The following is a 57,671-nucleotide window of genomic DNA, read 5'->3' as shown; positions in this document are numbered from 1 at the left end:
CATTTCCAGTAACCAAGCAAGTAGTGTTCCTCCCAAGAGGAGACAGCCTGTACTTATAAGAACAAGACGGCTTTGATTGCTGAAAGGTCTACAAGCTAATTTCCAGTTCCTAGGACGATCTGTCATATAGCGTCTTAATAGTTGAATCAAATCAATCCAAACTGCAAATCCCAAACTTCCAGACATAATGAGAAAAGCTACAGCAAGGTTAATGGTTGGATTGGTTGCATAATCCTGTAAACTGTTAGAACCTAAGTTGTCAAATCCAGCATTACAAAAGGCAGAGACAGCTAGAAAGAGACTGTTAAAAATGCCGTGACCAAGTCCAAAACGAGGAATGAAATCAGTCATAATCACAAGTGCTGCCAAAACTTCAATAGAAAAAGTAATTTTATAGACCTTAAAAAGATAAGCTTTCAAATCTTTTTGGTTATCCCTGCTAAGTGCGGATTGAAGGAGATCTTGATCACTCAGTCCTAATTTATTTTTCAGGGTATAGGTGCTAAAGGCTATAAGAGAGACGAGCCCAAGTCCTCCCGTCTGCATGAGAAGCATAGAGAAAATTTGACCGAGACCATTGTATGCCTTACTGACCGGGACAACAGAAAGTCCAGTTACACAGACCATTGACACAGTATTGAAGAGATGATCCAGGTAGCTTGTTTCTGGACTATTAGCATAGTGGCTTATGGGAAGGCTAAGTAAAATACTCCCCACTATAATGACAAAGACAAAGCTGAGCACCAGCTTTTGCGTAACAGAAAGACGATTGATCAATGAAAACCTCCGAGTTATCATAAGAGTAAATAATAATCCAAGGAGTAAGACACCTCCTTGGATAAACGTTATAGTGGCTTCTTGTTAGGAATTCCAGCACGACGTGGGTACTTATTAGGGGTTTCTTTTTTCTTATCGACAATAGTGACATTACGTCCATCCCCATTTGGCAGTCTGTAGTTCTCGTTGAGAATAGGCTTGGCAAAAAGCAAATTCAAGGCATTTTTAGCATCGGCTAACTCTTCATCAGCTGCTGCAGCTTTAAGTGCAATAAGTTGTCCACCAACCTTCAAGAAAGGAATGGTCAATTCTGAGAGAACCTGCATGCGTGCGACGGCACGGGCAGTAACAATATCAAACTGAGCACGGAAGGCCTTGTCTTGTCCAAAATCCTCTGCACGTCCATGATAGAAGTGAACACCGCTGAGCTCAAGTTCATCAGCCAAGAGATTGAGGAAATTGATACGTTTATTAAGAGAGTCGATGATAGTCACATCAAGCTCAGGGCAAAGGATTTTCATAGGGAGACTTGGAAAGCCAGCTCCAGCTCCGATATCCAGAAGTCGAATACTTTGATTTTTAATATGCCCTTGAAGAACAGGAGCCAAAGAATCATAGAAATGTTTGAGGTAGACCTCGTCTCTTTCTGTGATTGCAGTAAGGTTGATCTTTTTGTTCCATTCTACCAAAAGCTCAAAGTAGCGTTGGAATTGGTCTTTTTGTTTTTGGCTGAGATTGAACCCCAGTTCTTTCAGAGCCTTGTAAAAATCTTCAGGTGTCATTATATATTCCTTTTATCTAGTTTCAATGCTCTTATTTTACCATAATTAAGAGCTTTCATCTAACTCTATAGGACAGATGGAAACTGGGTCCGAGTAAGTTTCTCATTAGCTTTGAAAAAAGTTCTAAGTTTAAGAAATATGTAATATTAAAGGTGTTATTTTTTCTTAAAAATTTGATATAATACTAATTAAGTCTAAAATCATAATCATGCTCTCTAATGAAAAGTGAATGTAGGGGATTATGGTCTTGTGGATTGAAAATAGATCCCTATGGGGAAATTTAATTTGAGGATTAAGAATGATTTATCTTTCAGAAGTTAGAAAGTCTCCAGAGGGGCTTGCCTTTACCGAAGCACCTTCTTTGTTGGAGTCTATTAAAGAACGCTATGATCAAGTTTTAAATCTTGAACAGATTCAAGCAAGTGGTCAGGTAGCCTATGATAATGGCTTGTACCTTTTGGACTATCAACTTAGCTATGATATTACCTTGCCATCTAGCCGTTCACTTGAACCTGTGACACTTAGCTTTAACTATCCAGTTTCAGAAACCTTTATACAAGAGGCAGATGCAGCTCTTCAAAAGGAATTAGTCGAAGAAAATCTAGTTCTTATCTTGGATGGGGATACCATTAATCTTGATGAGAGTATTCTAGATAATATTCTTCTTAATATTCCTTTGAGAGTATTAACACCTGAGGAAGAATCAGGACAAATTTCGCTCTCAGGTAATGACTGGGAAGTCATGTCAGAAGAGGACTTTGCCGCACTTCAACAGGAGAAAAAAGAGGCAAGTAATCCCTTTGCCCAATTGAACGGTCTATTTGACGAAAATTAATTCAAAAAAATAAACTAAAAATGTTTGACAATTTTAAAAATCTGTATTATTATATCATTAGAAGTTAATTTTCGGATTTATTTATAGGGTAAATCTACAGACTTTTTAAGGGAAATAGAAGTCAAAAAATTTTAAGAAAGTGGTAAATACTTATTATGAGCAAACGCATTTTGATTGTTGAAGATGAGAAAAACCTTGCTCGTTTTGTCTCTCTTGAACTTCAACACGAAGGATACGACGTTGTGACAGCAGACAACGGACGTGAAGGACTTGAAATGGCACTCGAGAAAGATTTCGATCTTATTCTCTTGGACCTTATGTTGCCTGAGATGGACGGTTTTGAAGTAACACGTCGTCTCCAACAAGAAAAAGATACTTATATTATGATGATGACAGCCCGCGATTCAATCATGGACATTGTTGCTGGTTTGGACCGCGGTGCTGATGACTATATTGTAAAACCATTTGCGATTGAAGAACTATTGGCACGTATCCGTGCAACCTTCCGTCGCCAAGATATCGAAGCTGCTAAGAATGCACCAGCAAAAGCATCAACTTATCGTGATTTGAAATTGGATGTTCAAAACCGTACAGTTGTTCGTGGTGATGAAGCAATTCCATTGACAAAACGTGAGTTTGATTTGTTGAACACACTTTTGAGCAATATGAACCAAGTGATGACCCGTGAGGAACTCTTGCTTCAAGTTTGGAAATATGATGACGCCATCGAAACAAACGTTGTAGATGTTTATATTCGTTACTTGCGTGGAAAAATCGATGTTCCAGGTAAGGAATCATATATTCAAACAGTACGAGGAATGGGTTACGTTATCCGTGAAAAATGAGTAAATTACAAGATAAATTATTTGGTAAAGTAACCATTAGAAAAAAGTTGACCATGACAACTGCTGTGGTCTTCTTTCTTGTATTGTCGATGTTCACTCTGGTTGTTGTTTTCTCAGCCAATACGCTACTTTTGCAACGTGAACGTCAAAATGTAAACACTACAATCTCAAAAGTTGTTACTTATATCGAAAAGGACTGGGACTCCGACGAAGAGTTGAGTCCAGAACCGCTTTTAGCGGCCCTTTATTCGCCTAAAAATATCTATGCATCGATCATTAATGGCGTGCTTTCCGAAAAGCACTCTTTGGATGGTCAGGTTGCGATTTCTAATAAATTATATTCTAACCAATCTGTTTTTGTTTATGACAAAAAGGGAACGTTTATCTTTACTTCTGAGGAGAACACAGATTCGCCTCCAGGTATGTCCGAGGTAAACAAACTGAAGTCAGTTTCCTATAAAGGGAAGCGTGGTTTCTTGCTGCAAGTTCCAATCTACGGTAAAGATAAAAAGACCATCGTTGGTTATGCCCAAATTTTCCATGATTTGGAATTCTACTATGCTCTTAAAGAGCGTTTGATTTTCTTATTGATTTTCCTAGAAGTGGGGATGACGGTCCTAGTTATCGCAGCAACTGTAGTTGTCTTGACATCTATTCTTCGTCCGATGAGACAGTTGCACGAAACGATGGGAGTTATCACCGATTCGCCAAGTGATTTGGAACTTCGTTCTAAGATTGAAAGTCACGATGAAATTGGTGATTTGGCGGTTAACTTTAACCGTATGATGGATAAAATCCAAGAAAATAATCAGATGCAGATGCGTTTCTTGAGTGACGTCAGTCATGAATTGCGTACACCGATTGCTGTTATCAAGGGGCATATGGACCTCTTGCAACGTTGGGGTAAAAATGACCCAGAGATTCTTGAGGAAAGTCTTGAGGCTGCCAGTCACGAGGCCAACCGTATGACGATTATGATTAATGATATGTTGGATTCTATCCGTGTCAAAGGATCATTTGAAAATCATAGAAACGATACTTGTGATTTGAATTCTTCAATCCGTACGGTTATTGGTAACTTCCGCGTCTTGCACGAAGACTACCAATTCTATCTCAATGATTTTGAGAGTTCAGAGCGCCCTGCACAGATTTACAGCCAACACTTTGAACAGGCGATTACGATTTTGATTGATAATGCGGTCAAGTATTCTCCTGTTAACAAGGAAATCCAGGTTACAATTAAGGCTCTGGAAGATGAAATGTTGGTACAAGTTCAAGATAATGGTGAAGGGATCTCTAAAGAAGATATTGAACATATCTTTGAGCGCTTCTACCGTTCAGATAAGGCACGTAATCGTACGACAACGCAATCTGGTGTTGGTATTGGTTTGTCAATCCTTTACCAAATTGTGGAAGCTTATCGTTGCCGTATCGATGTTAGTTCTGAACTTGGTGTTGGAACACGTTTCGACCTTTACATTCCATTTGCGGATGGAGGAACGACGACACCTCAGCTTGAGCTTTAAATCAATTTATAAGAGACTTAAAGTGATTCTTGGTCATGAGCACGCCTCGTTTAGGGCGTGCTTTTTATGTGTTTTTATGGTAAAATAGAGTACCGAATTTCAAAGATTGGTGGTGAAGTGCATGCGTTGTCCAAAATGTCAACATAATAAATCTAGTGTTATCGATAGCCGTCAGGCAGAGGATGGGAATACCATTCGTCGTCGTCGTGAGTGTGATTCTTGTCATGCTCGTTTTACAACATTTGAGCGTGTGGAGGAAGTTCCACTTTTGGTTGTCAAAAAAGACGGTACCCGTGAACAATTCTCTCGCGATAAGATTTTCAATGGTATCTTGATGAGTGCTCAGAAGCGTCCGGTTTCTAGTGAGGATATCGAAAATGCCATCACCCGTATTGAGCAAAACATTCGTCGTAACCATGATGGAGAGGTTGATAGTGATGTCATTGGGAATTTAGTGATGAAAGAACTTGCTGACCTTGATGAAATCACTTATGTACGTTTTGCCAGTGTCTACCGTTCTTTCAAAGATGTTGATGAGATTGAAGAGTTGCTTCAAGAAATCACCAAAACTGTACGTGCGAAAAAAGAGTCTAAAAAATGAGACCTATTGAAGAATTTGTCTATGTTGGCAATCAGGTTATCGTTCCCGATCAGGCAAGTTTGATGCGTTGCTATTATCCCATTATTGGGAGTGAAGGATACGCTCTCTACCAGTATTTCGTGGCTTTTTATGACAATGGTAATCACCGCCATAAGTTTGCGGCTATTCTGAACCATCTTAACTTTGGAATGCAGCCCCTTCAGGAGGCACTGGCGGTTCTGACAGCAGTAGATCTCTTGGCCTTTTACCACTCACCTCAAGGGTTTTATGTTATAGAGCTTAAGTCTCCCTTATCAATTGAGCAGTTTCTAAAACATGCCGTTTATAGTTCACTTCTCGAGCAAAAGATTAGTGAACCAGCAGTAGATGCTTTGAAACCGGCAGGTCTACAAGGCTTGCAAGATTTATCTAAACGTTTTTCGGATGTCTTTACCGATGAGCGTTTGGCTCAAAAGTCTGTGTCTGAAATCAAGCCTAAAAATTCGTTTGATTTAAGCAGTTTCAGGAATCGTATGCAGGCTGACGGACTTGTATTTACAGATGAAAAGACAGATGTGCCAGAAATCTATAAATTGTCTGAAACTCATGACATGAATTGGTATGATACCTATCTCTTAGCGAAAAAGACAGCCGTGAACCACCAGATTATTGTCAAGCGTATGCAGGTGCAATTAGAACAGGCTCAAGCTCAAACATTGGGTGGTGATTCTGCTTTGACGGAGACGGAGAAAAAGATTCTTAAAGCGGTTAGGTCCGAAAAGCCTATAGATTACTTGCAAAGTGCTAAAGGCCCAAGCGGGACTGTGACTAATTCTGAGAAGCAGATTCTCACGGATTTGGCACAAAGAGGCTTTATGGATGAGGTTATTAACCTTATGGTTGCCTACAGTTTGGGACGGACACGTTCGACGAATGTAAATCGAGAGTATATCTCTAAACTTGCCAATGACTTTGCTTTTAAGAATATCGTCACTGCTGAACAGGGACTTTTAGCCTTGCGTAGTGGTTACGACAAGAAATCACAGCAAGCAAAAGCTGATTCTAAGAAGAAAACAAATGTGCCGAGCTGGAGTAATCCAGATTATGATAATCAAACCAGTCAGGCTGATCAGGCCAAGTTGGATGAAATTAGACGTCGAGCTTTGGCAAAACTAGAAAAAGGAAAGGAGTAGCCTATGGAAAGAATTGGACAAACCCTAAACCGAACAGGGCATCATGGGTCTGGCAATGCAACAGATTTAACGAAGCAAATTTTAGCAGATCCAAGAGTGGCTAGCTTTATTCAAGAGCATAGCCTAAGCCAGGATGAAATCAAACGTAGTCTTCCTAAGTTTAATCAATTCCTAGTGGAATGCCGTAAGGTCAAAGAAGGTGATGCCTCGTATATTGCCAAAGGGTATGAACCGATTCTGACCATGAATGAAGGCTACGCTGATGTCACCTATAAGGAGACGCGTCAGCTCAAGGAACAACAAGAACAGCAGGCTATTGCTAAACGGATTAACTTGGTGAGTCTGCCTCAGTCTTATCGTAAGATTACCTTTGCGGACATTGCTCTAGATGATGTGGCGCGTGTAGATACCTTTGAGAGTCTCGTGGATTTTGTGGCGAATTACCCTAGTCCAGACCAGAAAGGCCTATACATTTACGGAGACATGGGGGTTGGAAAATCCTTCATGTTGGCTGCTATGGCCCATGAACTTTCCGAGACTAAGAAGGTTGCGACGACCATTATTCATTACCCATCATTTACTATTGATGTTAAAAATGGAATCAAGGATGGTTCTGTCAAGGAGCAAATTGATGCTGTCAAACAGGCGGAAGTTTTGGTTCTAGATGATATTGGTGCAGAACAATTCTCTTCTTGGATTAGAGATGATGTTTTGCAAGTTATCCTCCAGCATCGCATGATTGAGGAGTTGCCTACCTTCTTTACGTCTAACTATAGTTTTGCGGATTTAGAAGCGAAGCTATCCAATGGACGTCAAGGAGATGAGACTTGGCAGGCCAAACGTGTGATGGAGCGTATCCGTTTTCTAGCCAAAGAGGTTCACTTGAAGGGTGTTAATCGCCGTTAGGGTGATCCTAATAATGATAAAGAATAAGAGAGTTTGCTTTCCTTGGTGGAAGTGAGACTGCTAAATGAAGAAAGGAATCCCTATTTAATCAGGGACTTAAACATATGACATTACCTACAGTTGCTATCGTGGGTCGCCCAAACGTTGGGAAATCGACCCTATTTAACCGAATTGCGGGTGAACGTATCTCTATCGTCGAAGACGTTGAAGGGGTAACACGTGACCGTATTTATACCTCTGCTGAATGGCTTAACCGTCAGTTTAGCTTAATTGATACAGGTGGTATTGATGATGTTGATGCACCATTTATGGAACAAATTAAGCACCAAGCTGACATTGCCATGACTGAAGCTGACGTTATTGTCTTTGTCGTTTCAGGTAAGGAAGGTGTGACAGATGCGGACGAGTACGTTGCTCGTATTCTCTATAAGACCAACAAGCCAGTTATCTTGGCGGTAAATAAAGTGGATAACCCTGAGATGCGTGCAGATATCTATGATTTTTATTCTCTAGGTCTTGGTGATCCTTATCCAGTTTCATCTGTTCACGGTATTGGTACAGGGGATGTTCTCGATGCTATCGTTGAAAATCTTCCAACAGAAGTTGAAGAAGAAAATCCAGATATCATTCGTTTTAGTTTGATTGGACGTCCAAACGTCGGAAAATCAAGCTTGATTAACGCCATTTTGGGTGAGGACCGAGTGATTGCCAGCCCGATTGCTGGTACGACTCGAGATGCCATTGATACAAACTTTGTGGACAGTGAAGGTCAAGAGTATACCATGATTGACACCGCTGGTATGCGTAAATCTGGTAAGGTTTATGAAAATACGGAGAAATACTCTGTCATGCGTTCAATGCGTGCCATTGACCGTTCTGATATCGTCCTTATGGTTATCAATGCCGAAGAAGGTATCCGTGAGTATGACAAGCGTATTGCTGGTTTTGCCCATGAAGCTGGTAAAGGGATTATCATCGTAGTTAACAAATGGGATACGATTAAGAAAGACAATCATACCGTTGCTAACTGGGAAGCAGATATCCGTGATCAGTTCCAATTTTTGAGCTATGCACCAATTATCTTTGTATCGGCTGAGACGAAACAACGTCTTAACAAGTTGCCAGAGATGATTAAACGCATCAGTGAGAGTCAGAACCGTCGTATTTCATCAGCTGTTTTGAATGATGTTATCATGGATGCCATTGCCATCAACCCAACACCAACTGACAAAGGAAAACGCCTTAAGATTTTCTATGGCACACAAGTTTCGGTTAAACCACCAACATTTGTTATCTTTGTCAATGAAGAAGAGCTTATGCACTTCTCATACATGCGTTTCTTGGAAAATCAAATTCGTCAAGCCTTTGGTTTTGAGGGAACACCAATCCATTTGATTGCTCGTAAACGTAAATAAAAAAAGAGACCAACCGGAATAGAATCGTTATGGGTTGGTCTTTTATCATTGTAAGGAGAAAACGATGTTAGAAAATATTCAATCTTATTTATCTAAACAAGGGGTTAAGTATATCAAACCTGAAAAAGCGGGCCCACATAAGGAAGAGATGGAAGACCTCAAGGCACTTGGTCAAGCAGCTCGTAAGGAGATGCAGGCTTTAGCAAAACTTCTAGAGGAGCGTTTGGCACCCTTTAAGATGGATCGTGTCAGTAATTGGGCTAATCAAGCACAAATATGCCGGCCACACTTTTGGTGCTATTACAGGGCCCCTGAGGATAGTTTAGACGATGTTGCCATGGCGATTCGACTTTATGGTCAGCCTGAAAAATGGGGGATTTCAGTAGAAGTTAGCTTTGTCGAACGTAAAAAATCAGATACCACTCTAGCTAAGCAACATAAGGTCCTAGACTTACCGATTGCACCCTCTCTATACTATTTTGCTCAGGAAAATGGTGTTAGTCATCGTGTGGAAGGAACGGAAGAGAATCGTCAGATGCTTAAAGAAGCAATTAGAGATGGTCGAGTTCGTAAGGTGTTGGTCAAGTATGATGTGACAGTGACTGCTAGTGAAACAATGGAAGAATTGGTAGAAGAACTTACTGATGGATTCTATAAGTTGAAACCATACTACGAGGAAGCTAATCAAAACTAAAAAATCTCCAGGTTCTTTCTGGAGATTTTCCTTGTTATTTTGGTGAAATCACTTCAGCACCACCCATGTAAGGACGAAGAACTTCAGGGATAGTTACTGAACCATCTTCGTTTTGGTAGTTTTCAAGGATAGCGGCTACTGTACGTCCAACAGCAAGTCCTGAACCGTTAAGAGTGTGAAGAAGTTTTACTTTACCATCGGCTTCGTCACGGTAACGGATTTGTGCACGACGGGCTTGGAAATCTTCTGTGTTTGAACATGAAGAAATTTCGCGGTAAGTGTTTTGTGCTGGAATCCAAACTTCCAAGTCGTAAGTTTTCGCAGCTGAGAATCCCATATCGCCAGTACACAAAGTGATGACACGGTATGGCAAGTTAAGTTTTTGAAGAATGTTTTCAGCGTTAACTACCATTTTTTCCAATTCATCATAAGAGTTTTCAGGTTTTGAGAATTTGACCATTTCAACCTTGTGGAATTGGTGAAGACGAATCAAACCACGTGTGTCACGACCAGCTGAACCAGCTTCTGAACGGAATGAAGGGCTCATAGCTGTGAAGTAGATTGGCAATTCTTTACCATCAAGGATTTCACCACGGTAGTAGTTTGTCAAAGGAACTTCGGCTGTTGGGATAAGGACATAGTCAGTACCGTCAAGCTCGAAAGTATCTTCCTTGAATTTTGGATATTGACCAGTACCGAACATTGAGTCGTGGTTAACCATGTAAGGTGTGATCATCTCAGTGTAACCTTCTTTAGCGTGCTCATCCAACATGAAGTTGTAGATTGCACGTTCCAATTTTGCTCCAAGGCCTTTGTAGAAGAGGAAGCGAGAACCAGTGACTTTAGCACCACGTTCCCAATCTAGGATACCAAGGTCTTCCCCAAGATCCCAGTGTGCTTTAACTTCAAAATCAAATTCACGAGGTGTTCCCCAACGACGAACTTCTACGTTTTCGTCTTCGTCAGCACCTACTGGAACAGAGTCATTTGGTGTGTTTGGAAGTGTCACAACGATGGCGTTAAGCTTCTCATCGATAGCAGCAAGTTCTGCATCAATCTCCTTAATTTCTGCAGAGACTTTTTGCATTGCTGCGATTTGTTCGGAAGCATCTTCTTTGTTACGCTTAGCTTGAGCGATACCATCTGAAGCAATGTTACGTTGAGCCTTGAGTTCTTCAGATTTGATAAGAAGTTCGCGACGTTTAACATCAAGCTCTTTGAGTTCATTTAAAGTTTCAGCAGCGACACCACGTGTAGCCAATTTTTCGGCAAGGGCATCGAAGTCGTTACGAATACGTTTTACATCTAACATAAGTTCCTCCAAAAAGTAAAACACTCCAGTGAAAGTGTTGGAGTGACATAGGCCACGGTTCCATCCAACTTCACAGGAGTGCACTTGTTTATGTTTTTAATTATTAGAAACGGTAGAATTTCGTAGGTCAACCCTACCTGCTCGCAGCAACCGCAGGCTTTCTGTAAGGGTCTAGCTAGTACTTATCCGTCTGTTATATTATACAAAAATTATGATTTTTTGGCAAATAAACCTTTGAGTCGAGCCCCAATAGTTTGAATGAGAGTTGGTAGCTTGACGACTTTTTCATTGCCAAGGTGTTCCCTAGCAATTTTTAGAATCTTCCCAGAATCTTTAGAAGCAAAGAGGAATTTGCTCTTGTCTGTCAACACTTCAAAGTGACGGCTAATTCTCTTTCCTGATACATTCGCACCGATTTGAGTAATGCTAGTCCATGGAATTTGAATGTATTGCTCGACATTGACATCTGGGTAGAATTCAAGAGCCACATCTCCGATTAGAAATTTACCGACTTTCCCCCCGATAGCCATGTAGGAAACGCCTGTTGTATGTAGTTCAACTGTTTTGTTTAGTGATTGTGCCATATCTATCTCGCTTTTTGATTGTAGTACCTTTATTATAGCATAAGAAAAGAGTTCAGCTTTGCTAAACTCTTACTCTTTTTACATGATTCCGAAGAAGCTTGCAACAATACCAACTACAAAGAGTCCGATGATGATTGTGATTGGTGAAACTTTCTTCTTAAGCAACCACATACATGCAAAAGTAAGGAGAAGTCCCATCAAACCTGGAATCAATGAATCCAATTGTTTTTGAAGGGTATCCACTTGAATCTTATCGAAGCTAAGTTTGTCATTAACTTGGCCGAGGATAGTCTTAAGTTGGTCACCGCTAACATTGCCTTTAGGCCATTCGATATAGGCACCTTTAGACAAAACTTTACCTGGAAGTTTTACAGTGAAGACGATAGAAACCCAACGTTCAACAAGGACAGCCAAGATGAACATACCAAGGATTGATGCCCCTTTAGTAATATCTTTCAAGATACCACCAGACATGTCTTTAGTGATTTCTGAACCTGCTTTGTAACCAAGTTCTTGAGTGTACCATAAGAAGGCCATACGGATAAGGTTCCAACCGATGAAGAAGATAAGTGGACCAGCGATGTTACCAGCTTGTGCCAATGATGCACCAAGGGCACCAAGGATAGGACGAACTGTGAACCAGAAAACAGGGTCACCGATACCGGCAAGAGGTCCCATCATACCGATTTTAACCCCTTGGATAGCAGCATCTTCGATGTCAGTACCGTTAGCTTTTTCTTCTTCAAGAGCCAAGGTAACACCCATGATAGGAGCAGCTACGTAAGGGTGGGTATTGAAGAATTCCAAGTGACGTTTAAGAGCTGCGGCTTGGTCTTCTTTGTTAGTATAGAGTTTTTTAATAGCAGGAATGAGTGAGTAAGCCCAACCCAAGTTTTGCATACGTTCATAGTTCCATGAACCTTGCAAGAATTGTGAGCGCCACCAAACCTTTTTACGATCCGCTTGAGATAATTGAATTTTTTCAGCCATGAGAGCACCCCTTCCTAGTAGTCTTCCAAGATATCGCCGATTGGGTCGCCTGAACCAGATGAAGTTCCGCCACCATTTCCGCCACCTTGTTTAGAAAGGTTGAGGTAGATGAAGGCAATAGCGACACCGATAGCACCAAGAGCGATAAGTGTCAATTGGCTAATAGCAGCAAAAGCAAAACCGATGGCGAAGAATGGCCAAACTTCACGAGTTGCCATCATGTTGATAACCATGGCGTAACCAACGGCTACGACCATACCACCACCGACAACCATACCGTGGTTGAGCCAGTCAGGCATCAAACCAAGGGCATGTTGAACAGATTCTGCTGGGATAGCAAGAAGAAGGGCAGCTGGCACAGCGATACGCAAACCTTGAAGAAGGAGGGCGAGGTAGTGTGCACGTTCAACACCAGCGATGTTTCCGCTTTCTGCAGCTTTATCTGCAGCGTGAACAAGGGCAACAGATGCTGTACGAACAAGCATAGTTAGGAAGAGACCGGCAACTGCAAGTGGGATAGCTGTTGCAGTCGCAACACCGATACCTTCAGTTGTGAAGTTACCACCTTTAACCAAAATAATGGCAGCAGCAACAGAGGCAAGGGCAGCGTCAGGAGCGACAGCGGCACCGATATTAGCCCAAGCAAGGGCAATCATTTGAAGAGAACCACCAAGCATGATACCTGCAGTGAGGTTACCTGTAGCAGCACCGATGAGGGTACATGCAACAAGTGGTTGGTGGAATTGGAATTGGTCAAGGATACCTTCAAGACCAGCAAGGAAGGCAACAACTACGACCAAAATTGCAGAAATAATTGACATATCTGACATGGTAATAATTCCTTTTCTATTGAGTTGTGATTAGCTGAGATTATCAACTAATTTATCCGAATGAAGGTTATTGAACGTTAGCTTTTTTGATAAGGTCGAACAAATCTTTCTTAGAATCATTTGGTACCTTACGGACGTCGAATTCAACGCCAAGGTCACGCAATTTTTCGAAGCAAGCAACATCGTCTTTGTCCATAGACAAAACGTTGTTAACCATTGTTTTACCAGTTGAGTGAGCCATAGAACCAACGTTAAGTTCTTTGATTGGCACGCCACCTTCGATAGCACGAAGTGCGTCTTGAACAGTTTCGAACAAGATAAGCGCGTGTGTGTTACCAAAGCGAGGGTCCTTAGAAGCATCAATCAATTTTTGAATTGGAACAACGTTTGCTTTAACCCCATTTGGTGCTGCTTGTTTGATCAATTCTTTACGAAGCTCATCTTTAGCAACGTCATCTGAAGCAACAATGATACGGTCTGCTTTAGAAGCAGGTGTCCAGTTAGTTGCTACCTGACCATGCAAGAGACGTGTGTCCAAACGTGCCAAGTTAATCTTGAGTTTACCATCTCCGATAACTGTCCCTTCTGGGATAGCTCCTTGAGGTGCAGCAGCTTCTACAGGAGCTGCTGTTGTTTCCTCAACTGGATTAAGCTCCTCTGGAAGTGCTTTGATACCACCCTTAGCTTCCTTGATGATATTAGCAGCAACTTGCTCTGCAGTAGCGTTAGCATCCATCATACGTTCAGTGTATGCTTGGATTAGCATTGGCAAGTTAAGTCCTGTGATGATAGCAATCTTGCGATCTGGATTTTCTCCAGCAATTCGGCTAGCTTGGTTAAATGGTGAACCAGACCAAAGGTCAGCCAAAACAAGAATTTCATCATCAGCATCGAATTGTGCAATGGCGTCGTTGAAGTGAGCGTACAAGTCATCAGGACCTTCACTTGGCATGAAAGTTACGACTTGAACTTTCTCTTGGTCTCCAAAAATCATAGAGCCTGATTGGTGGATTCCTTCAGCGAACTTACCATGGCTGGCAATAATAATACCGATACCCATTCGTGTTCTCCTCCTTATAAATTATTTTTTCCTAGGCTTAAAAAGACTATCTCCGATTTTTATCAAGACGCTAAAAAAAGCGTCTCTCAATCTTTTTAAACATAAGAAATCAAGAACAATTATATTGTAAAACGCTTTCACGCAAATGTCAATAGCTAGTGAGAAAAAATTTCAAAAGAAGTCAAATTCTTTCAAAAATGAGCAAAATATTATAAAAAGATTGCCCAACCATTAGATCAGACAATCTTTTTATAATATTCGGAGATTATTTCTTCTTGACAATGAGTCGGAAAAGATTTTTAAATCCTTGTTTGAGGACAGCGATAAAGCTAGGTGCTTTTCTTAAACTTTCTCGAGGAATTCTTTTTTGAATTTCTTTCAAAGTTATTCGGCTTTTTCGACTGGCAAAACGGAAACGTCCATTTTGCTTAGTACGGATTTCAAAACGTGGGATGAACTTACCACCGAAGTACACATCAGCAATCACATAAGTGACTTCATCCCAAGGAATTTGAACGTAGTCTTGTAACTTCGTATCATTGTAAAATTCGAAAGCCTTATCTCCGACCATGATATTTCCGTAAATAGGCCCTTCACGAAACCAAGTTCCCTTAGTTGTGTGAGCCATTTCGGTATTGAGCGATTTAACCATATCTTGCTCCGATTAGAGTACACCAATAATGTGGAGCACAATAGCTAGAACAAAGATACCCAAAATGATAACGATTGGAGAAACTTTTCTCTTAAGAAGGTACATACAGAGGAAAGTCAAACCAAGGGCAGCAAGACCAGGAATCAATTGGTTCAAGTTATCTTGCAATGTTGTCACCTTGTTGGCTTCGAGTGATTTGCCAGCAGCTTGTTCTAGGAAGGCTGCTTTAACACCAGCAATACCTTTTGGAAGTTTATCCCAATCGATATAAGCGCCTTCTTGTTGTTTAACAACAGAGACAACTGGTGTGAAGGTAATGCTTACCCAACGTTGGATAAGAGAACCGATAACGAACATCCCCATCATTGATGCGCCACGAGTTACTTGTTGAAGAAGGTTACCTGACAAGTCGTCTGTAATCGCAGTACCAGCACGGTAACCGAATTCTTGAGTGTACCATTTAACGGCAGCTACCATGACGTTCCAGAGAACGAAGAAGACGATTGGGCCTAGGACGTTACCTGAAACAGCCAAACCTGCTCCTAGTGAAAGGAAGATTGGACGAAGGGTAAACCAGAAGAGAGGGTCACCGGCACCTGCAAGAGGTCCCATCATACCGACCTTAACCCCTGAGATAGCAGCATCATCGATCTCAGCACCGTTGGCACGTTCTTCTTCCAAGGCAAGTGTAACCCCAAAGATTGGGTTAGCCATGAAAGGTTGTGTATTAAAGAATTCTAAGTGACGCTTAAGCGCAGCAGCACGTTCTTCTTTAGTTTGATAAAGTTTTTTGATTGCAGGAATAAGGGTGTAAGCCACACCACCATTTTGCATACGTTCATAGTTGAATGAAGCTAAAAGGAAGTATGAGCGCAAGAAAGCTTTGAAACGATCTGCTTTTGTTAATTTAATTTTTGAATCAGCCATTTTCTTTCCTCCTAATTAAAAGTCTTCCAGAATTTCACCGAGGGGATCACCTGATCCTCCATCATTTGAAGAACCATTTGAACCACTAGCTTCAAGCGCAAGGTACATAACGGCAAGACAGAGGCCGATGATACCCAAGCTAATCAAGGTCAACTCTTTGAGGGCAGCCAAAGCAAAACCAAGGAAGAAGAATGGCCAAACTTCACGACTAGACATCATGTTGATAACCATGGCATAACCAACGGCTACAACCATACCACCACCGATTGTCATACCTGATTTTAACCATTCAGGCATAGCTTCAAGACCAGATTGTACGAGGTGAGCAGGAATCAAGAGCAAGAGGAGGGCAGGGATAGCAACACGGAGACCTTGGAGGGCCATACCGATAAAGTGCCATCTTTCAACACCAGCGATATCAGCAGCTTCTGCACGGCTATCCATAATATGAGCGATGAAGACAGTTGCTGTACGGACAACCATTGTCAAGGCAAGACCGGCAACAGCCAAAGGCACCGCAAGGGCGATGGCAGGACCAATCCCTTTAGTTCCTTGACCACCCAAGATAAGGATGATTGTAGAAGCTACAGCGGCAAGTGAGGCATCTGGTGCCATGGCAGCACCAACGTTAGCCCATCCCATAGTGATCAACTGTAAGCTACCACCCAACATTACGCCGAGTTCGAGATGACCAGTAACAAGACCGATAAGGGAACAAGCCACAACTGGTTGGTATGTTTCGATTTGGTCGTTAACTGAGCTACAACCGATGATGAAAGCAACAATTACGACTAAAATAATTTGTACTAAACTCATTTATGCATCCTCCAAAATTATTTCTTCTCTGCTAATTTAGTTTCAGCTGACTTAATCAAGGCATCAACGTTTGCTGGGCTATCACTTGGCACCCCACGAACGTCAAATTTGACACCCAATGATTGCAACTCTTTGATAGCATCCACATCTGTTTGGTCAAATGAAAGAGCCTTAGTAACGTTGACTTTTCCTTCTTTATAAGCTGAAGAACCAAGGTTGATTTCTTTAACATCAACACCTGCTTTAACAGCAGCAAGAGCATCTTCAACAGATTCAAAGAGAAGCATAGCACGTGTATCTCCAAAACGTGGGTCATTGTTTGCTTTAACCATGTTTTTAATTGGGATAACGTGAACTTGAACACCAGATGGAGCGGCTTGTTTAATCATGTTTGTACGAAGTTTATCATGACAAACAGTGTCTGAAACAACGATGATACGGTCTGGGTGAGTTGAGTGAGTCCAACCAGTCGCAACCTGACCGTGGAGGAGACGTGTGTCAACACGAGCCAAAACGTATTTGATTTTTCCATCACCAAGAACGGTTCCTTCAGGAATGGTACCTTTAGGAACAGAAGGCTTAGCGTCTGCTGGTTTAGTGTCTTCTTCAGGAATAAGGCCTTCTGGAAGGACTTTAACGCCTTCTTTTGTTTCCTTATAAATGTTAGCGACAATCTCTTCAACCCCAGCATCAGGAGCTACCATACGTTCTGTATATGCTTGGATAAGCATTGGCAAGTTGAGTCCTGTCACGATAACCATCTTGCGATCAGGATTTTCTTCCTTGATTCGGCTTGCCTGGTTAAATGGTGATCCAGACCAAAGGTCTGCAAGGACTAGAATTTCGTCGTCAGCGTCAAATTGAGCAATGGCATCTTTGAAGTGAGCGTACAAGTCGTCAGGACCTTCATTTGGCATGAAAGTAACCACTTGAACTTTCTCTTGTTCACCAAAAATCATAGAACCTGATTGGTGAATACCTTCAGCGAATTTACCATGGCTAGCAATAATAATACCGATACCCATTAGTGTTCTTCCTCCTTTTATATATTGCTTCTTAGGAATAGAAAAATGATTATTGGTATTATCATTCATGACATGAAAATGACAACAATATTTTTTTAGTCCCTCGAAAATTAGAACAATCTAATTGTAAAACGTTATCATAGATTTGTCAATGCTTTTCGTAATAAAAGTGTCATAAAATTGAAAAAAATATCAAATTATCGCAAATATACTTTCTTTTCAGACAATCAGACAAAAGGTGTTAGATATAGTTTGAAGCTATATTTAAATAGAGGAAATGGGATTATGATAAAATGAGATAAATGCTTGTAATAGCTAGTAATGGCTGCTATAATTTCGTCAATTAACTGTTTAATGTTAAATCTATAAGAAAAGAGGACCTCCTTATATCAGATTTACTAAGTATTTATAAAGAATTGCAATCTAAGAAATGGGTTGACTTGACCCACAAAATTAATGCAGAAAGTCCACACTTTCCAGCTCTCCCAGCCTTGAAACAAGAAGACCTTTTTACATTAAAAGATGGTTTCCATGTTCAAAAATTTACAGTGGTTGGTCAATACGGAACGCATATTGATGCACCGATTCACTTTGTAGAAGGTGGTCGTTGGTTGGATGAGATTGCCCTCAAAGATCTTCTTTTACCACTCTATGTTATCGACAAGTCTAAAGAAGTTGCTGCCAATCCAAACTTTATTTTGAGCAAACAAGATATCTTAGACTTTGAAGCAGAATATGGACAAATTACTGAAGGGGCCTTTGTCGCTTTTCGTAGTGATTGGTCGAAGCGTTGGCCAGATCAAGATGCTATGCGCAACCTTGATGAAAATGGGGTTCAACAGAGTCCAGGGTGGAGCCGTGAAGCTCTAGAATTCTTGATTTATGAACGTCAGGTTAAGGCTGTCGGTCACGAGACTTTTGATACAGATGCTGGCATTCCAGCAGCAGAACATGGTTTGGTAAACGAATACTACCTCTTGGAACAAAACATTTATCAGGTAGAAGTTTTGAATCAATTGGATCAAGTTCCAGCCGTTGGTGCTTTGATTTCGATTGCATTTCCTCACTGGGACAAGGCGACAGGCTCCCCAGTGCGTGCAGTGGCTATTTTACCTTAATCATAAGAAAAAACACCGAAGAAATTTTCGGTGTCTTTTGTTATTTATAAGAAGAGTTCCTGGAGTTTGCGAGCAACGCCATCCTCTTCATTAGTCCACTCAATTTGTTCGTTAGCGTGGGGGAGAAGGACAGAGCTAGCATTCTTCATGGCATAACCAGTTTTAGCAAGTTCCAACATCTCTGTGTCGTTGTGTTCGTCTCCAAAAGCAATCAGATCATCCGTTGATTTGCGCATAGCCTTAAGTAAGTAGTTTAGGGCGTAGGCCTTGTTAATACCTTTAGGTGAAAACTCCAAAATATTAAGCGGGCCACCCCAAGAATCAACTTCAATTTCTTCCTTGAAGTCTTTCTTGATATCATCGGCTAGCTGGTACTTATCTTCGTGACGAGTTTGCATAAGAAGAGCATTTGGGTTGCGCGTGATTTTAGTTGGTTCTAAACGCATAGCCTCAATAATTTTATCAACACCAAAGAGTTGTGGTTGGATACGTTCTGGGTGATTCATAGTGATATAGAAATGTTTTCGGTATTCACTTGCCAGAAAATCCATTTCTAACTCATCGTGTCGTTGTAGGAGGTCAATCAGATATTTTTTGTCTAATTTAACCGAATGCTCATAGGCCCAGTCTTGGTCTGGAAGATTGGTCAAGGAGCCATTAAAGGTAATGAGTGGTGTTTCTAACCCAAGTGTTTTGTAATGGTCGATAGCCATACGATAAGGACGACCTGTAGCAATAACGACTTGGTGTCCTTTGTTTTGTACATCTTTAATTGTTTTTTGTGTAAATTCTGAAATAGTTCCATCTGGACGCAAGAGGGTTCCATCAAGATCTAGTGCAATCAATTTTTTTGTCATGTTCCTATTATAGCAAAAATCTGTCCTTTGTTGGTGATTAAGAAAGAGCTTTCTGAGAACGTTCGGTTTTTCATAAGAAAAGTCTCAGGAAATAAACCTTGCGCCGTCAAATAATTTCATGTAGAATAGTAACGTTGCATTCTACGTGAGAATGTTCCGAAATTATTCGGATTTTGACAATATTTTTTATTAAGGAGTCTAAACTTTCATGGAAAAGTTTTTCAAATTGAAAGAACATGGTACTGATGTCCGCACAGAAGTGACTGCCGGATTGACAACTTTCTTTGCCATGTCTTACATCCTCTTTGTTAACCCAGCGATGTTGGCTCAGACAGGAATGCCTGCACAAGGTGTTTTCTTAGCAACAATTATTGGTGCGGTTGCAGGGACATTGATGATGGCCTTTTATGCCAACCTACCATACGCTCAAGCGCCTGGTATGGGACTTAATGCCTTCTTCACCTATACAGTGGTCTTTTCTTTGGGATACTCTTGGCAAGAGGCCTTAGCAATGGTCTTTTTATGTGGTGTTATTTCATTGATTATCACAGTAACTAAAGTACGTAAGATGATCATTGAGTCTATCCCAACAGCCCTCAAATCTGCTATTTCAGCAGGTATCGGTGTTTTCCTTGCCTATGTGGGGATTAAAAATGCTGGTTTCTTGAAATTCTCAATTAATCCTCATACCTACACTGTAGCAGGTAAAGGTGCTGATATGGCCAAGGCTTCAATTACAGCTTCATCATCAGCTACACCAGGTTTGGTTGCCTTCAATAACCCAACTGTTATTGTCGGTTTGATTGGTCTTGCGATCGCGATTTTCTTTATCGTTAAAGGTATTCGTGGTGGTGTTCTGCTTTCAATCCTCGTAACGACTATCATTGCTATTTTTGCTGGTGTCGTTGATCTTGGAAGCATCGACTGGCACGCAGCTAGCTTGACATCATCTATCAAAGACCTTGGTCAGGTCTTTGGTGCAGCGCTTGGATCTAAGGGATTGGGTTCACTCTTTGCAGACGTTTCTCGTTTGCCTGGTGTCTTTATGGCTATTCTCGCCTTTTCGTTGACTGATATCTTCGATACTATCGGTACCTTAATCGGTACTGGTGAAAAGGTTGGTATCATTGCTTCAACAGGTGATAACAACGAATCAAAAGCTCTTGACCGTGCCCTATACTCTGACCTTGTTGGTACAAGTATTGGTGCCATTGCAGGGACTTCAAACGTTACAACTTACGTTGAATCTGCAGCAGGTATTGGTGCTGGTGGACGTACTGGTTTGACAGCTCTCGTGGTTGCTGTACTCTTTGCCATCTCTAGTTTCTTTAGTCCAGTGGTATCAATCGTTCCTAATGCAGCAACAGCGCCTATTCTTATTATTGTAGGTGTTATGATGCTCTCTAACCTTAAGAGTGTCGATTGGGAAGACTTGTCTGAAGCTATTCCTGCATTCTTCACTTCTATTTTCATGGGATTCTCATATAGCATTACCTATGGTATCGCAGCTGGGTTCCTTACTTATACTTTGGTCAAAATTGTCAAAGGTCAAGCTAAGGATGTCCACTTTATTATGTGGATTTTGGATATCTTGTTTATCCTTAACTTCATCAGTATGGCTGTGTTCTAAAGCTTGAAAGAAAAAGTCTGTACATTTGTCAGGCTTTTTCTTTTGCGTTTTTTATCTGGAGGAATATAAGAGAGTTTTTTTGATTAACTTTCAAATATATAGTAAGTTTTACAAAACCATTTCTAATTCATGAGTGATTGATGTGGTAAAAATAAATGTAAAATTAAAATAAGCATCTTAATTTCTGACTTAAATGATTCAATATTTATAAGTTTCTACTGTATTTTTACAGTGGATTCTAGTCCATATTTTTATTTTTTGATATAATGAAAACATGATTTACAGTCAAAATGAAGAAGAATTGATTAGTATCGGCAAAAAGCTAGGTCGACTGCTCGATTCTGGAGATATAATTGTTCTCTCAGGTGATCTGGGAGCTGGCAAAACGACCTTAACTAAGGGAATTGCCAAAGGTTTGGATATTTCACAGATGATAAAGAGTCCAACGTATACTATTGTAAGGGAGTATGAGGGGCGACTGCCACTCTATCATTTAGATGTCTACCGCATTGGTGATGATCCAGATTCTATTGATTTAGATGATTTTCTGTATGGTGAAGGTGTGACAATCATCGAGTGGGGTGAGCTCCTAGATGAGAGTCTGTTAGGGGATTATCTCCTAATTTCGATATCTCATCATGGAGATGGACGTCAGTTGCTTTTTGAATCTTTCGGTCCTAGAAGTAAGGAGATTCAGGAGGAAATGATAAATGGCTGAGCAAGAATTAGTCATTGAGGAAGCTCAAAGAGAGGATGCTGCCTCTCTAGCTCGTTTACTAGAGACTGTAGCCTTGGAATCGGATTTTCTAGCACAAGATGATAGAAGTTCTATACTGAGTGCTGAACAGTTAGCCACTTATATTGAAAGTCATCAGCATAGGCTTAATGAGATTTGTTTGGTGGCGAAATTGGGTCATGAGGTCATTGGTGTTTGTAATGTTACCTCTGATCAAGATACTAAGACCAGTCATATTGGCGACGTATTTATTGCGGTTTCTAAACCCTACTGGGGGAATGGTGTTGGCCAGTTTCTTATGGAAACAATGATTGACTGGGCAGACCATACACCAGAGATCCGCCGCTTAGAGTTGACGGTTCAAGCACGTAATAAACGGGCGGTTCATCTCTATCAAAAATTCGGATTTGACATTGAAGGCACTAAGAAACGTGGTGCAAGAACTAAAAATGGAGAATTTCTAGATGTTTACCTTATGGCTAAACTCATAGATTAGGAAAAAACATGAAACTTGGACGAAAAATTTTATTGATGTTGTTGGCGATTTTTGCAACGACAGTAGTAGCTGCTGGTATTTACCTAACGACAACTTATAATTACGCCACAGGCGAATTGTCAAAAACGTTTAGGGCTTCTAAAGCAACTTCAGGGAATAGTAAGGCTATTCAACAGACTAAGCCTATAACTATTCTCTTGATGGGGGTAGATACAGGATCCAAAGAACGTAAGGAAACCTGGGAAGGAAACTCTGATACCATGATTTTGGTAACAGTGAACCCTAAGACTAAGAAAACAACCATGACCAGTTTGGAACGTGACCTTTTGACAGATATTGAGGGGTCGGGTGAAGCAAAACTAAATTCAGCATATGCTGAGGGTGGTGCTGACTTGGCTATTTCAACCATTCAAAAGGTTTTAGATATTGATATTGACTATTATGCACTGATTAATATGCAGGGTATGATTGATTTGGTAGATGCTGTTGGTGGTATTGAGGTAACGAATCATTTTGATTTTCCAATTTCGATTGCAGAAAATGAACCTGAATTTCAGGCAAAAGTTGAGCCCGGAACCCATAAAATCAATGGTGAGCAAGCTTTAGTCTATTCACGTATGCGTTACGATGACCCTGATGGTGACTATGGTCGTCAAAAACGTCAACGTGAGGTTATTCAAAAGGTTGTAGCTAAGCTATTGAAGATGGACTCTATTGGTTCTTACAAGAAAATTTTGTCGGCTGTAAGTTCAAATGTTCAAACCAGTATCGATCTTGGTGATACCAATACTTTGCGTAGCTTGATGGGTTATAGTGATGCCCTTAAAAATATTAAGTCCTACCAATTGGCTGGTTCGGATGCCATGATCAATGGTGGAAGTTATCAAGTAGCTTCAACTGAGGATATTCTTAAGGTACAAAACCGTATTAAGAAGGAAGTCGGTAAGAAGAAAGTTTCTGAATCTAATCTTAAGACTAGTTTGGTTCTCTATGGTTCTGGTAGCTCTAACTATGGCTCAGATGATTTCGTTAATTCTAAAGGAAGTGCGGCTTCGAGTGAAGCTTCTTCAAATTATGAGGCTGGGACATCTGAGGCAGCTGGTGGTGGATCGGTAAGTACCTACAATGGAGGTACTACCTATAGCAATAACTATAGTGAAAACACAGGTAATTATGTTCAGGAACAAGGTACGACAACCCCTACATACAATAATAATGGATCGGGTGTAACTACTTATAGCACTGTTCCAGCGACGCAATAAATAAGGTTGGGTGATTCCCAACCTTTTTGTTATGAAATGATAGCAATATGGTTATTCCTTGCAATGGCTTTTGAGCTATGCTATAATATAGGAAAATAACGAAAGAGAGGCGGAGTAGAAACTTCGTCTCTTGTGTGTGTAAGGAGGTCATAATGTCGCAAAAAATTATTGATCTCGTGACGGCAGTCGTAGCTCCAGCTATTCCTGAGCCATACGAACTGGTCGATATCGAGTACGAAAAGCTTGGCGGTGACTATGTCTTGTCAGTTTTGATTGATAAGCCAGGAGGTATTACTGTAGAAGATACTGCAGACTTGACTGAAATTATCAGTCCCCTCTTGGATACTATTCAGCCTGATCCTTTCCCGGATCAATACGTGCTGGAAGTTTCTAGTCCAGGGTTAGAGCGTCCCTTAAAAACCAAAGAAGCTTTGACAAATGCTGTTGGTCAGTATATCAATGTTAGTCTTTACAAGGCTATTGATAAGATCAAGATTTTCCAAGGTGACTTGGTGGCCTTTGATGGGGAAACCCTAACAATTGATTACCTTGATAAGACTCGCCATAAAACTGTTGAGATTCCCTATCAAACAGTTGCTAAAGCTCGTTTGGCAGTCAAACTCTAAAACTCTTAGTGTAAATAAAGAAAGGATGCCAGTTTTAGCCTTTAGAGGCTAAAACAACAAAGAATATGAGCAAAGAAATGCTAGAAGCCTTCCGTGTCTTGGAAGAAGAAAAACACATTAACAAGGAAGACATCATTGATGCCGTGGTTGAATCGCTTAAGTCAGCCTACAAGCGTCGTTATGGTCAGTCAGAATCAGCTGTAGTTGAATTTAATGAAAAAACAGGTGATTTTCAAGTTTATACCGTTCGTGAAGTTGTAGACGAAGTCTTTGATAGTCGTTTGGAAATTAGCTTGAAAGATGCCCTTGCTATCAGCTCTGCTTACGAGCTTGGTGACAAGATTCGTTTTGAAGAGTCAGTCGATGAATTTGGCCGTGTTGCAGCGCAATCTGCCAAACAAACCATTATGGAAAAGATGCGCAAGCAGATGCGTGAAATCACTTATAATGATTATAAGCAACATGAAGGTGAAATCATGCAAGGAACAGTTGAACGCTTTGACCAACGTTTCATTTATGTGAATCTTGGAACGCTCGAAGCTCAATTGTCACGCCAAGACCAAATTCCTGGCGAAAGCTTTAAGTCACACGACGTCATCGATGTTTATGTTTATAAAGTTGAAAACAACCCTAAAGGTGTTAACGTCTTTGTAAGCCGTAGCCATCCAGAATTCATCAAACGTATCATGGAACAAGAAATTCCTGAAGTATTTGATGGAACTGTAGAAATCATGAGTGTGTCTCGTGAAGCTGGTGATCGTACCAAAGTTGCTGTTCGCAGTCACAACCCTAACGTTGATGCTATTGGTACTATCGTTGGTCGTGGTGGAAGCAACATCAAGAAAGTTGTCAGCCGTTTCCACCCAACACGTTTGGATGCTAAGACAGGAATTGAAGTTCCTGTTGAGGAAAATATTGACGTTATTCAATGGGTTGAAGATCCAGCTGAATTTATCTACAATGCTATTGCACCCGCGGAAGTGGACTATGTTCTCTTTGACGAAGATGATAGCAAACGTGCGACAGTAGTTGTACCAGATAACAAATTATCTCTTGCAATTGGTCGTCGTGGACAAAACGTTCGTTTGGCAGCTCATTTGACTGGTTACCGTATTGACATCAAGTCAGCTTCTGAATATGAAGCACTCGAAGCTGAAAAAGCTGAGGCTGCTACTGAGGAAGTTGTTGACGAGATTGTTGCAGAAGATGCTACACCTGTTGAAGTCACAACAGAAGAAGTAACTGAAACAACAGAAAAAGAATAAGAAGAACATAGAGGTGTTTGATGGCTAAAACACGAAAAATACCTTTACGCAAATCAGTTGTCTCAGGAGAAATCATTGATAAACGTGATTTGCTCCGCATTGTAAAAACTAAAGATGGTGAGATTTTCATTGATCCAACAGGAAAGAAAAATGGCCGAGGTGCTTACATTAAACTAGATAATGAAGAAGCTCTCCAAGCTAAAAAGAAACGTGCTTTTAACCATAGTTTCTCAATGGATGTTCCTGAAAGTTTTTATGATGAACTTATTGCTTATGTGGATCACAAGGTCAAAAGAAGAGAGTTAGGTCTTGAATAACACAGAAAAATTGTCAAATATGTTAGGACTGGCACAAAGAGCTGGAAAACTTATTTCTGGCGAAGAACTTGTCATCAAGGCAGTTCAATCAGGGCAGGCGAGACTAGTTTTTCTTGCCAATGATGCTGGTAGTAACGTGACTAAAAAGACGACTGATAAATGTAACTACTATAATATAGAAGTCTCCACAGTGTTTAACGCACTGGAATTAAGCATGGCTATTGGTAAACCAAGAAAAACGGTTGCTGTAGTTGATGCTGGATTTTCAAAGAAAATGAGGACTCTTATGGACTAAAGAATAGGAGGACATCACGTGTCAAAGAAACGATTATATGAAATCGCAAAAGAGGTTGGTGTAGAAAGCAAGGTTGTTGTTGCAAAAGCTCAAGAACTTGGTCTTTCTGTGAAGAGCCACTCCTCATCAGTTGAAGAAGCTGATGCTAATCGTATCACTTCAAGTTTAAAAGGGGGAACAGCTAAGGCTGAAAGCAAGCCAGCTCCTAAAGCGACACCAACTCCTAAAGAGGAAAAGGTAGCGCCTAAGGTTGATAAGGCACCTGTTGCCAAATCAGCTCCAGCTAAAGAAGCATCGAAGGCTGAAGTCAAAGAAGCCCCTGCGACTCCGAAAAAACCACAAAGCCGTAATTTTAAGGCAGAACGTGAAGCACGTGCCAAGGCAGAAGCAGAGCGTCGTCAAAATGGCGGAGGCCGTGACAACCGTAATCGTAATCGAAATCAACAAGGAAACGATCAAGGTAAGCGTCAGAATAATGATCGTCGCAACCAAAATGGAAATGGTCAAGGAAACCGTAACAATGGGAACCGCGATAACAATAGTAATCGTGACCGTAATTTCCAAGGTAAACAGCGCAATAATCAGGGTCGAAATAAACGTAACGATACTGCCCGCAACAATCAGGCAGGTCCACGTATTGACTTTAAAGCGCGTGCAGCAGCCTTGAAAGCAGAGCAAAATGCAGAATATTCACGTCAAAGTGAAACACGCTTCCGTGAAGAAAAAGCTGCAGAGCAACGCCGTGCGAAAGAACAGGAAAAGGCAAGAAAAGAAAAACAACAGGCTGAAGTCGCTGCTCAAAAAGCAGTTGCTGAAGCTAAGCCAGCTCCAAAACCAGCACCGGCTGCTCAACCAGCTCCAGCTGCACAAGCACAAGATACACGTCGTAAAAAGGCACGTCCAGATAAATCACGTGATAATCGTCGCGAGAATGAAGATGGACCTAAGCAAACAAGAAATAATAAGTGGAATAATCAAAACCAAGTGAGAAATCAACGAAATAGTAACTGGAATAAAAACAAAAATAAAAAAGGTAAAAATAACCGTGGTAATTCAGCTCCAAAACCAGTAACAGAGCGTAAATTCCATGAATTACCAAAAGAATTTGAATATACTGAAGGCATGACGGTTGCAGAAATCGCAAAACGTATTAAACGTGAGCCAGCTGAAATCGTTAAGAAACTCTTCATGATGGGTGTTATGGCAACTCAGAACCAATCTCTTGATGGGGATACTATTGAGTTGTTGATGGTTGACTACGGTATTGAGGCAACCAAGAAAGAAGAAGTCGATAATGCTGATATCGAACGTTTCTTTGTTGACGAAGACTACCTCAATAAAGATGCTATGGTAGAACGTGCACCAGTTGTTACTATTATGGGACACGTTGACCATGGTAAAACAACCCTTCTTGATACCCTTCGTAACTCACGTGTTGCGACTGGAGAAGCTGGTGGTATCACACAGCATATTGGTGCCTACCAAATTGAAGAGGGTGGTAAGAAAATCACCTTCCTTGATACTCCAGGACACGCGGCCTTTACATCTATGCGTGCCCGTGGTGCTTCTGTTACAGATATTACTATCTTGATTGTAGCTGCGGATGACGGTGTTATGCCACAAACTATTGAAGCCATCAACCACTCTAAGGCTGCTGGTGTTCCAATCATTGTTGCGATTAACAAGATTGATAAACCAGGTGCTAACCCAGAGCGTGTAATCGGTGAATTGGCAGAGCATGGCGTTATCTCAACAGCATGGGGTGGCGATAGCGAATTCGTTGAAATTTCAGCGAAGTTTGGTCAAAATATTGAAGAATTGCTTGAAACAGTTCTTCTTGTGGCTGAAGTGGAAGAACTTAAAGCTGACCCAACAGTTCGTGCCATCGGAACCGTTATTGAAGCGCGTTTGGATAAAGGTAAAGGTGCGGTTGCAACCCTCCTTGTTCAACAAGGTACCTTGCATGTTCAAGACCCAATCGTTGTTGGTAATACCTTCGGACGTGTCCGTGCTATGACCAATGACCTTGGTCGTCGTATTAAGACTGCAGCACCATCAACACCAGTTTCAATTACTGGTTTGAACGAAGCGCCTATGGCAGGTGACCATTTTGCCGTTTATGAAGACGAAAAAGCAGCTCGTGCAGCCGGTGAAGAACGTGCCAAACGTGCCCTTATGAAACAACGTCAACAAACACATCGTGTTAGTCTTGATAACCTCTTTGATACCCTTAAAGCTGGTGAATTGAAGACTGTTAATGTTATCATCAAGGCCGACGTGCAAGGTTCTGTTGAAGCCTTGGCAGCATCACTTCTTAAGATTGATGTTGAGGGTGTTCGTGTTAATGTTGTTCACTCAGCAGTAGGTGCTATCAACGAATCTGATATTACTCTTGCGGAAGCTTCGGATGCTGTCGTTATCGGATTTAACGTTCGTCCTACACCACAAGCACGTCAACAAGCGGAAACTGATGAAGTTGAAATTCGTCTTCACAGCATCATCTACAAGGTTATCGAAGAAATCGAAGATGCCATGAAAGGGATGCTTGATCCTGAATTTGAAGAAAAAGTCATTGGTGAAGCTATTATCCGTGAAACCTTCAAAGTTTCTAAAGTCGGAACAATCGGTGGATTCATGGTTACTAGTGGTAAAATCACTCGTGATTCAAGTGCCCGTGTGATTCGTGATGGTGTCGTTATTTTTGATGGTAAATTGGCAAGCTTGAAACACTTTAAAGATGACGTTAAAGAAGTCGGAAACGCTCAAGAGGGTGGTTTGATGATTGAAAACTATAACGATATTAAAGTTGATGACGTTATCGAAGCTTACATTATGGAAGAAATTAAACGTTAATTTTGTTAGCTTTTAAGAAAGCTTACTTAGGAGACAAAGCTAGGTCATCTGGCCTGGCTTTTGTTCCATCATAATAAGAGAGAAAGGATAAGACTATGGGAAATTCATTTCGTGTAGACCGTGTTGGTATGGAAATCAAACGTGAGGTCAATGAAATTCTTCAAAAGAAAGTTCGTGACCCACGTGTGCAAGATGTCACTATCACAGATGTACAGATGCTTGGTGATTTGTCAGCTGCTAAGATTTTTTACACTATTCATTCAACCTTGGCCTCAGATAACCAAAAAGCACAAACTGGTCTTGAAAAGGCTACTGGGACAATCAAGCGTGAACTTGGTAAAAAATTGACCATGTATAAGATTCCGGATTTGACCTTCATTAAGGATGAGTCTATCGAATACGGTAATAAAATTGATGAAATGCTTCGTAATTTAGAGCGTAAAGACTAAGAAAAAATTCCTGTCAGTTATGGCAGGAATTTTGCGTTATAATAGAATAAAAAGGAGGACTTCAATGAAAGTAACGGTCTATTTGGGTGCTAATATGGGTGATAATCCTAGCTTTAAGAAAGCAACGATTGCCTTGGGTCAGTGGATTGCTAAAAATGGGCATACCCTAGTCTATGGTGGCAGTAAGATGGGACTTATGGGAGTTCTTGGTGATACGGTTTTGGAAAATGGTGGACAGGCTCATGGCATTATGCCACAATTCCTCAAAGATAGGGAGATAGCTTATGAGGGGTTAACCTCAATGACCATAGTAGAAACTATGGCAGAACGAAAGACTGCTATGCTAGAGCAAGGAGATCTCTTTATCGCCCTTCCAGGAGGTCTAGGGACACTGGAAGAAATCTCTGAAGCTATTGCAGCTGCTCGAGTCGGTAAATTGGACAAACCCTGTGTTTTCTTCAATCTCAATGGCTATTATGATGCTATGAAAACGATGTTAGATACCATGGTTGCTCATGATTTTTTGGAGGCTGAAACAGCAGCAAAATTCCTCTTTACAGATGATTTTTCAGAAATTGCAGCTTTTGTCCAGTCTTATGAACCACCTCAATTGAGACGTTATCGGTAACTTTATATGATAGGTTAGCTCTCTAAGTTTAAAAGGAGAGCTTTTTTGATGGAGAGACGTTAGTAATTATTTTTTTCTTTTAAATTTCAGAAAATTAACTAAAAAAACCTTAACAAAAATGGTGGATTTGTATATAATAGTGTTTGTAAATTTAATCATTTAACAAATTTTCCTCATCATCTGTGAGTAATATCCATGAATACTTAGTACCCCACTTGGTTAGGAAAACTTTGCCAATCATTTATTTTTATGGGGAATGTGGGATATAGGATGAAATGGAAGGAATGATAAGTATGTCTATTATGGTTAAACATGTGAGTTTTGATGACTATCAAAAAACACAGACAAACTATAAAGATGCCAACTTTTTACAGTCAGCTGAGATGGCTAAGCTTCAGCTAAGCCGTAATCATATCGGAGAAGTAGAGGCTCTGGTTTTTGAAAGGGATGGCCTGCGGATAGGTCAAGCCATCGTTGTCTATAGAAGAAGCTTTCGTATCTTTAGAAAAGCTCTCTTGTTTCATGGACCCTTGCTAGATTACAATTCTATAGCTGATTTGACAGACCTTCTAGAGGCCTTGATACTCTACTTAAAAAAGAAAAATATTGCATCACTTTCTATCCATCCCTATCTTACCGATCTTATTAGGAATGAAGAACTTGAAATCATTGAAGAAGAAAAGGCTGATGAGGTCTCCAAGGTATTTGAAAAATTAGGTTTTGAGCAGTATTTAGATCCAGAACAGGCCCTAGTTGTTAATCAGATGTTTGTAAAACCAATTGATACCTTTACGACTTCTGATGAGATGCTCGCAGCTTTTTCACCATCTTTGAAGCGAGATTTAAAAAAATTCACTGCTTTGAATGTCAAAGTTGAAGAACTACGTGAGGACAATCTCAATCAGTTTTATGACATCCTAGTTCGGACAGCAGAGAGAAAAGGATTTTCAGTTCATCCATTGACCTATTTCCAAGATTTGAAGAGGAACTTTGGAGAATCTGCAAAGTTTATGTTGGCTTATTTGGATTGTCCAGCTTATTTGGCTTATCTTGATGAGAATATTAAATCTTTTGAAGCTAAGATTCAGGCTTTAAAAGATGGCCCACAGAAAAAACGAACCAAGGGTCAGATTGCGGATGCCGAAGATCAGCTTAGAAGTTACTATAAACGTTTAGAGCAATTTAAGACCTACCAAGTCACTGGTGACAAATTACCTCTTTCGGCTTATCTTTTTATGGATTATGGTCCAGAAGTCGTCAGCTTTTACGGTGGGAATGATGAAGCCTATCTTAATTTTGGTGGGGCAGTTCTTCTTCATTGGGAAATGCTACAATATGCTAAGCATGAGGGAAAAGAACGGTTTAATTTTTATGGGACAATCGAAACTGAAGCGGCAAGTGCTGGAAAAGGGAATTTTAACTTCAAGCGTCAGTTTGGTGGGCAACTCGAGACTCTTGTTGGCTCTTTTGATAAAACCCTGAATCCTTTCTATGATATTTTTAAGAAGACACTAGGTAAAGACTAGTTCCTTGTATAGAAAAAAGTCAATTGAGGTAACGAATTTAACCTCAATTGACTTTTTGTTGTTTACAAATATTTCTTAGCGACTTCAATATCGCCAGCATAGTTATCGCGTTTACCATTTACAATCTGGAAGGCATCGGCACCTTTACCAGCAATAACCACAGCATCCTTGGAGTCTGTAGTCTCAGACATTGCTGTTTTAATAGCTTCCTCTCGATCAACAATGATACGAACCTCGCGACTGATGTGACTAGCAATTTCCTGACAGATAGCAAGAGGATCCTCCTTGTTAGGATCATCGGCTGTTAGGATGACATCAACATCAGGGTAGGTATTGAGGACATGTCCAAAGTCTTTACGACGACTTTCACCTTTATTTCCTGGAGCCCCTAGAATTAGACTAATACGACCATCTTGATGGCTGGTTACGACTTGTAAGAGCTTATCTAGGCTATCCCCATTGTGAGCATAGTCAACAAATGTCTTAGCCCCATTAGTTTGAGTTAGAACCTCCATACGCCCTGGAACAGAAGTTTGAGCGATTCCTTCCTTGATGTCTTGAAGGCTAGCTCCAAGACGTAGGCAGGCCAGACCAGCAGCCATAGCATTGTCCTGGTTGAAGTCACCGATAAGTTGGATATCATAGTCACCGGCTAATTTTCCACTTGCCTTAAAGCTAAAACCTGAGCCATGTTTAACAGCATTGTCAGAGTTTTTACCATAGAAGTCATGCTCTTTATCCGCAACTTCCTCAGCGATAAAATCAAAGTGATCCATACCGCTATTAACAATAACAACTCGACTGTTTTCCAAGAGGAGACGCTTATGGTAGAAGTAGTCTTCAAAGGTTGGGTGTTCAATAGGTCCAATATGGTCTGGGCTGATGTTAAGAAAGACACCTACATCAAAAGTCAATCCATAGACACGCTTTGTCAGATAGGCTTGACTTGAGACTTCCATAATCAGATGGGTCATGTCATTAGCAACAGCTTCAGCCATCATACGGAAAAGGTCCAAACTCTCAGGTGTTGTTAAGGTAGACTTGAAGAAGGTTTTTCCGTCTAGTGTTGTGTTCATGGTTGAAAGCATAGCAGGTTTATGACTTTGCTTGAGAATATTGAAGGCAAAGTAGGCTGCTGTTGTTTTCCCTTTTGTCCCAGTAAAGGCCAGCAATTTAAGCTTGTCTTGAGGGTATTGGTAGAAGGCCTGAGCAACGAGGCTCATAGCCTGCTTGATATCTGATACGATAATGACAGGAATTCCCACTTGATAATCTTTTTCAGCCACGTAGAAACTTAAGCCAGCTTTGACAGCATTCTCTAAAAATTCGGGCTTGAAAGCAGCTCCTTTGGCAAAGAAGAGGGACGATGGTGTGACATCACGACTATCATAAGAAAGATGATCAAAAGTCACCCCAGTCCATGAATAGTAGTAGTTGTCTTGGTCGATAATATCTCTAAAATTATGGTCCTTTTTAAGAACCTCTAAAACTTGTTCAATAGTAATCATAGTTCCTATTTTAGCCTTAATGTTCTTGTTTTACAAGTCACAGCCAAAAGTTTATAATAAACTAGATTATATTTTATTCTCTAGAAAGAAAGTTATGACTGAAACTAAAACTGATACACAGCAGCAGCAGATGCTAAGAGGGACGGCATGGATGACGGCATCCAATATTATCAGTCGTCTATTGGGGGCACTCTACATTATTCCTTGGTATGCTTGGATGGGTAAACAGGGTGACCAGGCCAATGCCCTCTTTGGTCAAGGGTATAACATTTATGCTCTTTTCCTCTTGATTTCAACAGCAGGTATTCCAGTCGCAATTGCCAAACAGGTATCTAAATACAACACACTTGGAAAGATGGAGACGAGTTTCTTCTTACTCAAGCGTATCTTGTATTACATGATTGGTCTCGGACTGATCTTTGGTGTTTTCATGTACTTTGCTTCGCCGTGGATGTCTTATCTTTCTGGGGGAGACGAAGATCTAGTTCGCGTCATGCGTAGCCTATCTTGGGCGGTTGTTATTTTCCCATCTATGTCTGTTTTACGAGGCTTTTTCCAAGGCTTTAACAACATGAAGCCTTATGCCTTAAGTCAGATTGCAGAACAGATTATCCGTGTTATTTGGATGCTGTTGGCGACCTTATTCATCATGAAAATTGGGACAGGCGATTATGTGACAGCAGTTGTCCAATCGACTTTTGCCGCTTTTATCGGTATGTTGGCTAGTTATGGGGTGCTTTTCTTCTACCTTTGGAAGGAGGGCAAGCTCAAGAGTCTCTTTGGCAAGCAGGCTGTTCATCCGGATATCAATCCAACTGCAATTGTTATTGAAACCTTTAAGGAAGCCATTCCTTTCATTATCACTGGGTCAGCGGTTCAACTTTTCCAGTTGATTGACCAATGGACCTTTATCCGTACTATGGAGAAGTTTACAAGCTATAGCAACAGTCAGCTTCAGGTTCTCTATGCTTACCTATCTTCAAATCCAAGTAAGATTACTATGATTTTGATTGCTGTAGCTATCTCCATTGCTGGGGTTGGGATTCCACTCTTGACTGAAAATATGGTTAAGAAGGATCTTAGGGGAGCAGCTAAACTGATTATTAATAACTTACAGTTGCTTTTGCTCTTTATTGTTCCTGCCATTGTAGGATCAGTGATTTTAGCTAAACCACTTTATACAGTCTTTTATGGTGCGCCAGATAGTCAGGCCCACTTGCTCTTTGTAGCCAGTCTGATTCAAGTTATTTTCTTGGCCTTGTATAGCGTTTTAGCACCAATGCTTCAGGCAATCTTTGAAACCCGCAAAGCTATCAACTATTTTGCGATTGGGGTTTTAGTTAAGGCTATTCTACAGCTGCCATTGATTATTTTCTTAGGAGCCCTTGGCCCGGTTATTTCAACAGCCATCGGTTTAGGTGTTCCAATTGCTCTCATGTATAATCACCTCCACACTGTTACGCACTTTAGTCGTAAGACAGTGTTTAGAAAAGCCTTGCTCATCTGTATCCTTACGGTACTCATGGCTATTCCAGTTGCGATCTTCTATTGGTTGTTCCAGTTTGTATTGTCACCAACAAGCCGTATGGGTAGTGTGATTTACTTGGTCATTGGAGGAGGCCTTGGAATCGGTGTCTACGGCGTTCTTGCTCTTGTAACTCGTATGGCTGACCAACTACTTGGTGCCCGAGCTGCTAGTCTGCGTGCTAAATTACATATTAAATAAAATCTAAACCAAGTCATGTGGCTTGGTTTTTTTCTTTTCAACCTTTTCTGAAAAAGGAGTATAATAGGGGTGAAAAAATGAAATCGTTTTAATGATTTAGAATCGAGGAAAGGATTATGGTTGATTCTAGACAAGAACATATAAAATTAGGGACCTATCCTCCCGAACAAGTTTACCAAGTCTTGCAGACAAGCCCTCAGGGTTTGAGCTCACAAGAGGTTAAGGAGAGGCAGGCGACGTATGGCCCTAACCAATTGAAGGAAAGTAAGAAGGAGCCTATTTGGCTGACCTTTTTCAGACATTTTACTAGTCTTATGGCACTCTTATTGTGGGGTGGTGGCTTTATCGCCATGCTTTCTCATAGTTTAGAGTTGGGGATTGCAATTTGGTTGGTCAACATTATTAATGGTCTCTTTAGCTTTATTCAAGAATATAGGGCGAGTCAGGCTACGGCAGCTCTTAATAAGCTTCTTCCATCCTATGCGCGAGTTCTTCGTGATGGTAAGGAGGATAAGATTCTAGCTCAGGACTTGGTGCCAGGTGACTTGGTTTTCATTGAAGAAGGAGACCGTATTTCTGCAGATGGACGCTTGGTCGCTGTGACAGATTTGCAGGTTAACCAGTCTGCCCTCACTGGTGAGTCTAATCCTATTTATAAGTCAGATCAAGCAGATTTGACTCCCGACAAGACTGAGTTAGAGTATGACAATATGGTATTTGCAGGGACTACTGTCTCTTCTGGTTCTGGACATTTTATAGTATCTGCTATCGGGATGAAAACTGAGTTTGGACAGATTGCGGATTTGACACAGAATCTTGCTCAGGAAAAGAGTCCCCTTCAGAAAGAATTAGACCATTTGACTAAACAGATTTCAGTTATTGCGGTGTCTGTAGGTCTCTTCTTTATGGTGGCAGCGACTCTATTTGTCCATCAGCCTTTGTCTCAAGCCTTTATTTTTGCATTGGGGATGATTGTGGCCTTTATTCCTGAAGGACTTCTTCCCACAGTTACTCTATCTTTAGCCATGGCCGTTCAGCGCATGGCTAAGGACCATGCTTTGGTTAAGAAACTGTCTTCGGTTGAGACGTTGGGAGCAACTTCTGTTATTTGTTCGGATAAAACAGGGACTTTGACGCAAAATGCCATGACGGTTAACCATCTGTGGACTTTGTCAGACAGTTATGAGGTAACTGGGCTAGGTTATGCATCAGAAGGACAGATTGAGCAGGAAGGACGACCTATTTCTCTTGAAGACAATGAGCTTCTTAATCGTTTGGTACGATTCTCTCATTTGGCTAGTAATGCTCAAGTTGTGGCCCCTAGTGCTGATAATCCCAATTTTACAATTTTAGGTGATCCAACTGAGGCTTGTCTTAATGTTCTCGCCGAAAAAGCAGGAATTAATTTAAATGACAATCATACTTGGGCCCCTCGCCTCAAGGAAATCCCCTTTGATTCTGATCGTAAACGGATGACAACAGTGCATAAGCTTGAGTTAGGATTGGATGGCAGTCAGCATATTTCTATCACCAAAGGTGCTCCGAAAGAAGTGATGGAGCTTTGCTCAGACTATTATGATAATCAAGGAATGATTAAATCATTGACAGCTACTGAGCGTCAGGCTATCCTTGCGGCCAACGACCAGTTTGCCCGAGACGGTTTACGTGTTTTAGCTGTGGCCTATAGACCTTTAGACAGTGAGCATATTGGAGAAGACAAATGGGACATGCAGACCTTGGAGGACAATATGGTCTTTCTAGGCTTGGTTGCCATGAGTGATCCGCCACGTCAGGGTGTGCGTGAAGCCATTGAAAAATGCCATAGAGCTAGTATTCGTATTATCATGGTGACAGGTGATTATGGTTTGACAGCTCTTAGCATTGCTAAGAAAATCGGAATTGTACAAGGAGACGATGCGCGTGTTGTTTCAGGCCTTGAACTAGCTGATATGGATGATAATCAGCTCAAGGAAGCTCTTAAAGGCGAAATCGTTTTTGCTCGTGTAGCACCTGAACAAAAATACCGTGTGGTCAATGCCCTTCAAGAACTTGGCGAAGTTGTCGCTGTTACTGGTGATGGTGTTAATGATGCCCCTGCTCTTAAAAAAGCTGATATCGGTGTAGCTATGGGGGTATCGGGAACCGATGTTGCCAAGGAATCTGCAGATATGATTTTAACAGATGATCATTTTGCTTCTATTGTTCATGCTGTTGAAGAAGGTCGTGCAGTTTATAGAAACATTCAAAAATTCCTGACTTATATTTTTAATTCCAACACGCCAGAAGCCGTACCCTCTGCTTTCTTCTTGTTCTCTTTGGGACGCATACCTCTTCCCTTAACGGTTATGCAAATCCTAGCTATTGACTTGGGGACAGATATGGTACCTGCTTTGGGATTGGGGGTTGAACCACCTGAAGAGGGCGTTATGGACAGACCACCAAGACGTCTTTCAGATCGCTTGCTCAATCGACAATTGTTGATTAAAGCTTTTGTCTGGTATGGACTGATTGAAGCAGCCTTAGCTATGGGGGCTTTCTTCCTTAATTATTGGGTTAATCAAGGTAACTTAAACCATTTGGCCAGCTCAGGTCCTCTCTATCGAGAGGCAACTACCATGACCTTAGGAGCTATTATCTTTACCCAAATTGGTATGGCTATGAATAGTCGCAAGGGTAGGGGATCTATTTTCCAAATAAAACCATTTGCTAATCGGATTATTAGCTTAGGTATTGTTTTAGAAATTGTTCTCTTTATCATCCTGTCTTACGTGCCTTTCTTCCACACGCTATTTAACACTGCACCTATTGGACTTGATGATTGGCTCTATTTACTTGCTTGTCCGTTTGTTATTATGGCTTTGGAAGAAATCAGATATCGCTTATTTGATAAAAAGTAAGTCAGTGGTATACCTTAGATTGAAGCAAGATTTTTAAATCGTTTCTTAGTGCTTGAAATTATAATGTTTCAGGCACTTTTTGATGCTTGAAAATCTACTTTTGACAATCTTAAAAATTGGCCTTATTTTAAATTAGAGTCAGTATCTATCTGTCTTTTTAGGTTATAGAAATAAACTATAACTAACTATCAAGAATCCGTATGATGAACTTACCATTATTTTCAGAAAATAGTGATAAAATAGAGGTCATAGATATGGAGTATATCCACCTTACCATGTAGAAAGGGCGCATTATGACACAAGAATATCAATTAGAAACCATTTTGGCACACGCAGGAATCAATTCGGATGAAGCAACAGGAGCCTTGGCTTCACCAATTCATTTTTCAACAACTTACCAACATCCAGAATTTGGCCATTCTACTGGTTTTGACTATACACGAACTAAAAATCCAACACGCGCAACAGTGGAAAAAACACTTGCAGCTATTGAAAAAGCAGATTATGCTATTGCGACAAGTTCAGGGATGAGCGCCATTGTTTTGGCCTTTGAAATTTTCCCAGTAGGTAGCAAGGTTGTAGCTGCGCGTGACCTTTACGGAGGTTCTTTCCGTTGGTTTAATGACAAGGAAAAAGAGGGGCGTTTCTTTTTTGAATACACTAATACAGAAGACGAGATGATTGCGGCTATTACAGAAGATACCGATATTGTCTACATCGAAACACCGACAAACCCACTTATGATTGAGTTTGATATTGAAAAAGTGGCAAAAATTGCTCATGACAAGGGTGCGGTGGTTATTGTTGATAATACTTTCTATAGCCCAATCTATCAAACCCCGATTACTCAAGGTGCTGATATCGTTGTACATTCAGCTACTAAATACCTATCAGGGCATAATGATGTTTTGGCTGGTGTTGTTGTGACTAGTAACCAAGAATTCTACGATAAACTTTATTATAACCTCAATACTACTGGTCCTACCTTGTCACCATTTGATAGCTATATGCTTATGCGTGGTCTTAAGACCTTAAAACTTCGTATGGAGGCATCAACATCCAATGCTCAAGAAGTTGTTGCTTTCTTAGAAAAGTCACCAGCTGTTAAGGAAGTTCTTTACCCAGGCAAGGGTGGTATGATTTCCTTTAAAGTGGCTAATCAAGACAAGATTCCAACCATTATCAATTCCCTAAAGGTCTTTACCTTTGCGGAGAGCCTAGGTGGTGTTGAAAGCTTGATTACCTACCCAACGACACAAACCCACGCAGATATTCCAGGTGATGTGCGTGCTTCCTATGGTTTGACAGACGACTTGCTTCGTCTTTCAATTGGTATTGAAGCAGCACAAGATTTGATTGCTGACTTGGAAAATGCCCTTAGTCTTTAAGGAGTTATCTATGACACGTTATGATTTTACAACACAACCAAATCGCTTGGATCAAAATACCATGAAATGGCACGAAGCCGAAAGTAATCCAGAACTACTTGAGCTTTGGGTTGCCGATATGGACTTCCTACCTGTTCCTGAGATTAGGGATGCAGTTATCAACTATGCTGAGACACATATTTTTGGTTATCCTTATCCAAGTGAAGAGCTTTATCAGTCCATCATTAATTGGGAAAAAAATCAACACGGTTACGTCGTTGATAAAGAGAGTATTGTTCTCATTGAAGGTGTTGTCCCAGCCATTTCAACAGCTATTCAAGCCTTTACCAAAGAAGGCGATGCTGTTCTCATCAATACCCCAGTGTACCCACCATTCGCTCGCTCAGTGCGATTAAATAATCGTAAGTTGATTGAGAATAGCCTCGTTAAGGTCGATGGACATTTCGAGATTGATTTCGAACAATTGGAACGCGATATCGTCGATAATGATGTTAAACTTTATGTTTTCTGTAGCCCACATAACCCAGGTGGTCGTGTCTGGACCAAGGAAGAATTGACCAAGGTAGCAGATCTTTGCCAGAAACATGGGGTTCTTCTAGTGTCTGATGAAATCCACCAAGACTTAGCCCTATATGGGAATAAGCACATCTCTATGAATACCATTTCAGATGCTTACAAGGACTTTACCTTAGTGCTTAGTTCGGCTACTAAAACCTTTAATATTGCTGGTACCAAAAACAGTTTTACTATCATTGAAAATGAAAACTTACGTAAAGCCTTTAAACAAAAGCAATTGGCAAACAACCAACATGAAATTCCAACAATTGGTTTGATTACAACACAAGCTGCCTTAACCTATGGGCAACCTTGGTTAGAAGAATTGAAGACTGTCTTTGAAACTAATATTGACCTTTTGACAAAAGAGCTAAGTGAAAAGACTAATATCAAAGTCATGAAACCTGAGGGAACTTACTTGGTATGGCTTGATTTTTCAGCTTATAATCAAGACCATAATGAACTTGGACGTTTGCTTAAAGAAGAAGCCAAGGTAGTGCTAAATGACGGTATTACTTTTGGTTCTGAAGGAGAAAAACATTTCCGCTTTAACGTAGCTACGCCAACTACAGTTGTTGCAGAAGGAGTTAAACGTCTCGTTTCTGTCTTTGGAAAATAATAAAAGTGATGCGAACAGCATCACTTTTATTATTGTTATGAGTGTACATCGTAGATTTTCAAGTTTAATAGAAGATCTTTCTGAGTGGAGAAGACCTTGACATCCTGCCTGCCAGAGGTATTAAATCTGGCTAGAGTGTAGGTTTGACCATTGGGGAAGAAAATTTCCAAGCTACGATTATCTGTAATAAGCGTTATAGTGATATTATCAGTTTCCTTATAGTGACTGTCAGCTTTATAACCTTGACCGTTACCCAAGAGACCATCGTAATAGTAAGAAGAGGCAGTTTGACTACCATCCATGCTGTTATTCAGTTCAGCAGCATAGGCAGAGACCTGATAGGTACCACTTGTTATTTGGTAGGCGATTTTAACGTAATCAGAGCCTTGCCAGATATCAATGTAGATATAGCCTCCTTCTTTCTTAATATTTGAAAAATGCAGTTGGTAATACCCCGCACTATTTTTTTCAGCAAGGTCAAGAAGGCCATTAGCATTCTGATTGTGACTTTTATCAATCCAAGGTTTTCTATTGTCACTGGTGAGTGGCCTTTGACTCGAAATGTTGCCGTTTTGATTTTTGAGGGTTAATTGTTCATTTTTATAGAGGGGAGCGGACTGAATAATACCGTCCTTATCCAGTTGTAGCTGTCTGGGTGTAGCGTAAAAACCGATAGTTTTTAGAAAATCACTCTTGGCCTCTTGGTCACTGTGAATGCCTGACGTGAAGTAGTTCCAATTACCAACCCAGCCAAGACTGATAAGGTTATGGTTGCTTTCTTCAATTCGATCGCTTCCAGTGAAGTTAGCGCCATAATAGTCTGAGCCTTGATCTAAGCGTTTCGTTTCTGTGTCTGCAATAAATAAGCCTTTATCATCTAAATGCCCTACAGTATAGTAGGTTCCAGTTGTTTCACCTGAGGCTGTATCCTTAGCTCCAAAAAAGAGAACTTGCTTGTCCCGATCATCAGTTGTTGTCATTGTTTTGAGAACGGGACACTCGATAGGAGCGTTGTCCTGCCAGTTACGACCCTTAAAAAATGTTTCGGGTAGGATTTTGGAGTCTCCCTTGCTATCTGCTTTGGTCCAGTTGATACCATCTTGAGATTGATAAACACCTAAGGCGTCACCTTCAGCGACATACATGAGTAATTTGTCTTTGAAGTGGAAGACATAAGGATCGCGGAAGTCCTTACCATTATAGGATTGTTCCTTTGTCAATAAAGGTTTACCATCTTTTAAGGCTTTAGTAAAGCTAGCTCCCTTGTCGTTTGACTCACTAGCATAGATTGCCTGGCTTCCATCATCCATGAGCCCTGTAAAATAGGCGACAGGTTCTTCGTTTTGGATACCAGAAATCCCCTGACTATCTGTGACTACACTCCCTGTCCAAGCAGAATGCCATCCTTCTTTAGAGTCACCACCCTTTGCTGGTATAGCAGTCTCTTGTTTACTATAGGTGATAAAATCTTTAGTCGTTGTATGCGTCCAATCTTGACCGTTAGGTCCAAAAGGATCAGTAGCCCCATCTACAGAATGTAGAAAATAGATATCATAGTATTTTTTTTCTTGATTCCAGACGATAGTCTGTAGGTCATTAGACCATCCTTTATGAGATGCTAGATGAAAGGTTTGACTCACAGAAGTCTTAGTGTTTTTTGTGGAAGTATTGTTAACGCTCTCATTTTTTATTATAAAAACAAAAAATAAAATCAAAAAAATGAGAATAAAGATTAGAGGAGGATATTTTGATTCCATATAGTGATAATTCCTGATTAAATTGCTTTTTATATAGTTATTATTTTAACAAAAAAATAGTTTTTTACAAAAAATATCAATTTGTCATTAAAAAAAGATTGGAATTTAGATTAAAAAATGATAGAATAAAACATGTGAAAACCTAAAAGGAGAGTTTATATGGATAGTACAGTTAATTCACAGTCAAATACAGTAGCACCTAAGCAAGCAGAGTGCAAAAAGATGCGTTATAGCATCCGTAAGGTAGCCACAGTAGGGGCAACATCAGCACTCGTTGGTACCTTGGCATTTTTGGGTGCCACTCAGGTAAAAGCTGATCAAGTTACAGAAACAGCACCAGCTGTAGCTACTGCGACAGCAACACCAGAAACAAGCACAGCATCTCTAACGGTAGCCAGTGAAGCAGCAACAAGTGTGGCAACTTCAGAAGCAGTTGAATCTTCAGTTGCACATTCAGAGGTTGCAACTACACCAGTTACAGAGACACAACCAAGCAACACAACTCCATCAGTAGTCGAAGAAAAGGTGTCTAGCACAGTAGTGACATCTTCATCAGATGCAACAACACCTTCAGCAACTGTTGCTGCGGTTTCTGCTCCAGCTCATACATCAGAGGCTGCAGTAGAGGCACCAACTTCAACAGCAAGCTCAGAAACAGCTGATACACACACTGAAGTAGCCCTTAAACCTACTGAAAACAGCGCTGCTAATGCAAACCTTAGCAAACTTAACGGTCGTATCAAGTCTATTGTTGAAGATAATATGACCTCAGATCAAATCGTTGCCTTGACTGAGGAAGAAATTAAAGCACTTAATAAAGTTGACTTTAGCGATGATGCTATCAAGGGTACAGGTACTAGCTTGACTTACCGTAACTTGAAAGATATCGTTGCTAGCTTCTTGAAGCAAGACAGCAAATTGGCAGTTCCTTACTTTAAAGCAGATACAATCATCAATATGCCTGCTTTCAACACTGTTGATGCCCAAACGATGAAAAAAGAAGAAATCGACGTTTGGGATTCTTGGCCAGTCCAAGATGCTGAGTCAGGTGTAGTAAGCAACTGGAACGGTTATCAGTTGGTTATCTCAATGGCCGGTGCACCAAATAAAAACTCAAACCACATTTACTTGCTCTATAGTAAATATGGAGATAATGACTTTACGCATTGGAAAAATGCGGGTCCAATCTTTGGTTATAATGCCCTTGAAGATGACCAACAATGGTCAGGTTCAGCGACAGTAAACTCTGATGGTAGTATCCAACTTTACTACACTAAGAATGATACTAGTGGTGGTAAATTGAACTGGCAACAATTGGCTAGTGCTACACTTAACCTAGCTGTTGAAAACGACGAAGTTGTTATTAAGTCAGTTGAAAATGACCACATTCTCTTTGGTGGGGATAACTATCATTATCAAAGTTATCCAAAATTCATGAGTACTTTCAACGATGACCACAACCACGATGGAAATCCAGACCGTACAGATAACTACTGTCTTCGTGACCCACACATCATTGAAGATAACGGTAGCCGTTACCTTATTTTCGAATCAAATACAGGTGATGAAAACTACCAAGGCGAAAAACAAATCTACAACTGGTCAAACTATGGAGGAGATGACGCCTTTAACCTTAAGTCGTTCCTCAATATTATCAATAATAAACACCTTTATAACCTTGCTTCATGGGCAAATGGTTCTATTGGTATCTTGAAACTTGATGACAATGAGAAAAATCCATCTGTAGCTGAACTTTACACACCACTTGTTACTAGCCACATGGTTACTGATGAAGTAGAACGTCCAAGTGTTGTTAAGATGGGTAACAAGTATTACCTCTTCACTGCTTCACGTATCAATAAATCTACGGATGCTGAAGGTACTGTAGCAGCGCGTGAAGCTGTCGGTGATGACGTTGTCATGCTTGGATTCGTATCAGATAGCCTCCGTGGAGAATATCGTCCACTTAATGGCTCAGGTGTGGTTTTGACAGCCTCTGTACCAGCCGACTGGCGTACATCTACCTATTCTTACTATGCCGTTCCTGTTGAAGGATCATCAGATACTCTCTTGGTTACTTCTTACATGACTAACCGCGGTGGTATTGCTGGTGCTGAGAATAAATCAACATGGGCTCCAAGCTTCCTCATCAAGATGAATGCAGATGATACTACAGAAGTTCTTCCTAAGATGACGAATCAAGGTGACTGGATTTGGGATAAATCTAGTGAAAGCTTGGTACACGTAGCCGATCAAAATAGTGCTAAATTACCAAACGAGGACTTTAATGTAGATTATTATGCGGTATCGGGTTATGGTCTTAAACCACATACTTATCCTACAGTTGACGGCTCAACAGGCGTTTCTGAAGCTCACGGTGTCTTGACTGTAACAGTTAAAGATGGTAAAGATAAGAAGGCAGATAAGCCAGAAACACCAGTAAGTCCAACAGAAGGTAATCATTCTGTTGATGATAAGACTAATAAACCAGACACTTCTAAACCAGCGGACAATAATAAACCATCAGCTGATAAAGAAGATAAACCAACAAATCCTACGAATTCAGACTCTCCAGTTCCTACACCGTTCCCTTATTTTGCAGACCGCTCTGGTAATGATAATAATTCATCAGATGATCATCATGTAGAGGTTCCTGCGAAACCTTCAACAGAGGGTTCTGTGGGTGACCGTCGTCCAGCAGCTCAAGCTACAGAGATTGCGTCACCAGTACCAGAGGCTATTGTAGCAACTGGACCAACTGTTTCAACGACTCCTGTTAAAGAAGAGTCTGTCACTGAAACAGAAGCTCCAAAACCAGCTAAGTCTGAAGATGAAGTTCAGTCTCACGGAGTCGCTAAAGCTGATGAAGTAACTAAGTCTGATGAGTCAAGTAAAGACAACAATACTAAAGTTGCTGCCAAACTTGCTACGACTCCTAAGACACCAAGTGATTCAGAAGGTTCAAACAGCAACATTCTTTCAATCTTGGCGACTATCTTTGCAGCAATTGCAAGTCTAGCTCTTCTTGGCTATGGTTTGGTCACAGGAAAGATTCATTTGCCTAAAAAATAATCCTTTTCAAAAACGTTTGCAGTAAAGCAAGCGTTTTTTTTGCCTTTTTGATATAATGGAGTGAATATAAAGCAAAGGAAGAAACTATTATGGGTAAATTTCAAGTTATTTCACATCCACTGATTCAACATAAACTTTCAATCCTCCGTCGTGAGGATACTTCTACTAAGGACTTCCGTGAGCTAGTTAATGAAATTGCTATGCTCATGGGTTACGAAGTGTCTCGTGACCTTCCCCTCGAAGAGGTTGAAATTCAAACACCAATTACAAAAACAGTACAAAAACAACTTTCTGGTAAGAAATTGGCGATTGTTCCAATCCTTCGTGCGGGTATTGGTATGGTCGATGGTTTCCTTAGCCTTGTACCAGCAGCTAAAGTTGGTCATATTGGTATGTATCGTGATGAGGAAACTCTTGAGCCGGTTGAGTACTTGGTTAAATTACCAGAAGACATTGATCAACGTCAGATTTTTGTAGTGGACCCAATGCTTGCGACTGGTGGTTCAGCAATCTTGGCAGTAGACTCACTTAAAAAACGTGGTGCAGCTAATATCAAGTTTGTTTGCTTGGTTGCAGCACCAGAAGGTGTCAAAAAATTGCAAGATGCTCACCCAGATATTGACATCTACACAGCATCATTGGATGAGAAACTTAATGAAAACGGTTATATTGTTCCAGGTCTTGGAGATGCAGGTGACCGTCTCTTTGGTACAAAATAAGTTGAAAAGGGAAAATTTCCCTTTTTTTACTAGATTAATAAGTTTTAAGTGAGATTGCTTTAGGGAAGTTTAGCACTCTTTCGGAAAGAGTGCTAAGAATGATGTTTTTTATTTGACCTAATTTGACTAAAATCATATAATAGCATCAAGACAATATTAAAAGGAGGATTCATATGATTCCTGTAGTAATTGAACAAACATCACGCGGTGAGCGTTCTTATGATATTTACTCACGTTTGCTCAAGGATCGTATCATCATGTTAACAGGTCCTGTTGAAGATAATATGGCAAACTCAATTATCGCCCAACTCTTGTTCTTGGATGCTCAAGACAATACAAAAGATATCTATCTTTATGTTAATACACCAGGTGGATCCGTTTCGGCAGGTCTTGCCATTGTTGATACAATGAACTTCATCAAGTCTGATGTTCAGACTATCGTTATGGGGATGGCAGCATCTATGGGAACAATTATCGCTTCAAGCGGTACCAAAGGTAAACGTTTCATGTTGCCAAATGCAGAGTACATGATTCACCAACCAATGGGTGGTACTGGTGGCGGTACGCAACAAACAGACATGGCTATCGCAGCTGAACACTTGCTCAAGACACGTAATAACTTGGAGCAAATCTTGGCAGATAATTCTGGACAACCAATTGAAAAAGTTCATGCAGACGCTGAACGTGACAATTGGATGAGTGCTCAAGAAACGCTTGAATATGGTTTCATCGATGAAATCATGGCTAATAACCAATTAAAATAAACTGAGCTTGTCTTAAATAAAAGTCAGATGAAAATCGGTTGTATAAGGACCATTTCATCTGGCTTTTTGTGTTATAATAGAAAACATGTTAATAATCAATGAGGAGTTGCTTGCGATTGATCAAGCTATAGAGTGTCTTGTTTCGTATTTTCTAAAGCTACCTGAGGTAGAGAATTATCGTTTGAAACGCCAGAAATTCGAAAATGACAGAGAACTTCAAGAGCAACTCTTTGCATTTCAAGAATTAAAGGATAGCTATGATACTGCTAAGGTGTATGAGGCTTTTAGACCAGATGTGAGAGAGTTGAAACGTCAGGTTTTGCGAATGAAGCGCCAAATTGATTTAAACGAGGTGGTTATTGGCTATCGTCAGGCAGAGTTCGATTTACAGACTATTTTAGCCAATCTTGGTGAGGAGATTGCCCAAGCTGTTTCAGACCAGATTTTTATTGATACTGGACTACCTCTTGCCCCTCATAAGCCACATCATAAAAAGGGAGACACTAACATAAAGGAGAAGATAAGTCATGATTAAGCGTCAAGGCATTATTGTTTATTTATACTACAATAGAGACTTACGTAAAATTGCTAAGTTTGGGGATGTTGTCTACCATTCTTATAAGATGCGTTATGTGCACCTTTATGTAGATGAGGACAAGGTCGAGGATATTTTGAAAGAGCTCGATGGAATGAAAGCAGTGAAAAAAGTTCTGCCTTCTTACTATTCTGATATTGATATGGACTTTGTAGGTAGTCTGGAACGTTACGACACCTCAGTCCCTGAACCGTTTAAGAACTTTTCTCTTTAATAAGAGAAAAGTTTTTTTCTTCTTAAAGAGTTATTCTTAAAGTAATGGAAACGATTACTGCCGCTAAAGCTTAGTTATGTGTAGTTGACAATTGTCTGATAATTCTGTAAGCTATAAGATGGACTTTTTTAAGAAAATATTAAGGAGAAATCTTATGTCTAAAAAGATCACACTTATTGTGTTAGCCTTTTTTGCTTCCATTTTCTTGGTTGCCTGTGGCAAGTCACCAGATGTGACTGCTAATGCCAATGGTACTAAGATTGGCGATACAATCAAAATTGGTGTTAACATGGAGTTGACAGGTGCCGTTGCAGCCTATGGTAAGGCAGAGCAGAATGGTATTAAGTTGGCTGTTGACGAAATTAACAAAGCTGGTGGCGTCGATGGCAAAAAGCTTGAGCTTGTCACAAAAGATAATAAATCTGAAAATGCTGAAGCTTCAACATCTTCAACGAACTTGGCTATTCAGAGTAATGTAAATGCTATCGTTGGTCCAGCGACATCAGGTGCTGTTGCTGCGGCTAGCCTCGTATCACAAAAAACAGGGGTTCCTTTGCTGACACCTTCAGGTACGCAGGATGACCTTACGGTAGATGCTAATGGTACGAAGAAATTCGTTTTCCGTACAACCTTCAAGGATAGTTACCAAGGTAAAGTTTTGGCAGCTTATTCTTACAATAATTTGAATGCTAAGAAAGTAGTTCTCTACTATGATAATGCTTCAGATTATGCCAAAGGTATTGCGGATGAATTCAAGCGTGAATATAAAGGTCAAATCGTTACTGAAGCTACCTTTGCTTCAGGGGACAAGGACTATCAGTCAGCCTTGACAAAATTTAAAGACCTTGATTATGATGCTATTGTAATGCCAGGTTACTATACTGAGACTGGTATTATCACTAAACAAGCACGTGACCTTGGAATTGATAAACCAATCCTTGGACCTGACGGATTTAGTGATGCGAAATTTACTGAGCTTGCAGGTAAAAAGAATGCTTCAAACGTCTACTATGTATCAGGATATTCAACAAATGTTGCTCTTTCTGACAAGGCATCAGGTTTCATTAAAGCATATAAGAAAGCTTATAACACTGACCCAAATATGTTTGCTGCTCTAGCTTACGATTCTGTTTATATGATTGCAGAAGCATCAAAAGGTGCGAAAACATCAGTTGATATTGCCGATAACTTAGCACATTTGAAAAACTTTGTCGGGGTTACAGGTAAAATGACGATTGATAAGGATCATAACCCTATTAAAGCAGCTCTTATGGTTAAAAGAGATAATGGTGAAGAAGTTTCAGCGGAAGCCGTTGAAATTGAAAAATAATCTGTTATCTATACTAAAAATGAACTAGAAAGTTTGGTTATATATGTTTTTTGAACAACTTCCCCAACAACTAGTCAATGGTATCATCTTGGGTAGTATCTATGCCCTACTTGCCCTTGGATATACCATGGTTTATGGGATTATCAAATTGATTAACTTTGCCCATGGAGACATCTATATGATGGGTGCCTTCGTTGGTTACTATGCGATTAATAGCCTTGGAATGAATTTCTGGGTTGCCCTTGTCTTTGCTATGCTTGTCTGTGCGATTTTAGGGGTTGTCATTGAGTTCTTGGCTTATCGCCCACTCCGTAATTCGACACGTATTTCTGCCTTGATTACGGCTATCGGTGTCTCATTCTTCCTTGAGTACATCATGGTTCTCTTTGTAGGTGCAGATACACGTTCATTCCCTCAAAAGATTGCGATTAAGACTTATCATCTTGGATCAATCTCTGTAACAAATGTGCAATTGCTTATTTTGGTAGTTGCCCTTGTCCTTATGGTTGCTCTTCAATTGATTGTTAAAAAGACTAAGATGGGTAAAGCTATGCGTGCCGTATCTGTAGACAGTGATGCAGCTGAATTGATGGGTATTAATGTTAATAATACTATCAGCTTCACTTTTGCTCTTGGATCATCACTAGCAGGGGCAGCGGGTGTCCTTATTGGTCTTTACTATAACTCTATCGAACCTCTTATGGGTATGACACCAGGTATTAAAGCCTTTGTTGCTGCCGTTCTTGGTGGTATCGGTATTATCCCTGGTGCAGCACTTGGTGGATTTGTTATCGGTATTTTGGAGACATTATCAACTGCAATTGGTTTGTCAAGTTACCGTGATGCCATCGTTTATGGTGTCTTGATCGTTATCCTTTTGGTTCGCCCAGCGGGTATCCTCGGTAAAAATGTGAAAGAGAAGGTGTAAGACATGAAGAAAAATCTAAAAGTAAACCTTATTTGGTTTGGTCTTATCATTGGACTCTTCCTTATCTTGAAAGGTCTTGAACTTTCAGGTATCATGAACCTTTACTACATTCAAATCTTAATGGGGATTGGAATCTCAATCCTTATGGGACTTGGTACTAACCTGGTTCTTGGTTTCTCAGGACAATTTACACTTGGACAAGCTGGTTTCATGGCAATTGGTGCCTATTCATCAGCTATCATCACTGGTATGATGCCAACATATGACGGTTTCTACCTCTCAATGGTTGTCGGTGTCATCATCGCAGCTATTGTTGCCCTTATCTTTGGTCTACCTACCCTTCGTTTGAAAGGGGACTACCTTGCCATTGCGACTCTTGGTATGGCTGAAATCATCCGTATCATTATCGTTAATGGTGGTGAATTGACTAATGGTGCCGCTGGTTTGACAGGTATCCTTCCTTATACAAGTTGGCCTGTAATTTATTTCTTTGTGGTAATCATTACAATTTTGGTACTTAACTTCTTGCGTTCAGCAACTGGACGTCAAGCAATCACTCTTCGTGAAGATGAAATTGCTGCTGAGTCAATGGGTGTTAATGTCACAAAAATGAAGGTTCTTATCTTTGTTATTGGTGCCATGATTTCAGCGATTGCTGGTTCACTTTATGTCAGCTACATCGGTACAGTCGTGCCAAAAGATTTCACTATCATGAAATCAATTGATTACCTTATTATTGCCGTTCTTGGTGGTCTTGGATCTATCACAGGTACTATCATTGCCGCTGTTGTTCTTGGCATTATCAACATGTTCCTCCAAAACGTTTCAAACCTTCGTATGATTATTTACGCCTTGGCTTTGATTCTTGTAATGCTCTTCCGTCCAGGTGGACTTCTTGGAACAAAAGAACTCTATCTCTCAAAATTCTTCAATAAATCTAAGGAGGGCAAATAAAAATGGCACTTCTTGAAGTTAAAAATCTAACTAAAAACTTCGGTGGTTTGACTGCCGTTGGTGATGTTTCAATGGAACTCAATGAAGGTGAGTTGGTTGGGCTTATCGGACCAAACGGAGCTGGTAAAACAACCTTGTTCAACCTTTTGACAGGCGTCTATGAGCCAAGTGAAGGAACGGTTACACTTGATGGTACAGTCCTAAATGGTAAAGCACCTTATAAAATCGCTTCACTCGGTTTGTCACGTACTTTCCAAAATATCCGTCTTTTCAAAGACATGACTGTGCTTGAAAATGTTCTTGTTGGTTTGTCAAATAAGCAACCTTCAAATTTCTTTGCATCTCTTTTGCGTTTGCCTAAGTACTATTCAAGTGAGGAAGAGTTAAAAGCAAAAGCTATGAAACTCTTGGCTATCTTCAACTTGGATGGAGAGGCAGATACACTTGCGAAAAACTTGGCTTACGGACAACAACGTCATTTGGAAATTGTTCGTGCGCTTGCAACAGAACCAAAAATCCTTTTCCTTGATGAACCAGCTGCGGGTATGAACCCACAAGAAACAGCTGAATTGACTGCTCATATTCGTCAAATTCAAAAAGACTTCGGTATTACAATCATCTTGATTGAACATGATATGAGTTTGGTCATGGATGTTACTGAGCGTATCTATGTTTTGGAATACGGACGCTTGATTGCAGAAGGAACACCTGATGAAATTAAGAATAACAAACGCGTTATTGAAGCTTACTTGGGAGGTGAAGCATAATGGCTATGTTGAAAGTTGAAAATCTCTCAATTAAATATGGATCTATTGAAGCTGTTAAAAACGTCAGCTTTGAAGTTAATGAAGGTGAAGTTGTAACTCTAATCGGTGCTAACGGTGCAGGTAAGACATCAATTCTTCGTACAATCTCAGGTCTTGTTCGTCCAACTGAGGGAACCATTTCTTATCTCGGAAATGATATTCATAAAACACCTGCACGTAAGATTGTTGCTGAAGGTTTAGCTCAAGTACCTGAGGGACGTCATGTATTTGCAGGATTAACCGTAATGGAAAATCTTGAAATGGGAGCTTTCCTTCATACAAATAAAGAAGAGAACATAGCTCTCTTGAAAAAAGTCTTCCAACGTTTCCCACGCCTAGAAGAACGTAAGAATCAAGATGCAGCGACACTTTCTGGTGGTGAGCAACAAATGCTTGCAATGGGCCGTGCCCTTATGAGTCGTCCAAAACTTTTGCTTTTGGATGAGCCTTCAATGGGACTTGCTCCAATCTTTATTCAGGAAATTTTTGATATTATTGAAGATATTAAGGCACAAGGGACTACCGTTCTTTTGATTGAGCAAAATGCCAATAAGGCTTTGTCAATTGCGGACCGTGGTTACGTTCTTGAAACTGGTAAAGTGGTTCTTTCAGGTACTGGTGAAGAACTTCTTGCATCAGATGAAGTTCGTAAAGCCTATCTTGGAGGATAAGAAAAAGCGCCCGAGGGCGTTTTTCTATCGTCTTATGCTGATTGTAAAATACTAATTTTTCAGTAAAATATTGCAATCGGTTTCAATTAGTGTGGTATAATACAAGTAAGAAATCATTCGGAGGAAAATGAAACATGGCAGTAAAAGATTTTATGACGAAACGTGTAGTTTATGTCTCACCAGAAACAACAGTTGCAGCAGCTGCAGATATTATGCGTGATAAAGGTTTGCGCCGTTTGCCAGTAATTGAACACGATAAACTTGTTGGGCTTATTACAGAAGGTACAATGGCGGAGGCCTCACCATCAAAAGCAACAAGCTTGTCAATTTATGAAATGAATTATCTCCTTAATAAGACAAAAGTAGGAGATATCATGATCAAGAATGTCCTTACTGTTTCCAAGTATGCTAGCCTTGAGGATGCAATCTATATCATGCTCCAAAATAAGGTTGGAGTCCTTCCAGTTGTGGACAATGACCAAATTTCAGGAATTATCACAGATAAAGATGTTTTTCGTGCTTTCTTGGAAATTTCTGGTTATGGTCAAGCGGGAATTCGTATTGGGTTGGAAGTTCCAGATACTCCACGTGTTTTGGAAAAAATTGCGAACCTTATCGCTAGTGAGAATCTCAACATCGAACGTACAATTGTTGCACCTAAAAATGACACTGTACTTCGTGTCGAACTCCAAGTTGAAGGAGAGATTGGAATTGATCAACTCAAGAAGGTTTTTGTAGAAGCAGGATTTACAGTTACTGAAATTGCAGAAACAGAAGCAAAAGAGTTAGACTAATAAAAGGGTAAAACAAACTAAATCCTTAAGACTTTAGTTATCCTAAAAAATAGAAAGTTTGTAGGAACAGTTCGGTGGAAATGAGATTATAATCCTTGCTATTTCTAGTAATTAATGAACTACAGGCTTGAACTTTATACAATAAAAAAGAGGCTAGAACATTATGTTCCAGCTTCTTTTTTATTAGTCTTGAAAATCGTAAAGTGTTGTAGAGAGGTAACGCTCACCATTGTCAGGCAAGAGTGTCAAGACTTTTTTGCCTTCGCCAAGCTCAGCGGCAACCTTAAGGGCGGCAGCAATAGCAGCACCTGATGAGATACCAGCAAGGAAACCTTCTTGGCTACCCAATGTACGTGATGTTGCGATAGCTTCATCAGAAGGAATACGGACAACACTGTCATATGATTTTGTATCCAATGTGTCAGGAATGAAACCAGTTGAGATACCTTGGATTTTGTGTGGTCCTGGTTTATCACCATTCAAGACGGCAGATTCGTCAGCTTCAATACCATAAACCTTGATATTTGGATTGGCAGCCTTAAGGGTTTTTGAAACACCTGAAATAGTACCACCAGTACCGATACCAGCAACAAAGGCATCCAAACCTTCTGCACCAAAATCTTCAAGAATTTCTTGACCAGTTGTAGCTGCGTGAACAGCTGGGTTTGATGGGTTAGCAAATTGAAGTGGTACCCAACCATTGCGTTCAGCAGCAACTTCTTTAGCCTTAGCAATCGCACCCTTCATTCCTTCGCTACCAGGAGTCAATACAAGTTCAGCTCCATAAGCTTGGATGATTTTACGACGTTCAACACTCATTGTGTCAGGCATTACGATAACAACTTTATAGCCTTTAGCAGCACCAACCCAAGCGAGACCAATACCAGTGTTACCTGAAGTTGGTTCAACAATGGTATCACCAGGTTTAATCGTACCAGCTTTTTCAGCATCTTCAATCATTCGAAGAGCAATACGGTCTTTTACTGAAGAACCAGGGTTAAAGGCTTCGAGTTTAACGTAAACATCTGCTGATCCTTCTGGAACAATAGAGTTAAGTTTAATAACAGGTGTTTTTCCAACAAGTTCAGTGATTGAGTTGTAAATTGTCATATTTAAAATCCTCTTAATCTTTGATTGATGGTTTTAAGTATACGACGGTAGGCTCAACTTGTAAAATACATCTTCTTTATCACTGTGATAACGTTTGACTATCAGATAGGAATTTCAACGATTTTCTTTCCAGATTTTTCATAATTAACTTTCCCCTGGTAGAACTCAGTTAGTTCCTGACCGAGTCTTTCAATCTCAGACTCTTCGACAAATAAAGTAGTAGAAACATCTGATAAGAAAGTTGTATCAAATTCTTGGAGTCCTTCTTTTTCAAGGAAGTTGGAGAAAACTTGGTACTGAGAGTAGGTTAACTCTACGGTTAGTCCTGTTAATTCCTTGACTTCGACTCGACCAATTTCTTCAATAGCATGGGCAACGCTACCAGAGTAAGCGCGGATAAGACCACCTGCCCCAAGTTTGATTCCTCCAAAATAACGAGTCACAACAGCTACGACATTAGTAAGTCCTTGTTTTTCTAGAACAGTAAGCATAGGCACACCAGCTGTTCCAGAAGGTTCGCCATCATCACTCGAACGCTTAATTTGACCATCATCTCCAACAATCATTGCAGAGCAAGAGTGATTGGCCTTGTGATGCTCTTTCTTTATCTGAGCGATGTACTCTCTTCCTTCCTCTTCACTATTAATACGTTTCAAGTGACAAATAAAACGAGATTTTTTTATTTCTTCTTCAACGATTCCATCGTTGGCAATAGTTTTGTAATCCATAAAAAAATTTTATCATAAAAAGATGAATTCAAACATATTTTCGAATAGAAAGATATGGTACCTAAAGAATATTATGGACGACTATTTACGAAAGAACAGTTGCCAGTGGACTATCACTCAGAGGCATCAACATTAGAAAGTATGATAAAGGTCGATAAAAAACTTAGATGTAAAAGATGTTATAGTCAGATAGTGGAAGATTGGCAATTACCGGAAGGTCAGTATTATTGCAGAGCATGTATTGTCTTTGGCAGAAACCAAGAAGGAAAAGAACTTTATTATTTTCCTTCAAAAACATCTGAAATTGAATTTCCTGTTTTGAAGTGGTTGGGGGAACTGACTCCCTATCAAGCTGAGGTCTCAGAGAAGCTTTTAGAAACATATCAAAAACAGAAAGACAGCCTCGTACATGCTGTGACTGGTGCTGGGAAGACCGAGATGATTTATAAAATCGTTGCCTATGTTCTTGAAAGTAAAGGTAATGTAGCTATCGCAAGTCCTCGGGTTGATGTTTGTCGAGAGTTATTTCTTCGTATGCAGAGGGATTTTACTTGTAGTATTTCTCTGCTTCATGCTGAGAGTGAACCATATGATGGTAGTCCGCTTGTAATAGCTACCACCCATCAACTACTAAAATTTTACCAGAACTTTGACTTGGTTATCGTTGATGAGGTTGATGCATTCCCTTTTGTAGGAAATGTCATGTTAAATCATGCTGTGGAGCAGGCAAAGAAGGAAACCGGTCGTTATATTTATTTAACAGCGACTTCTACATTATCTTTAGAGGAGCAGGTGCGACTTGGATCTTTAGAAAAGCATCACCTTGCCAGACGTTTCCATGGAAATCCTTTAGTACTTCCTAAATTCTGTTGGCAGGGAAGATTACAAAAATCTCTAATGAGAAGCAAGCTTCCAAGACCCCTTCTTTATCAGATTAAAAAGCAACGTAAATCAAAGTTTCCTCTCTTAATCTTTTTTCCAAATATAGCGATAGGTGAGAAGTTTACCAATATTCTACAAAAGTATCTTCCAGATGAAAAAATGGCCTTTGTTTCTTCAAAAAGCGAGGAGCGTTCAGATACTGTAGAGCAGTTCCGGGAAAAAGAGTTATCCATCTTAGTGACAACAACTATCCTTGAACGTGGTGTGACCTTTCCACAAGTAGATGTTTTTGTTTGCATGGCAAATCATCACTTATACACTAGTTCGAGTCTTATTCAGATAGGAGGTCGAGTTGGAAGATCTCCAGATAGACCGACAGGGAAGCTTTATTTCTTTCATGAAGGACTATCCAAATCTATGCTTCGTTGTCGAGAAGAAATAAAAGTTATGAATAAAAAAGGAGGATTTAACAATGAAGTGTCTACTATGTAATGACTGGATTGAATCAGTGCTAAAATTAAGAGACCTGATTACGTTTAACCAAAGAGAAGGGTACTCCTGCGTACCTTGTAAAGATCAGTTTAAAAAACTCTCAAAAGAAAGATGCCAAAATTGTAATAAAGAATTACATAGAGATGCTTGTATTGATTGTAAACTTTGGATGAAAAAAGGCTATGTTCCTAAGCACCTTGCCATTTATCGCTATGAAGAAAACATGAAAGAGTATTTTAGTCGCTATAAATTTATGGGAGACTATTGTCTTAGAAAAATATTTCAACAAGATATAAAAAATACCTTAAAACCATTTTTGAAGAAAGGTTATACCATAGTGCCAGTCCCATTATCGGAAGAACGCTTGGCAGAAAGAGGATTCAACCAAGTTGAGGGATTAATAGAGGGAATTCCCTATCAGGATATCTTTGAGAAAAGAGATATTGAGAAACAATCATCGAAAACACGCGAGGAGCGTCTAAGTCAAGAGAATGCCTTTTGTCTCAAGAAAGGTATAAATGTACCAGATAAGATTATTATAGTGGATGATATCTATACAACAGGATCTACTTTATATCAGATGGTTCAACTATTAGAAGGCATAGGCATTAAAGAAGTGCTGACCTTTTCACTAGCTAGATAATAAAAATCCTTGCAAATTTTCATGAAAAGGATATAATATATATAAAGAAAACGCTAACAAGCGAGAAAGAGGTCTTTTATGATTAAATATAGTATCCGTGGCGAAAACATCGAAGTAACTGAAGCACTTCGTGACTATGTTGAAAGTAAACTTAGCAAAGTTGAAAAATACTTCAACGAAGACCAAGAATTGAATGCACGTGTAAATCTTAAGGTTTATCGCGAAAAGACAGCTAAAGTAGAGGTTACTATTCCAACAGGTTCTGTAACACTAAGAGCAGAAGATGTTTCGCAAGATATGTATGGTTCTATTGACCTAGTGGTTGATAAGATTGAAAGACAAATCCGTAAAAACAAAACAAAAATTGCACGTAAGCATCGTGAAAAAGTTCCAACAGGAGAAGTATTCTCAGCTGATTTTAATAACGAACAAGTTGAAGAAGCACCAGCTGTTGAAGTTGTAAGAACTAAAAACATTGAGTTGAAACCAATGGATGTTGAAGAAGCCATCCTTCAAATGGAGTTGTTGGGTCATGACTTCTTTATCTATACCGATAGTGAAGATCATACAACTAACGTTCTCTATAAACGAGAAGACGGTAACTACGGTTTGATTGAAGCTAAATAATTAAAAAAAGAAGGGAAGTAGGTTGAGAGACATGCTTCCTTTATTTTTTTTGAAAAACCCTATTGACAAGTATTGATTTGGGTGA

The 57,671-nt window shown here is 40.2% G+C and carries 55 protein-coding genes (1 of these 55 running past the window's edge); 39 read left to right on the top strand and 16 right to left on the bottom strand.

Going from position 1 to position 57,671, the window contains the following annotated elements:
* Both HMPREF2979_RS05720 and rsmG read right to left on the bottom strand, forming a co-directional pair.
* A protein-coding gene (locus HMPREF2979_RS05720; protein ID WP_083312371.1) for a TrkH family potassium uptake protein crosses the window boundary here: on the bottom strand, positions 1 to 777 show its 5' portion. It extends 588 nt beyond the left edge of the window; 777 of the gene's 1,365 nt are visible here — the first part of the coding sequence; its start codon is at positions 775 to 777; its stop codon lies beyond the left edge, outside the window.
* A 68-nt stretch (positions 778 to 845) separates the two neighbouring features.
* Positions 846 to 1,559, bottom strand: a complete 714-nt coding sequence (gene rsmG / locus HMPREF2979_RS05715; protein WP_070655591.1) for a 16S rRNA (guanine(527)-N(7))-methyltransferase RsmG — start codon at positions 1,557 to 1,559, stop codon at positions 846 to 848.
* 298 nt (positions 1,560 to 1,857) lie between these two features.
* Here rsmG and HMPREF2979_RS05710 point away from each other — a divergent pair, with 298 nt between their 5' ends.
* The 8 genes from HMPREF2979_RS05710 (at position 1,858) to HMPREF2979_RS05675 (ending at position 9,553) form a co-directional block, all read left to right on the top strand.
* Entirely contained in the window at positions 1,858 to 2,394 is a 537-nt protein-coding gene (locus HMPREF2979_RS05710) for a DUF177 domain-containing protein (RefSeq protein WP_070655589.1), read from the top strand.
* Between the two features lie 155 nt (positions 2,395 to 2,549).
* Entirely contained in the window at positions 2,550 to 3,239 is a 690-nt protein-coding gene (locus HMPREF2979_RS05705; protein WP_002883757.1) for a response regulator transcription factor, read from the top strand.
* Complete coding sequence (locus tag HMPREF2979_RS05700) at positions 3,236 to 4,765, top strand: HAMP domain-containing sensor histidine kinase (RefSeq protein WP_048673865.1); 1,530 nt, start codon at positions 3,236 to 3,238, stop codon at positions 4,763 to 4,765. Before HMPREF2979_RS05705 ends, HMPREF2979_RS05700 begins: the two co-directional genes overlap by 4 nt.
* Before the next feature lie 121 nt (positions 4,766 to 4,886).
* A complete protein-coding gene (gene nrdR / locus HMPREF2979_RS05695) occupies positions 4,887 to 5,366 on the top strand; it encodes a transcriptional regulator NrdR (RefSeq protein ID WP_002883820.1) in 480 nt (159 codons plus the stop codon).
* Complete coding sequence (locus tag HMPREF2979_RS05690; protein WP_070655587.1) at positions 5,363 to 6,538, top strand: DnaD domain protein; 1,176 nt, start codon at positions 5,363 to 5,365, stop codon at positions 6,536 to 6,538. Before nrdR ends, HMPREF2979_RS05690 begins: the two co-directional genes overlap by 4 nt.
* A gap of 3 nt (positions 6,539 to 6,541) precedes the next feature.
* Positions 6,542 to 7,444: a primosomal protein DnaI gene (gene dnaI / locus HMPREF2979_RS05685; protein ID WP_070655585.1), complete on the top strand. Its 903-nt coding sequence runs from the start codon at positions 6,542 to 6,544 to the stop codon at positions 7,442 to 7,444.
* 104 nt (positions 7,445 to 7,548) lie between these two features.
* Complete coding sequence (gene der / locus HMPREF2979_RS05680; protein WP_002886596.1) at positions 7,549 to 8,859, top strand: ribosome biogenesis GTPase Der; 1,311 nt, start codon at positions 7,549 to 7,551, stop codon at positions 8,857 to 8,859.
* Positions 8,860 to 8,923: 64 nt separating this feature from the next.
* Positions 8,924 to 9,553 (top strand): ribonuclease P, encoded by a 630-nt coding sequence (locus tag HMPREF2979_RS05675; RefSeq protein WP_070655583.1) that lies wholly within the window; start codon positions 8,924 to 8,926, stop codon positions 9,551 to 9,553.
* Positions 9,554 to 9,587: 34 nt separating this feature from the next.
* Here HMPREF2979_RS05675 and serS read toward each other — a convergent pair whose 3' ends face one another.
* The 9 genes from serS to HMPREF2979_RS05630 all read right to left on the bottom strand — a co-directional run bounded on the left by serS (position 9,588) and on the right by HMPREF2979_RS05630 (position 17,749).
* The gene (gene serS / locus HMPREF2979_RS05670; protein ID WP_022495831.1) at positions 9,588 to 10,865 is read right to left on the bottom strand and encodes a serine--tRNA ligase; all 1,278 of its coding nucleotides are present in this window, start codon (positions 10,863 to 10,865) and stop codon (positions 9,588 to 9,590) included.
* Positions 10,866 to 11,074: 209 nt separating this feature from the next.
* On the bottom strand, positions 11,075 to 11,449 hold the full coding sequence (locus HMPREF2979_RS05665) for a DUF956 family protein (protein WP_002883765.1): 375 nt from the start codon (positions 11,447 to 11,449) through the stop codon (positions 11,075 to 11,077).
* Positions 11,450 to 11,527: 78 nt separating this feature from the next.
* Positions 11,528 to 12,439, bottom strand: a complete 912-nt coding sequence (locus HMPREF2979_RS05660; RefSeq protein ID WP_070655582.1) for a PTS system mannose/fructose/sorbose family transporter subunit IID — start codon at positions 12,437 to 12,439, stop codon at positions 11,528 to 11,530.
* A gap of 14 nt (positions 12,440 to 12,453) precedes the next feature.
* The gene (locus HMPREF2979_RS05655; RefSeq protein ID WP_002883747.1) at positions 12,454 to 13,269 is read right to left on the bottom strand and encodes a PTS mannose/fructose/sorbose transporter subunit IIC; all 816 of its coding nucleotides are present in this window, start codon (positions 13,267 to 13,269) and stop codon (positions 12,454 to 12,456) included.
* Positions 13,270 to 13,336: 67 nt separating this feature from the next.
* Complete coding sequence (locus HMPREF2979_RS05650; protein WP_064524531.1) at positions 13,337 to 14,329, bottom strand: PTS sugar transporter subunit IIB; 993 nt, start codon at positions 14,327 to 14,329, stop codon at positions 13,337 to 13,339.
* Between the two features lie 265 nt (positions 14,330 to 14,594).
* The gene (locus HMPREF2979_RS05645; protein ID WP_070655580.1) at positions 14,595 to 14,981 is read right to left on the bottom strand and encodes a DUF956 family protein; all 387 of its coding nucleotides are present in this window, start codon (positions 14,979 to 14,981) and stop codon (positions 14,595 to 14,597) included.
* 12 nt (positions 14,982 to 14,993) lie between these two features.
* Positions 14,994 to 15,908, bottom strand: a complete 915-nt coding sequence (locus tag HMPREF2979_RS05640) for a PTS system mannose/fructose/sorbose family transporter subunit IID (protein ID WP_002889984.1) — start codon at positions 15,906 to 15,908, stop codon at positions 14,994 to 14,996.
* A gap of 15 nt (positions 15,909 to 15,923) precedes the next feature.
* Complete coding sequence (locus tag HMPREF2979_RS05635) at positions 15,924 to 16,724, bottom strand: PTS mannose/fructose/sorbose transporter subunit IIC (RefSeq protein ID WP_002886606.1); 801 nt, start codon at positions 16,722 to 16,724, stop codon at positions 15,924 to 15,926.
* A 17-nt stretch (positions 16,725 to 16,741) separates the two neighbouring features.
* A complete protein-coding gene (locus HMPREF2979_RS05630; protein ID WP_048674285.1) occupies positions 16,742 to 17,749 on the bottom strand; it encodes a PTS sugar transporter subunit IIB in 1,008 nt (335 codons plus the stop codon).
* Between the two features lie 386 nt (positions 17,750 to 18,135).
* Between HMPREF2979_RS05630 and HMPREF2979_RS05625 the strand changes: the two genes are divergently transcribed.
* Positions 18,136 to 18,867, top strand: coding sequence for a cyclase family protein (locus HMPREF2979_RS05625; RefSeq protein ID WP_037599032.1), 732 nt, complete (start codon positions 18,136 to 18,138; stop codon positions 18,865 to 18,867).
* Between the two features lie 44 nt (positions 18,868 to 18,911).
* On the opposite strand, the gene HMPREF2979_RS05620 is transcribed toward HMPREF2979_RS05625, so the two are convergent.
* Positions 18,912 to 19,724 carry an HAD family hydrolase gene (locus HMPREF2979_RS05620; RefSeq protein ID WP_070655578.1) on the bottom strand — a complete coding sequence of 271 codons (813 nt, stop codon included), beginning with the start codon at positions 19,722 to 19,724 and terminating at the stop codon, positions 18,912 to 18,914.
* 208 nt (positions 19,725 to 19,932) lie between these two features.
* On the opposite strand from HMPREF2979_RS05620, the gene HMPREF2979_RS05615 reads away from it, so the two are divergent.
* The 12 genes from HMPREF2979_RS05615 (at position 19,933) to HMPREF2979_RS05560 (ending at position 31,807) form a co-directional block, all read left to right on the top strand.
* Entirely contained in the window at positions 19,933 to 21,354 is a 1,422-nt protein-coding gene (locus HMPREF2979_RS05615; protein ID WP_070655576.1) for an NCS2 family permease, read from the top strand.
* Positions 21,355 to 21,628: 274 nt separating this feature from the next.
* The gene (tsaE, locus tag HMPREF2979_RS05610; RefSeq protein WP_070655574.1) at positions 21,629 to 22,072 is read left to right on the top strand and encodes a tRNA (adenosine(37)-N6)-threonylcarbamoyltransferase complex ATPase subunit type 1 TsaE; all 444 of its coding nucleotides are present in this window, start codon (positions 21,629 to 21,631) and stop codon (positions 22,070 to 22,072) included.
* Complete coding sequence (locus HMPREF2979_RS05605) at positions 22,065 to 22,586, top strand: GNAT family N-acetyltransferase (protein WP_070655572.1); 522 nt, start codon at positions 22,065 to 22,067, stop codon at positions 22,584 to 22,586. Before tsaE ends, HMPREF2979_RS05605 begins: the two co-directional genes overlap by 8 nt.
* An 8-nt stretch (positions 22,587 to 22,594) precedes the next feature.
* Positions 22,595 to 23,848, top strand: coding sequence for a glycopolymer--peptidoglycan transferase LytR (gene brpA, locus HMPREF2979_RS05600; protein WP_014633909.1), 1,254 nt, complete (start codon positions 22,595 to 22,597; stop codon positions 23,846 to 23,848).
* A gap of 152 nt (positions 23,849 to 24,000) precedes the next feature.
* The gene (gene rimP, locus HMPREF2979_RS05595; RefSeq protein ID WP_070655570.1) at positions 24,001 to 24,474 is read left to right on the top strand and encodes a ribosome maturation factor RimP; all 474 of its coding nucleotides are present in this window, start codon (positions 24,001 to 24,003) and stop codon (positions 24,472 to 24,474) included.
* A gap of 65 nt (positions 24,475 to 24,539) precedes the next feature.
* Positions 24,540 to 25,739: a transcription termination factor NusA gene (gene nusA, locus HMPREF2979_RS05590; protein WP_070475559.1), complete on the top strand. Its 1,200-nt coding sequence runs from the start codon at positions 24,540 to 24,542 to the stop codon at positions 25,737 to 25,739.
* Positions 25,740 to 25,759: 20 nt separating this feature from the next.
* Positions 25,760 to 26,056, top strand: coding sequence for an RNase P modulator RnpM (gene rnpM / locus HMPREF2979_RS05585; protein WP_002883779.1), 297 nt, complete (start codon positions 25,760 to 25,762; stop codon positions 26,054 to 26,056).
* Positions 26,049 to 26,351, top strand: a complete 303-nt coding sequence (locus HMPREF2979_RS05580) for a YlxQ-related RNA-binding protein (protein ID WP_002883776.1) — start codon at positions 26,049 to 26,051, stop codon at positions 26,349 to 26,351. Before rnpM ends, HMPREF2979_RS05580 begins: the two co-directional genes overlap by 8 nt.
* A gap of 18 nt (positions 26,352 to 26,369) precedes the next feature.
* Positions 26,370 to 29,204, top strand: coding sequence for a translation initiation factor IF-2 (gene infB / locus HMPREF2979_RS05575; protein WP_070475562.1), 2,835 nt, complete (start codon positions 26,370 to 26,372; stop codon positions 29,202 to 29,204).
* A gap of 95 nt (positions 29,205 to 29,299) precedes the next feature.
* Entirely contained in the window at positions 29,300 to 29,653 is a 354-nt protein-coding gene (gene rbfA, locus HMPREF2979_RS05570; RefSeq protein ID WP_002883798.1) for a 30S ribosome-binding factor RbfA, read from the top strand.
* 64 nt (positions 29,654 to 29,717) lie between these two features.
* Positions 29,718 to 30,281 carry an LOG family protein gene (locus HMPREF2979_RS05565; RefSeq protein WP_048674278.1) on the top strand — a complete coding sequence of 188 codons (564 nt, stop codon included), beginning with the start codon at positions 29,718 to 29,720 and terminating at the stop codon, positions 30,279 to 30,281.
* A 293-nt stretch (positions 30,282 to 30,574) separates the two neighbouring features.
* The gene (locus HMPREF2979_RS05560; protein WP_070655568.1) at positions 30,575 to 31,807 is read left to right on the top strand and encodes a lipid II:glycine glycyltransferase FemX; all 1,233 of its coding nucleotides are present in this window, start codon (positions 30,575 to 30,577) and stop codon (positions 31,805 to 31,807) included.
* Between the two features lie 62 nt (positions 31,808 to 31,869).
* Here HMPREF2979_RS05560 and HMPREF2979_RS05555 read toward each other — a convergent pair whose 3' ends face one another.
* A complete protein-coding gene (locus tag HMPREF2979_RS05555; protein ID WP_070655567.1) occupies positions 31,870 to 33,315 on the bottom strand; it encodes a UDP-N-acetylmuramoyl-L-alanyl-D-glutamate--L-lysine ligase in 1,446 nt (481 codons plus the stop codon).
* A gap of 94 nt (positions 33,316 to 33,409) precedes the next feature.
* Between HMPREF2979_RS05555 and HMPREF2979_RS05550 the strand changes: the two genes are divergently transcribed.
* The 4 genes from HMPREF2979_RS05550 to HMPREF2979_RS05535 all read left to right on the top strand — a co-directional run bounded on the left by HMPREF2979_RS05550 (position 33,410) and on the right by HMPREF2979_RS05535 (position 40,500).
* Complete coding sequence (locus tag HMPREF2979_RS05550; protein WP_070655564.1) at positions 33,410 to 35,041, top strand: putative polysaccharide biosynthesis protein; 1,632 nt, start codon at positions 33,410 to 33,412, stop codon at positions 35,039 to 35,041.
* 116 nt (positions 35,042 to 35,157) lie between these two features.
* Positions 35,158 to 37,938, top strand: coding sequence for a cation-translocating P-type ATPase (locus HMPREF2979_RS05545; protein ID WP_070655562.1), 2,781 nt, complete (start codon positions 35,158 to 35,160; stop codon positions 37,936 to 37,938).
* Between the two features lie 293 nt (positions 37,939 to 38,231).
* Positions 38,232 to 39,326 carry a cystathionine gamma-synthase gene (locus HMPREF2979_RS05540; RefSeq protein ID WP_070655560.1) on the top strand — a complete coding sequence of 365 codons (1,095 nt, stop codon included), beginning with the start codon at positions 38,232 to 38,234 and terminating at the stop codon, positions 39,324 to 39,326.
* 10 nt (positions 39,327 to 39,336) lie between these two features.
* Positions 39,337 to 40,500 carry a MalY/PatB family protein gene (locus HMPREF2979_RS05535; RefSeq protein WP_070655558.1) on the top strand — a complete coding sequence of 388 codons (1,164 nt, stop codon included), beginning with the start codon at positions 39,337 to 39,339 and terminating at the stop codon, positions 40,498 to 40,500.
* Positions 40,501 to 40,535: 35 nt separating this feature from the next.
* Here the strand turns inward: HMPREF2979_RS05535 and HMPREF2979_RS05530 are convergent, their stop codons facing one another.
* The gene (locus HMPREF2979_RS05530; RefSeq protein ID WP_261787295.1) at positions 40,536 to 42,140 is read right to left on the bottom strand and encodes a glycoside hydrolase family 32 protein; all 1,605 of its coding nucleotides are present in this window, start codon (positions 42,138 to 42,140) and stop codon (positions 40,536 to 40,538) included.
* 276 nt (positions 42,141 to 42,416) lie between these two features.
* On the opposite strand from HMPREF2979_RS05530, the gene HMPREF2979_RS05525 reads away from it, so the two are divergent.
* The 11 genes from HMPREF2979_RS05525 to HMPREF2979_RS05475 all read left to right on the top strand — a co-directional run bounded on the left by HMPREF2979_RS05525 (position 42,417) and on the right by HMPREF2979_RS05475 (position 53,104).
* A complete protein-coding gene (locus tag HMPREF2979_RS05525; RefSeq protein ID WP_070655554.1) occupies positions 42,417 to 45,329 on the top strand; it encodes a glycoside hydrolase family 68 protein in 2,913 nt (970 codons plus the stop codon).
* Positions 45,330 to 45,418: 89 nt separating this feature from the next.
* Positions 45,419 to 46,048, top strand: a complete 630-nt coding sequence (upp, locus tag HMPREF2979_RS05520; protein ID WP_002883819.1) for a uracil phosphoribosyltransferase — start codon at positions 45,419 to 45,421, stop codon at positions 46,046 to 46,048.
* 173 nt (positions 46,049 to 46,221) lie between these two features.
* Positions 46,222 to 46,812, top strand: a complete 591-nt coding sequence (gene clpP, locus HMPREF2979_RS05515; RefSeq protein ID WP_070655552.1) for an ATP-dependent Clp protease proteolytic subunit ClpP — start codon at positions 46,222 to 46,224, stop codon at positions 46,810 to 46,812.
* Positions 46,813 to 46,897: 85 nt separating this feature from the next.
* Positions 46,898 to 47,347: a YlbF/YmcA family competence regulator gene (locus HMPREF2979_RS05510; RefSeq protein WP_070655550.1), complete on the top strand. Its 450-nt coding sequence runs from the start codon at positions 46,898 to 46,900 to the stop codon at positions 47,345 to 47,347.
* A complete protein-coding gene (locus HMPREF2979_RS05505; RefSeq protein ID WP_002890011.1) occupies positions 47,340 to 47,621 on the top strand; it encodes a YlbG family protein in 282 nt (93 codons plus the stop codon). The genes HMPREF2979_RS05510 and HMPREF2979_RS05505 overlap by 8 nt, the downstream gene beginning before the upstream one ends.
* A gap of 154 nt (positions 47,622 to 47,775) precedes the next feature.
* Positions 47,776 to 48,951: an ABC transporter substrate-binding protein gene (locus HMPREF2979_RS05500; protein WP_002883756.1), complete on the top strand. Its 1,176-nt coding sequence runs from the start codon at positions 47,776 to 47,778 to the stop codon at positions 48,949 to 48,951.
* 43 nt (positions 48,952 to 48,994) lie between these two features.
* On the top strand, positions 48,995 to 49,879 hold the full coding sequence (locus HMPREF2979_RS05495) for a branched-chain amino acid ABC transporter permease (protein ID WP_002883743.1): 885 nt from the start codon (positions 48,995 to 48,997) through the stop codon (positions 49,877 to 49,879).
* A 3-nt stretch (positions 49,880 to 49,882) separates the two neighbouring features.
* Positions 49,883 to 50,833, top strand: a complete 951-nt coding sequence (locus HMPREF2979_RS05490; protein WP_002883720.1) for a branched-chain amino acid ABC transporter permease — start codon at positions 49,883 to 49,885, stop codon at positions 50,831 to 50,833.
* Between the two features lie 2 nt (positions 50,834 to 50,835).
* On the top strand, positions 50,836 to 51,600 hold the full coding sequence (locus HMPREF2979_RS05485) for an ABC transporter ATP-binding protein (RefSeq protein ID WP_002883723.1): 765 nt from the start codon (positions 50,836 to 50,838) through the stop codon (positions 51,598 to 51,600).
* The gene (locus HMPREF2979_RS05480) at positions 51,600 to 52,310 is read left to right on the top strand and encodes an ABC transporter ATP-binding protein (RefSeq protein ID WP_070655548.1); all 711 of its coding nucleotides are present in this window, start codon (positions 51,600 to 51,602) and stop codon (positions 52,308 to 52,310) included. The genes HMPREF2979_RS05485 and HMPREF2979_RS05480 overlap by 1 nt, the downstream gene beginning before the upstream one ends.
* A gap of 134 nt (positions 52,311 to 52,444) precedes the next feature.
* Positions 52,445 to 53,104 carry a CBS and ACT domain-containing protein gene (locus HMPREF2979_RS05475; RefSeq protein WP_070655546.1) on the top strand — a complete coding sequence of 220 codons (660 nt, stop codon included), beginning with the start codon at positions 52,445 to 52,447 and terminating at the stop codon, positions 53,102 to 53,104.
* A gap of 183 nt (positions 53,105 to 53,287) precedes the next feature.
* On the opposite strand, the gene cysK is transcribed toward HMPREF2979_RS05475, so the two are convergent.
* Entirely contained in the window at positions 53,288 to 54,214 is a 927-nt protein-coding gene (cysK, locus tag HMPREF2979_RS05470) for a cysteine synthase A (RefSeq protein ID WP_002883742.1), read from the bottom strand.
* 101 nt (positions 54,215 to 54,315) lie between these two features.
* Entirely contained in the window at positions 54,316 to 54,942 is a 627-nt protein-coding gene (locus tag HMPREF2979_RS05465; RefSeq protein WP_070655544.1) for a YigZ family protein, read from the bottom strand.
* 54 nt (positions 54,943 to 54,996) lie between these two features.
* Here HMPREF2979_RS05465 and HMPREF2979_RS05460 point away from each other — a divergent pair, with 54 nt between their 5' ends.
* The 3 genes from HMPREF2979_RS05460 to hpf all read left to right on the top strand — a co-directional run bounded on the left by HMPREF2979_RS05460 (position 54,997) and on the right by hpf (position 57,586).
* A complete protein-coding gene (locus tag HMPREF2979_RS05460; protein ID WP_070655542.1) occupies positions 54,997 to 56,316 on the top strand; it encodes an ATP-dependent helicase ComFA in 1,320 nt (439 codons plus the stop codon).
* The gene (locus HMPREF2979_RS05455) at positions 56,297 to 56,959 is read left to right on the top strand and encodes a ComF family protein (RefSeq protein ID WP_070655540.1); all 663 of its coding nucleotides are present in this window, start codon (positions 56,297 to 56,299) and stop codon (positions 56,957 to 56,959) included. Before HMPREF2979_RS05460 ends, HMPREF2979_RS05455 begins: the two co-directional genes overlap by 20 nt.
* Before the next feature lie 78 nt (positions 56,960 to 57,037).
* Entirely contained in the window at positions 57,038 to 57,586 is a 549-nt protein-coding gene (gene hpf, locus HMPREF2979_RS05450) for a ribosome hibernation-promoting factor, HPF/YfiA family (protein WP_002883786.1), read from the top strand.
* The last annotated feature ends 85 nt before the right edge of the window (positions 57,587 to 57,671 follow it).

Source organism: Streptococcus sp. HMSC078H12, from assembly GCF_001814615.1.
GTDB classification, from domain to species: Bacteria; Bacillota; Bacilli; order Lactobacillales; family Streptococcaceae; genus Streptococcus; species Streptococcus salivarius_F.
The sequence above is the reverse complement of the archived record's forward strand: the minus strand, read 5'-3'. Positions and strand labels throughout refer to the sequence as shown.

Coding starts and splice junctions, on each gene's coding strand:
- rsmG (WP_070655591.1), bottom strand. CDS start 1,559: ATGACACCTGAAGATTTTTACAAGGCTCTGAAAGAACTGGGGTTCAAT.
- HMPREF2979_RS05710 (WP_070655589.1), top strand. CDS start 1,858: ATGATTTATCTTTCAGAAGTTAGAAAGTCTCCAGAGGGGCTTGCCTTT.
- HMPREF2979_RS05705 (WP_002883757.1), top strand. CDS start 2,550: ATGAGCAAACGCATTTTGATTGTTGAAGATGAGAAAAACCTTGCTCGT.
- HMPREF2979_RS05700 (WP_048673865.1), top strand. CDS start 3,236: ATGAGTAAATTACAAGATAAATTATTTGGTAAAGTAACCATTAGAAAA.
- nrdR (WP_002883820.1), top strand. CDS start 4,887: ATGCGTTGTCCAAAATGTCAACATAATAAATCTAGTGTTATCGATAGC.
- HMPREF2979_RS05690 (WP_070655587.1), top strand. CDS start 5,363: ATGAGACCTATTGAAGAATTTGTCTATGTTGGCAATCAGGTTATCGTT.
- dnaI (WP_070655585.1), top strand. CDS start 6,542: ATGGAAAGAATTGGACAAACCCTAAACCGAACAGGGCATCATGGGTCT.
- der (WP_002886596.1), top strand. CDS start 7,549: ATGACATTACCTACAGTTGCTATCGTGGGTCGCCCAAACGTTGGGAAA.
- HMPREF2979_RS05675 (WP_070655583.1), top strand. CDS start 8,924: ATGTTAGAAAATATTCAATCTTATTTATCTAAACAAGGGGTTAAGTAT.
- serS (WP_022495831.1), bottom strand. CDS start 10,865: ATGTTAGATGTAAAACGTATTCGTAACGACTTCGATGCCCTTGCCGAA.
- HMPREF2979_RS05665 (WP_002883765.1), bottom strand. CDS start 11,449: ATGGCACAATCACTAAACAAAACAGTTGAACTACATACAACAGGCGTT.
- HMPREF2979_RS05660 (WP_070655582.1), bottom strand. CDS start 12,439: ATGGCTGAAAAAATTCAATTATCTCAAGCGGATCGTAAAAAGGTTTGG.
- HMPREF2979_RS05655 (WP_002883747.1), bottom strand. CDS start 13,269: ATGTCAGATATGTCAATTATTTCTGCAATTTTGGTCGTAGTTGTTGCC.
- HMPREF2979_RS05650 (WP_064524531.1), bottom strand. CDS start 14,329: ATGGGTATCGGTATTATTATTGCCAGCCATGGTAAGTTCGCTGAAGGA.
- HMPREF2979_RS05645 (WP_070655580.1), bottom strand. CDS start 14,981: ATGGTTAAATCGCTCAATACCGAAATGGCTCACACAACTAAGGGAACT.
- HMPREF2979_RS05640 (WP_002889984.1), bottom strand. CDS start 15,908: ATGGCTGATTCAAAAATTAAATTAACAAAAGCAGATCGTTTCAAAGCT.
- HMPREF2979_RS05635 (WP_002886606.1), bottom strand. CDS start 16,724: ATGAGTTTAGTACAAATTATTTTAGTCGTAATTGTTGCTTTCATCATC.
- HMPREF2979_RS05630 (WP_048674285.1), bottom strand. CDS start 17,749: ATGGGTATCGGTATTATTATTGCTAGCCATGGTAAATTCGCTGAAGGT.
- HMPREF2979_RS05620 (WP_070655578.1), bottom strand. CDS start 19,724: ATGACAAAAAAATTGATTGCACTAGATCTTGATGGAACCCTCTTGCGT.
- HMPREF2979_RS05615 (WP_070655576.1), top strand. CDS start 19,933: ATGGAAAAGTTTTTCAAATTGAAAGAACATGGTACTGATGTCCGCACA.
- tsaE (WP_070655574.1), top strand. CDS start 21,629: ATGATTTACAGTCAAAATGAAGAAGAATTGATTAGTATCGGCAAAAAG.
- HMPREF2979_RS05605 (WP_070655572.1), top strand. CDS start 22,065: ATGGCTGAGCAAGAATTAGTCATTGAGGAAGCTCAAAGAGAGGATGCT.
- brpA (WP_014633909.1), top strand. CDS start 22,595: ATGAAACTTGGACGAAAAATTTTATTGATGTTGTTGGCGATTTTTGCA.
- rimP (WP_070655570.1), top strand. CDS start 24,001: ATGTCGCAAAAAATTATTGATCTCGTGACGGCAGTCGTAGCTCCAGCT.
- nusA (WP_070475559.1), top strand. CDS start 24,540: ATGAGCAAAGAAATGCTAGAAGCCTTCCGTGTCTTGGAAGAAGAAAAA.
- rnpM (WP_002883779.1), top strand. CDS start 25,760: ATGGCTAAAACACGAAAAATACCTTTACGCAAATCAGTTGTCTCAGGA.
- rbfA (WP_002883798.1), top strand. CDS start 29,300: ATGGGAAATTCATTTCGTGTAGACCGTGTTGGTATGGAAATCAAACGT.
- HMPREF2979_RS05565 (WP_048674278.1), top strand. CDS start 29,718: ATGAAAGTAACGGTCTATTTGGGTGCTAATATGGGTGATAATCCTAGC.
- HMPREF2979_RS05560 (WP_070655568.1), top strand. CDS start 30,575: ATGTCTATTATGGTTAAACATGTGAGTTTTGATGACTATCAAAAAACA.
- HMPREF2979_RS05555 (WP_070655567.1), bottom strand. CDS start 33,315: ATGATTACTATTGAACAAGTTTTAGAGGTTCTTAAAAAGGACCATAAT.
- HMPREF2979_RS05550 (WP_070655564.1), top strand. CDS start 33,410: ATGACTGAAACTAAAACTGATACACAGCAGCAGCAGATGCTAAGAGGG.
- HMPREF2979_RS05545 (WP_070655562.1), top strand. CDS start 35,158: ATGGTTGATTCTAGACAAGAACATATAAAATTAGGGACCTATCCTCCC.
- HMPREF2979_RS05540 (WP_070655560.1), top strand. CDS start 38,232: ATGACACAAGAATATCAATTAGAAACCATTTTGGCACACGCAGGAATC.
- HMPREF2979_RS05535 (WP_070655558.1), top strand. CDS start 39,337: ATGACACGTTATGATTTTACAACACAACCAAATCGCTTGGATCAAAAT.
- HMPREF2979_RS05525 (WP_070655554.1), top strand. CDS start 42,417: ATGGATAGTACAGTTAATTCACAGTCAAATACAGTAGCACCTAAGCAA.
- upp (WP_002883819.1), top strand. CDS start 45,419: ATGGGTAAATTTCAAGTTATTTCACATCCACTGATTCAACATAAACTT.
- clpP (WP_070655552.1), top strand. CDS start 46,222: ATGATTCCTGTAGTAATTGAACAAACATCACGCGGTGAGCGTTCTTAT.
- HMPREF2979_RS05510 (WP_070655550.1), top strand. CDS start 46,898: ATGTTAATAATCAATGAGGAGTTGCTTGCGATTGATCAAGCTATAGAG.
- HMPREF2979_RS05505 (WP_002890011.1), top strand. CDS start 47,340: ATGATTAAGCGTCAAGGCATTATTGTTTATTTATACTACAATAGAGAC.
- HMPREF2979_RS05500 (WP_002883756.1), top strand. CDS start 47,776: ATGTCTAAAAAGATCACACTTATTGTGTTAGCCTTTTTTGCTTCCATT.
- HMPREF2979_RS05495 (WP_002883743.1), top strand. CDS start 48,995: ATGTTTTTTGAACAACTTCCCCAACAACTAGTCAATGGTATCATCTTG.
- HMPREF2979_RS05490 (WP_002883720.1), top strand. CDS start 49,883: ATGAAGAAAAATCTAAAAGTAAACCTTATTTGGTTTGGTCTTATCATT.
- HMPREF2979_RS05485 (WP_002883723.1), top strand. CDS start 50,836: ATGGCACTTCTTGAAGTTAAAAATCTAACTAAAAACTTCGGTGGTTTG.
- HMPREF2979_RS05480 (WP_070655548.1), top strand. CDS start 51,600: ATGGCTATGTTGAAAGTTGAAAATCTCTCAATTAAATATGGATCTATT.
- HMPREF2979_RS05475 (WP_070655546.1), top strand. CDS start 52,445: ATGGCAGTAAAAGATTTTATGACGAAACGTGTAGTTTATGTCTCACCA.
- cysK (WP_002883742.1), bottom strand. CDS start 54,214: ATGACAATTTACAACTCAATCACTGAACTTGTTGGAAAAACACCTGTT.
- HMPREF2979_RS05465 (WP_070655544.1), bottom strand. CDS start 54,942: ATGGATTACAAAACTATTGCCAACGATGGAATCGTTGAAGAAGAAATA.
- HMPREF2979_RS05460 (WP_070655542.1), top strand. CDS start 54,997: ATGGTACCTAAAGAATATTATGGACGACTATTTACGAAAGAACAGTTG.
- HMPREF2979_RS05455 (WP_070655540.1), top strand. CDS start 56,297: ATGAAGTGTCTACTATGTAATGACTGGATTGAATCAGTGCTAAAATTA.
- hpf (WP_002883786.1), top strand. CDS start 57,038: ATGATTAAATATAGTATCCGTGGCGAAAACATCGAAGTAACTGAAGCA.